The sequence below is a fragment of the Streptomyces diastaticus subsp. diastaticus genome (genome assembly GCF_011170125.1).
GTDB lineage: Bacteria > Actinomycetota > Actinomycetes > Streptomycetales > Streptomycetaceae > Streptomyces > Streptomyces diastaticus.
Map to the genome: position 1 here is coordinate 692,059 of NZ_BLLN01000005.1, position 56,740 is coordinate 748,798.

The following is a 56,740-nucleotide window of genomic DNA, read 5'->3' on the forward strand; positions in this document are numbered from 1 at the left end:
CGAGGAAGACGCCGCCGGGCGAGACGAAGGCGACGAGCATACCGGCGGCGGCGGGACCGGCGAGGGACGTCACGGACTCGGCGACGCGGATGGCGCCGTTGGCGCCCTGCACGTCGCGGGCGAGGCGGGGGACGGTGCTGGCGACACCGGGCTGGAAGACGGCGGCGGCCGCGCCGTTGAGAGCGCCGATGACGCAGAGCTGCCAGAGGACGACGTGGCCGGTGAAGAACATGACGGCGGCCAGCGTCTGGGTGACCAGCCGGACGGCGTCGGCCCCGATCATCAGCAGCCGGGTGCTGACCCGGTCGGCGATCACCCCGCCGAAGATGACCAGCCCCGCGAAGCAGGCGACCGAGGAGGCCATGGCGAGACCCACCGCACCCGCCCCGTGGCCGTGCAGGAGGAGGCCGGTGGCGAGGGCGACGGGGAGCATGGTGTCGCCGAGCTTGGCCACGGCTCGGGCGGTGAAGAAGAGACCGAAGTCCCGGGACCAGAATCCCCGGCGGGGGTCCGGTTCGGTCTCCTTGCGGGTCGCTGCGGCCATGGCCGTCCGTCCTCCTCACGGTGGGCCGGGCCCGGGCGGGCGCCGCCCCGCGGGATCATGCCACGCGCGGGGCAGGACGGCTCGGGAATTTCCGGCCGGTCAGGCGCCGCCGGGGGCGGCCAGCTCCGGGTGCGCCTCCAGGAGGCGTCCGGGGGCGGCCTGCCGCCAGGAGTCGGTGAGGATGTCGCGGAGTTCGGCGAGGTCCTCGACGGCGGCGAGACGGACCCGGACCCACGCCGAGGACGCCTCGTGGTCGGCCACCCAGAACTTGTCCGGTTCGGCGAGGACCAGTTCGCCGCGTTCCTCCTTCGGGCAGCGGACGGCGACGGAGGTCTCGTCCTCGGGCATCGTGACGTACATCTTTCCCGCGACCCGGAAGGTCGGCATGGACCAGGCGATCTTCTCCGTGGTCTCGGGCAGCGAGAGGGCGATGGTGCGGGCGTCCTGGGCTTCGGCCATGGCCGGAGGGTAGGCGACGGCACCGACAAGGCCCGCCGCCCCGGTCACAGGGCGTGCGCGTCGAGCCAGCGGGTGAGGTCCTCGTGGACCTCGTCGCGGTTGGTCTCGTTGAGGATCTCGTGCCGGGCGCCCTGGTACACCTCGCAGGTGAGGTCCTCGACACCCGCGCCGCGCAGATCGGCGAGGAGGGCGTCGACCTGGGCCATCGCCTGGTGGCAGGGGTCGTCGGAGCCGACCGCGACGTGCACGGGCAGGTCGGCGGGCATCCGGGCGAGGCCGGCCGGGTCGTTGACCTTCTGGGAGGCGCGGAGCCAGTCGAGGCTGAAGCCGGCGCTGAAGGGGAAGCCGCACGCCTCGTCGGCGGCGTAGGCGTCGACCTCGGCCTCGTCGCGGGAGAGCCATTCGTAGCCGGTGCGGTGCGGGTAGGGCTCGTTGAAGGCGGCGAAGAGTTCGGGGACGAAGGACGAGACGTACGCGGGGCCGTGGGCCTCGATCTCCTGCTCCAGGCGGGCGGTGTCGCGTTCGGCGTCGGCACCGGGCAGGTCGCGGAAGGTGCCGGAGAGGAGGAGACCGGCGAGGTCGTCCGGGTACTCCTGGACGTAGTCGCGGGCCAGCATGGAGCCCATGCTGTGGCCGAGCAGCAGGACCGGGGCGCCCGGGTACAGGGCCCTGATCTGGTCGCCGACGGCCTTGAGGTCGGCGACGACGGCGCGCCAGCCGTCCTGTCCGGTGACGCCGAAGCCGCCGGTGAGCGGGGCGGTCGCGCCGTGACCGCGGTGGTCGGAGGCGACGACGCCGAAGCCGTGGCCGGTGAGGTGGCGGGCGAACCGGTCGTACCGCTGGGCGTGTTCCGCGGCGCCGTGGGCGATCTGGAGGAAGGCGCGGGGGCGCCCCTCGGGCAGCCAGGTGTAGGTGGCGACGGCGACTCCGTCGTGCGCGCTGAGGACCCCGGGACGGTGAGCGTTGCTGCCGGGTGCGGACGGGCTGGTCATCGTAAGGGCTCCCCTGGGTCGGCGTCGTCGGTGGCGCCCGGCCGGTGCCGGGCGTGCTCTGGCTGCCCCTCCCCGGTGCCGGGCCTCCTCATTCCTCGGCTGCGCCGACGGCCTGACGACCGCGGGGCCGACGGGCGGAGAACGGGTCGGCGCGACCGGGCGCGCGTGTCAGGATCGCCCGATGAGCACTTCACGGACCGAGTTGCTGGCCTGGCAGTCGGAGCTGACCTGGGCGCTGTTCACCCACCACCTGGACCGGCTGGAGCCGGAGGACTTCCTCCGGGAGCCCACCGCCCTCTGCTGGACGGTGCGTCAGGACACGGACGGCCGCTGGTGGCCGGACTGGGCCGAGACCGAGCCGGACCCGGTGCCCGTCCCGACGATCGCCTGGCTGACCTGGCACATCGGCTGGTGGTGGACGACCGCCACCGCCGTCGTACGCGGCGCCCGGCCGCCGGAACGGACGGAGATCGCCTGGCCGGGTGACGGGGCGACGGCCGTCGCCTGGATGCGCCGGCTGCGCGAGGAGTGGGCGGCGGCCCTCGACGGGCTGGACGACGCGGCGCTGGACGCCCCCTCGGCGTATCCCTGGGGCGCGGAGGCCGGTCTGACCGTCGGGCACACGGCGGCCTGGGTCAACGCGGAGCTGATGAAGAACGCCGCCGAGATCGGCCAGCTCCGGCTCCGGTACGCCGTATCCCGGTGACCGTGGTGCTCAGGGGCCTCCCGGGTCGCGGCGCTGGAGCTGTTCGGTCAGCTCGGCCGCCATCGCCTTGATGGTGTCGAGTCCGGCCCGGCCCCAGGGACGGGGCCGGGTGTCGACGACGCAGACGGTGCCGAGCACCAGGCCGGTGCGGTCGATGAGCGGGGCGCCCAGGTAGGAGCGGATGCCGATCTCGTCGACCACCGGGTTCCCGGCGAACCGCGGGAAGTCGCACACGTCCTCCAGCACGAGCGCCTTGCGCCGTGCCACCACGTGCGGGCAGTAGCCGTGGTCGCGGGCCATGTGCCGGAAGGCGCTCGCGGGTGGCGCTCCCCCGGCGAGCGGCCCGGCCGGGGTGTGCAGCCCGGCGAAGAACTGGCCCCCGGTGCCTATGAAGTTGACCATCGCGTACGGGGCGAGGGTGAGGTCGGCGAGCCTGGTGGCGAACGCGTCGAGCCCCGCGTCGGCGTGCCGGCCGAGGCCGAGCACTCCCAGCCGCTCCTCACGGGCCGGGGCCTCGGGGTCGGCGGGGGTCAGCAGCAGGTGGCCGAGCGGGTCGTACGTCACAGCCGTACTCCTCGGCTCTCGGCGGGGTACGCGGCGAGCAGGTGCCGGACGAGGGTGAGCAGGGCCTGCACGGCCGAGCTGGAGATCCGGGCGTCACAGCGGACGACGGGGACGTGCGGGCCGAGGTCGAGCGCCGCGCGTACCTCTTCGGGCCCGTAGCGGTGCGCGCCGTCGAACTCGTTGACGGCGACGACGAAGCTCATGCCGCGCTGCTCGAAGAAGTCGACGGCGGCGAAGCAGTCCTCCAGGCGGCGGGTGTCGGCGAGGACGACGGCGCCCAGCGCGCCTTCGGACAGCTCGTCCCACATGAACCAGAAGCGTTCCTGGCCGGGGGTGCCGAAGAGGTACAGGACGTGCCGGCTGTCGAGGGTGATGCGCCCGAAGTCCATGGCCACGGTGGTGGTGGTCTTGTTCTCCACTCCCTCCAGGCTGTCGGTCTCGGCGCTGATGGTGGTGAGGAGCTCCTCGGTGCTGAGCGGGGCGATCTCGCTGACCGCACCCACGAAGGTGGTCTTCCCGACCCCGAACCCGCCCGCGACCAGGATCTTGAGCGCGGTGGGAAAGGGGTCAGAGCCGTCGTCGTAGTCCATCGAGCACTGCCTCCAGCAGGGACCGGTCGGTGGGGTGGAAGTAGTCGGGGGCCCGCGTGGTCAGGGCGCCGCAGTCGACCAGGTCGGAGAGGAGCACCTTGGTGACGACGGCGGGCAGCCGCAGCTGCCCGGCGACCTCGGCGACGGAGGTCGGCACCTCGCAGAGCCCGAGGACGTCGCTGTGTTCGGGGCCGAGGTGGCCGAGCGGCCGGGTGCCGGTGGACATCACCAGGGACATCAGGTCGAGTGCGGTGGTCGGTCTGGTCCGGCCGCCGCTCACGGTGTACGGACGGACGAGGCGCCCGGCCGCCTCGTCCAGCCAGGGCCCGTCCTGCGGGAGGGCCATGGTCAGTTCCTCATCGCCGTGGGTTCGGGGGCGGGCCGGCGCGGCGGGGTCACCAGATAGGGCCGCACGCTCTTGACCAGCATCGCCATCTCGTAGCCGAGGACGGCGGCGTCCGCCTCCCGGCCGGCCAGCACGGTCAGGCAGGTGCCGGACCCCGCGGTGGAGACGAAGAGCAGGCTGGTGTCGAGTTCGACGACGACCTGCCGTACGTCGCCGCCGCCGCCGAAGCGCGCACCCGCGCTGCGGCCGAGGGAGTAGAGACCCGAGGCGAGGGCGGCGAGGTGGTCGGCGCTGTCCGGGTCGAGGCCGTGCAGGGCCTTGACCAGGCCGTCGGCGGAGAGCAGCACGGCACTGTGGGTGTGCGGGACCCGCTGGACCAGTCCGCTCAACAGCCAGTCGAGGTCGGAGGCATGGCCGGTCGGCGCATCGCTCGCCATGGTGGATCGACTCCTTGCATACATGGGGGAACCTGTGGGGCTACGGGTACGTGGAGACTCTCGGGAACGGGCCCGGGCGCCCGGCCTCACCCGGACCGGTGCGCGGGGCCGGCCTCGGGCGCGGGGCCGGCGGGCCGCTCGTCCTGGGCCTCGGCGAGGCCGATCCCCCGGCGGAAGGCCGCCATCAGCCCGGGATCGTGGCCGACGTGGGGCAGTTCGCCGGTGCGGGCGACAGGGCCGTTCCGCAGTTGCGGGGCGAGGTGTTCCTGGGCGCGGCGGCGGGGCAGGGCGGGCCGCTCGGGCGGCCGGTCCTGGAGGGCGTTGCCGAGGACCAGGGGGGAGGCGGCATTGGCCTCGACGGTGTCGCGGTGCTCCGGCCGGATGCCGGGGCGGGCCTCGGCGGGGGTCGGCCGCTGCTCCCCGGCGTCACGGACCGGCAGCGTACGGGGCCCGGGCACGGCGGGGCGGACCGTCGGGGCGGGTTCCGGCGGCGCGGCGTGCTGCCTCCGGGACACCGTCTGACGGCGGGTGGCGCGGGTCGGGAGGGGCGGCGGGGTGCCCTCGGCGGGGGCGGACGACCGGGCCGGGGCCTCGCCCGGGACGGCCCGCACCGACGGTTCGGGGACGTGGTGCGGCGGGCTCGGCGCGGGCTCCTCGTCGACGGGGAACGGGTCCGCGGCGGGCGGGCCGAGCGGCTGCTGGGCCGCCGACCCGGCCGACGGCGCCTCGGGGCCCTCACCGGTGGGCGCCGGCACGCCGGTGAGGGCCGCCGGAGCGGCGGCGTCGGGGACGGGCTCGGGGGCGGCCGGCGCGTCGGGCACGGTACCGAGCAGGGTGGCGGGCAGGACCAGGACGGCCTGGGTGCCGCCGTAGATGTTGGACTGGAGGCGGACGGCGACGCCGTGGCGGCGTGCGAGGGTGGCGACCACGTACAGGCCGATGCGACCGTCCTGGAGGAGGCTGGCGACGTTGACCTGGTCGGGGTCGGCGAGCAGCTCGTTCATCCGGCGCTGCTCGTCGCCGGGCATGCCGAGCCCGCGGTCCTCGACCTCGACGGCGACCCCGGCGGCGACGCGGCTGGCGCGCAGCAGCACCTGGGTGTGCGGGGCGGAGAACACGGTGGCGTTCTCGACCAGTTCGGCCAGCAGGTGGATGGTGTCGGCGACGGCGTGGCCGCGTACGTCGCCGTCGATCGGAGGTACCAGCTTGACCCGTGAGTACTGCTCGACCTCGGCGATGGCGGAGCGCAGCACCTCGGTCATGGAGACGGGCCTGCTCCACTGGCGGCGGGACATCGCACCGCCGAGGACCGCGAGGTTCTCGGCGTGGCGGCGGATGCGGGTGGAGAGGTGGTCGACGTGGAAGAGGCCCTTGAGCAGATCGGGGTCCTCGACCTGGTTCTCCAGTTCGTCCAGGAGCTGGATCTCGCGGTGGACCAGCGACTGGAGGCGGCGGGCGAGGTTGACGAAGACCTCGACCTTCTGTTCGCTGCCGGCCTGGCTGGAGAGCTGGGCCGCCTGGGACACCGCCTGCACGGCCATCCGGTGGGAGCGGTGGAGTTCTTCGCCGAGCAGGTCGAAGCCGTCCCCGCGCGGTGCGAGGGGACGGGGCTCGGCGGTGGGCCGCTCGCCCCGACGCAGGGCGTCGACGACGTCGCGCAGCTCGGCCTGGTTGCGGACGCTGGTGCGGCGCAACTGCCCGGCCCGGTCCAGGATGTTCCGCGCGGTGCGGTCGGCGGCCACGGCCGCGACGGCGATCCCGGTGAGTGCCACGGCGGCGGCTCCGGCGAGGATCGCCCAGAGCAGGTGGGGGCTTCCGCCGCCGCCGGCCGACCGGAGCGCGTAGAGCACCGCGGCGGCGCCGCTGAGGGATACCGCGACGGCCGGAAGGACCGCGATCCGCAACAGCTGAGGCCGTATGTGCGCCTCGGGGAGCTGCTGGGCGGCTCTGCCGTGCCGGCCGCCGCCCTCACGGCGGTCCGCCCGGGTGGCGGCCGGTGCGCGTAGTTGTGACATCGACGTCCTCGGAAGAAACCCCCCGGTCCGGCGTGGGGCGGGGGTGCGGTAGCGGGGCTCCTGGTGGGGCGCGGCGCCGGGGTGCGCGATGCGTGGCGGGCATGCGGCGCCGGTCCGCGAGGGCAGCGCGGACACCCTGGCGTGGGCTCCGCGCTACCTGACGGACACACACGGTAGTCATCAAAGCATCCCGCGTGGTGGGCGGTTGACCACTTGGACGGACAGCACCCCACTCCCGGACGACAGTTCGCACACCAGCACGAACCCTCGGTGGGGGCAGGCGTTCGAAGGCTCGCGGAGGCCGGCGCGGAGAGGAGCCGGACGACGCGCGGCTGCCCTGGCAGGGCTGTGCTCCGCACACACGTCCGGCGTGGACCACACAGGTGCGGGCGCTGTGCGCGAGCGCGCGAAGCGAAGGCACGGGCGACACCTCCCCGACGCGCCCCGGGAGCCGAAGCGTCAGGGCGACCGCGAGGCGGAGGGACCCGAGGGGGGTGGCCGAGGTCGTGCGGTTCTCTCACCCGCGGGGCCTGACTCGCGGCGTCGTCGCCTGGGCCGACGCACTGCGCACGGCAGGCCACACGGCCCACACGCCCGACCTGTTCGAGGGGGCACCTTCAGCTCGCTGGAAGAGGGCGGCGATCACGCCGGGGGCGTCGGCTCCGGCGAGATCACCGAACGCTGCGCGCGGGCGGCCGGGCACCTGCCCGGGGACGTCCTCCACGCCGGCCCGTGCTGCCCGCCCAGCAGCTCGCCCGGACCCGGCGGGGCACGCTGGGCGCGCCCCCGGTCCGTGCCCGTGTCCCCGTCCCGGAGTTCGGCACCGCCCGGCCACGCGGCGTACCGGTGCAGGTCCACGCGACGGAGGGCGACCCGCTTCTCCCGAGGACATCGAGCCGCCCGCGCACTCGTCGCCGGCCACGCCGGCACGCAGCTGTTCCCGTTCCCCGGGGACCAGCACCTCTTCGCGGACGCTTCGCCGCCTTCCGATCGCGGCGGGCGGGGTGACGACGGTGCCGGACAGCGGCGGCCGCCACGGCCACGGCGGGCGGGCGGCGTGGGCGGTGGGCTTGAGGCCCGGTCGTCGACGACGGCGGAGCGCGCCCGCGCCGAGCGTCTCGGCGCGGGCGGGCGGGGCGGCTCGCTCGGCCGTCCCACCCGGGCGGGGCTCAGCTCTCCGGGGCCGCCAGGTCCAGCGCCACCCGCGGTTCCTCGGCGGGCGGCCAGGTCTCCCAGCCCCCCTGGGGTGCATTCGCGGCCACGGCCCGCCACCAGGGATCGGCGGCGGGGGCGCGGGCCGGGACGACCGGCTCGCCGGGGCGCGGTGTGATGACCTGCTGGCCCGCCCGGCGGGCGGCGGACAGGGTGCGCTCGGCCGGTTCCTCCCAGGGGTGCAGGGCGAGGTTGAAGGTGCCCCAGTGGATCGGCAGCAGCACACCGTGCGGCGAGCCGCCCTGGAGGTCGAGCTGGGCGCGCAAGCCCTCGTCGGGCGTCATGTGGATGTCCGGCCAGGGCCCGGGGTCCCGCGTGGCGCCACCCCGGCTGTACGGCAGGAACTCGCTGTACGCGCCGATCTGGATCATGGTCGCGTCGAACGGGCCGTGCTCGGCGCCGATGTCCCGGAAGCCGGGGAAGTAACCGGTGTCGCCGCTGTGGAAGACCCGGTGGTCGCCGCCGCGCACGGACCAGGAGGCCCAGAGGGTGTGCTGCTGGTTGCGCAGGCCGCGCCCGCAGAAGTGACGGGCCGGGGTGGCGGTCAGGGTGACCCCGGCGACCTGCGTGGCCTCGCGCCAGTCCAGCTCCCGCAGCCGGCCGGCGGGGACGCCCCAGCGCTCCAGGTGCGCGCCGACGCCGAGGGGGACCACGAAGACCGTGCCGGTGCGCAGCAGTGCCCGGATGGTGGGCATGTCGAGATGGTCGTAGTGGTCGTGGGAGATCACCACGGCGTCGACCGCCTCCAGGGCCCGCAGCGGCACCGGCGCCGGGTGCAGGCGGCGCGGCCCGGCGAACCCGAACGGGGAGCAGCGCTCGCCCCAGACGGGGTCGAAGAGCAGCCGCGCGCCGTCGATCTCGACGAGGACACTGGAATGGCCCATCCAGGTGAGCCGCAGCCCCTCGGCGGGCGGCCGGGCCAGGTCCGCGACGGTGGTGGGGTGCAGCGGGACCGGGCCCGCCGGAGCCCGACGCGCGCGGGCCTCCTTGCCCAGGTAGGCACGGACCAGGTCGCGCGGCGTCGCCTCGGACGGGGTCGGCGGCCCCCCGTCCGGGTTGCGGAACGAGCCGTCCGCGAAATTCGGCGAGCTGCGGATACGCCGCAGGCGCTCCCCCGAGGGGTCGCCGCCGAACGAGGCGGGCCGCAGAGCGCGGAGCGCGGGATTCGGGCTACGGAAACCGGACACGGTGCCTCCAGAACTGCGGTCAGATGTTCCATTGTCGACCAGACCACCGCACGGGGCCGGTGCGACGTCCTCCGCTCAGGCCGTCGCACCGGCCCCCCACGACCCGGCCGCGCACCGCCGACCACCGACGCCTTCCACCCTTTCCCCCGCCGAAACGGACCGGCCACGGGCCACGGCGGCGGCCCGGGAGAGCCTCGCCCGAAACCTCCGGACACGTCCACGCGGAGCGGGCGACGCCCGCACCGCCGGCCGCCCGCACCGCAGTCGGAGTCCGGCCCGGGCGGGCCGGACCGCGGCCGCCTCGCGCCTCCGCGCCGACGGCGGATCCCTGTACCGTGAGCCGCGGTCGGCCGCTCTTCGTCGTCCACACACTCGCGACGACCAGCCGTGCCCCCGTCCGTCCGTCTCGACAAGGAGCGTCGCGTGACCGATCGTCCAGACACCCAGGAAGCCCGGACCGACGAGGACGACGTGCGCCTCATCGAGGAGATCTTCGCCGAGCTGGGCTCGGCCTTCGCCGAGCACGACGCGGCGAGGTTCGACGAACGGTTCACCGCGGACATCGTCTTCACCGCGGTGAACGGCGTGCGTTTCTTCGGGTGGGAGGAGATCCACGCGTATCACCGCGAGCGCCTGACGGGACACGCGGAGGGAATCAGCACCTGGTACGAGATCGAGCGCGTCACCTTCCCGGCCCCGGACGTCGCCGTGGTCTTCTTCCGGCAGCCCGTCGTCGTGTCCGGCCATGAGCGCGCCAACGTGGGGACGTGGGTGCTGGTGAAGAGGGAAGGACAGTGGTGGATCTCCGCGGGCCAGAACACCGGTGTCGCCGTGACCGCGTGACCAGGCGCCAGGCGCGCGGGCCCGTCACGCGCTCCCCTCAGGGTCCGCGCGAGGCCGTGCCCTCCGGCAGGGGCCGGCGCGCGGCCTGCGGCACGGCCGCGCGCCCCCGAGCGAAGCGCGCGGCGCCGCCGCCCGGGAAAGCCCGGCCGGCGCCGGGGCCACCGCGTCCCGCGCCGCCGGGTACGCCACACGCCCGGCGCCCGGTCCGGAGCCGCGGGCTCAGAGCGGCAGCAGGTCGGGCCGCTTGGCGGTGACGTGGTCGCCGGAGGAGACCCCGCGCAGCCGCCGGCCGATCCACGGCACCAGGTACTCGCGGGCCCACTGGATGTCGTCGCGGCGCCCGTCGAGCGGAGTGCGCGGCGGCTGGGCGGGCCACTCCTGCTCGGGGTCGGCGGGGACGTCGAGCCCGAGGATCTGGGCGGCGCGCAGCGCCACCCGGGTGTGGCCCTCGGCGGAGAGGTGCAGCCGGTCGGTGTCCCAGGCCCGCCGGTCCTGCACGGAGCGCAGCGACCAGAGGTCGAGGACGGGGCAGCCGTACCGGTCGGCGATGGCCCGGACGTGACCGTTGTACGTGGCGACCTTGCCGCGCAGGTGCTTGAGGACCGGGACCCCGCGGGTGTCGAAGCCGGTGGTCAGCATCACGGTCCCGACGTCCGAGGTGAGGGCGGTGACCGCCTTCTCGAACCGCTCGGCCAGGTCGTCGGGGTCGGTGCCCGGGCGGATCACGTCGTTGCCCCCCGCGCAGAAGGTCACGAGGTCGGGCGAGAGTTCACGGGCCCGCGGCACCTGGTCGGCGACGATCTGGTCGAGCAGCTTCCCGCGCACCGCCAGGTTGGCGTACCGGAAGGCGTGTTCGGGCTGCCGGTCGGCGAGCAGGACGGCCAGGCGGTCCGCCCAGCCCACGAAGGCGCCGTCGGGGCCCGGGTCCCCCACCCCTTCGGTGAAGCTGTCGCCGACTGCCGCGTAGGAGGTGAAATCTGGAGGAAGGGAAGTCGTCTCTGCTGTCACGCCGCACATCATTCACCTCGTGAAGTGAGTTACGCCACCGTAGGAAGGGGTTGACGCGGGTGACAAACACCACCGCGCGAAGTCGCCCCGGAGCGGAATAGATGCACGGGGCACCCAGGCGGCCGGGAGGGCGGTCGCTCGGCCCGGCGTGCGCCCCGCCCGTGCCGCCGCCGCGCCCCCTGTGCCCGGGTCGGGGCGGACCGGGGCACGTCCGCGCCGGCCACGGGTGCGAACACCTGTCGTATCGTCGAGGCGCGCCCGCCCGCACCCGAGCGGCGGCCGACCGGGAGGAGCCCACGTGACGCAGCAGTCCCCGTCGACGAGGTCGGAGTCGATGCCGGAGCCGGAGCTGACCGGGGTGCGGAACTTCCGTGACGTCGGTGGCCTGCCGACGGCCGACGGGCGCCGGGTGCGCGCCGGGCAGCTCTTCCGCAGCGGCCACCTGGCCCACGCGACCGAGGCGGACTCGGGCTTCCTCAGCGGGCTCGGCCTGCACACCGTCTTCGACTTCCGCAACAGCGCGGACCGGGCGCTGGACGGCCTCGACGTCGAGCTGCCCGGGGTACGCAACGTGAACATCCCGCTGAGCGACCCGGCGGACGGCGCGGGCTTCTGGAAGATGGTCCGCGAGGGCGACCTGCCGCAGCTCCGCTCGCTGCTGGGCGACGGCAAGGCCGAGCTGCGGATGACCACCTCGTACCGCGAGATGGTCACCGGGCGCACCGCCGAGCACAGCCGGGTCCTGCGCGCGCTCGCCGAGGAGAGTGTCCCGGCACTGATGCACTGTGCGGCGGGCAAGGACCGCGCGGGGCTCTCCGTCGCGGTCACCCTGCTGGCGCTCGGCGTCGGCCGCGAGGCGATCGAGGCGGACTACCTGGAGTCCAACGCACTGCACCGCCGCTACCGGATACGCCGCGCCTCCGACTCCCCCGACGCGCTGTCGCCGGAGGTGATGGAGCTGCTCAGCCCGCTCTTCGAGGCCCGCACCACCTACCTCGCGGCGGCCTTCGAGACGATCGACGCCACCTGGGGCGGCACCGAGCGGTACCTGACCGAGGGGCTGCGGCTCACTCCCGGACTGCGGGAGCAGCTGCACGGCCGCCTGCTGGAGTGAGCCGGGGGCTCACTGGGCCCTGCTGCCCACCTCGAAGAGCAGGTAGAGGAAGCCGCCCAGGAGGTGGCCGACCACCACGTAGACCAGGAGCCTGATCCACAGGCTCGGCGGCAGGCGCTCCTCCATGTCGCGGCGAGGGCGGGCCCGCTCCCCCTCGGTGGTCACGGCGGTCTCGGGTTCGGGTCGCTCGCTCATGCGGGGCCTTTCGGGTTCGGGTGTCCCGGGCCGAGGCACGGGGCGCCCGGGCTCTGGAGCAGGGTGTGGACGAAGAGGAGTTCGGCGCCGTCGTCGTCGGCGGCGCCGATCCGGTGCGGGGTCAGCGAGTCGAAGTGGGCCCCGTCACCGGGGTGCAGCAGGTGGTCGCTGTCGCCCAGCCGCAGCCGCAGCCGCCCCCGCAGGACGTGCAGCCACTCCTCGCCCGGGTGGACCCGCACCATGTCGCCCTGCGCGCCGTAGGGCACCCGCACCCGCAGCGCCTGCATGGCGCGGCCGGAGCCGCCGGCCGGCCAGTAGGTCCAGCCCCCGGCGGGGGCCGGCTCGGCCTCGGCGCCCCGGATCACGGCGTGCCGGTCGCCCCCCGTCTCGCCGAGCAGTGCGGAGACGGTCGTACCGTAGACACGGGCCAGTGCGAGCAGCATCGGCAGGGAGGGCTGGCGCTGCCCGGTCTCCAGCCGGGAGAGGTGGGCGGCCGAGAGTCCGGCACCGCGGGCCGCCGTCTCCAGGGTGTGGCCGGCGCGGCGCCGCAGCTCACGCAGGTGGGGTGCGACGGCGGGGAGGTCGCCCGGGACGTCCGGACGGTCGCTGCTCATACCGTCATTGAGCCAGATTCATGCCTCCGGGGCAAGTTTCTTACCTGAGAGGCAAACCGCCCGCCGTCATGCGGCGGCCGGGTCGGCGCCCGCAGGTCAGCGGGTCACCGCCTGCCTGACCAGGGTCCGCCCGAACTCCCACAGCAGCCCGCCCTCGTGCGCCTCGTCCATGACCTGGGTGAACGCGTCCACGAAGCGGTCCACGTCCGCCTCGTCCACCACCAGCGGCGGGATCAGCTTGATCACTTCCAGGTGGTCGCCGGAGACCTGGGTGAGGATGCGGTGGCGGTGCAGCAGGGGGGCCACCACCATCTGCGCGAAGAGCCCCTTGCGGGCCGCCTGGAGCATCGCCCACCTGCTGCGCAGCCGCAGTGACCGGGGCCGGCCGAACTCGATGCCGATCATCAGCCCGCGCCCGCGTACCTCGTGCAGCAGTTCGTAGCGCGGGACGAGGGCGGCGAGGCGGGAGCGCAGCCGCTCCCCCACCCGGCGGACGTGCGCCACGGTGTCCTCGCTCTCCATGACGGCGAGGACGGCGAGCCCGGCGGCCATCGCCTGGGCGTTGGCGCCGAAGCTCGCCGAGTGGACGAGGACCCGGTCCATCGAGGAGTACACCTTGGTGAAGACCTCGTCGGTGCCGAGCGTGGCGCCGACCGGGACGTACCCGCCGGAGAGCGCCTTCGCCAGGCAGACCAGGTCGGGTTCCACACCGGCTTCGTGCTGGTGGGCGTGGAAGTCGCCGGTGCGGCCGAGCCCGGTCTGCACCTCGTCGGCGATGAGCAGCGCCTTGTGGCGGTGGAGGAGTTCCTGGGCGGCACGCAGGTAACCGGGCGGGGCGGCGTGCACGCCCTTGCCCTGGATCGGCTCGACGATGAGAGCGGCCACGTCCCCGGCCCGCAGTTCGCGGCGGAGCGCGTCGAGGTCGCCGAGGGGCACGGCCGTGTCGGGGAGCAGCGGCCCGAAGCCGTCGCGGAACGAGCGTTCGCCGTTGACGGAGAGGGATCCGGTGGTCAGGCCGTGGAAGGAGTGGGCGCAGTGCAGGACGCGCGGCCGGCCGGTGGCGCGGCGGGCGAACTTCAGCGCGGTCTCGACGGCCTCGGTGCCGCTGCTGGAGAAGAAGGCGCGGTGCAGGTGCGGGGTGTGGGCGAGGAGCCGCTCGGCGAGCAGGCCCGGCAGTGGCGGGCAGTCGAAGCGGGTGAGGTCGGCGAGGGAGAGGTCGAGGACGTCGTGCAGGGCCTGGCGGATCACCGGGTGATGGCGCCCGAGGCCCATCACGCCGAACCCGGCGAGCATGTCGAGGTGGTCGTTGCCCTCGGCGTCCCAGAAGTGGGCGCCCTCGGCGCGCTCGTAGACCTTGTCGAAGCCCAGGGTGCGCAACATGCGGGGCAGCTGCGGGTTGAGGTGGCGGGCGTGCAGCGCGTACCGCTCACCACCGCGCTCGGTGAGGAGCCGCCGCAGGTCGAAGGCGGGGGCGGGCCCGGCGCCGGTCGCCGGTGTGCCGCCGTCGACGGTGGTCATGGGTGGGTCCCCCTCTCGGTGGCGCGCGCCGGGGCCGGGCGGCGGGTGCCGCACGGCCCCGGCGGGCGTCAGGCGCGGTTGCTGGTGACGGTCTCGCGGGCGGCGCGCAGCGACTCCTTGAGGGAGCCCATGGTCGCGAGGACCGCCGTCGGTTCGTAGCCGCAGTGCGCCATGCAGTTGGCGCAGCGGGGGTCCTTGCCCCGGCCGTACTTGTCCCAGTCGGTCTCCTCGATGAGCTGGCGGTACGTGGGGACGTAGCCGTCGCTCATCAGGTAGCAGGGGCGCTGCCAGCCGAAGAGGGAGTAGTTGGGGATGGCCCAGGCGGTGCAGGCGAAGTCCGCCTTGCCCTCCAGGAAGTCGAGGAAGAGCGGCGAGTGGTTGAGGCGCCAGCGGCGGCGGTTGCCGTCCGCGAAGGTCTTCCGGAACAGCTCGCGGGTCTGCTCGACGCCGAGGAAGTGCTCCTGGTCGGGCGCCTTCTCGTAGGCGTAGGCCGGCGAGATCATCATCTCGTCGACCTTGAGGTCGTCGTTGAGGTAGTTGAGCACCTCGATGATGGTCTGCGGGGTGTCGGTGTTGAAGAAGGTCGAGTTGGTGGTGACGCGGAAACCGCGGCGCTTGGCCTCCTTGATCGCCGCGACGGCCTCGTCGAAGACGCCCTCCTTCGCCACGGACTCGTCGTGCCGCTCCCGCAGCCCGTCGATGTGCACGGCGAACGCGAAGTACGGGGAGGGGGTGAACTTGTCCATCTTCTTACGCATCAGCATGGCGTTGGTGCAGAGGAAGACGTACTTGCGTTTGGCGACGAGCTGGTTCACGATCTCGTCGATCTGCGGGTGCATCAAGGGCTCACCGCCCGCGATGGACACCATCGGCGCGCCCGACTCCAGAACCGCGCCGACGGCCTGGGCCACCGGCATGCGCTGCTTGAGGACTCCGGCGGGGTGCTGGATCTTTCCGCACCCCTCGCAGGCGAGGTTGCAGGCGAACAGGGGCTCCAATTCGACGATCAGCGGGAACTTCTCCCGCCTGCGCAGCTTCTGTTCGGCGAGATACGTCGCCACCTTGATGGTCTGGCGGAGCGGCATGGCCATCTGGCTCACCTCCGGGGGAGCAGCGAGGAACGGTGCCATTCATGGAAAGCGGGGATCACGGCACGAAGTACACGGAAAGCCGATATTCCACCGCGTACCGTTCCGATCCGGACCAGCTCATGCTCTGGAGCGTCCACGACCACCCGGACGGCCGCAACCCGGCGCGGTCCGGTGCGGCGGGCCGTGTACAGCGTCGCGGCCGACTCCATGTCGACGGCGACGGCCCCCTGGGACCGCAGCCGGGCCCGCTCCGGGCCGCGCACCACGTGGTCGCAGCCGGTGAGCGGGCCGGTGTGCACGGTGCGGCCCGGCACCGCGCGGGCCACGGCTGCGGCCAGTACGTCGGCCTCGGCGCAACGGGTGACGCCGCGCGGATCGCGGACCTCGTCGGCGACGACCAGGTCGCCGGGGCGCATGCCGGAGCCGAGGCCCGCGCAGAACCCGGTGGCGACCACCGCGGCCCCGGCCAGCGCCGGGTCGCGCAGCGCCTCGGCGACGGCCCGGTCGGCGGCCTCGGGCCCCATCCCGGTCCGGAGCACCCGGGCCGGCGCGGCCCGGACACGGGTACCGGTGCGCAGGGCCAGCCGCTCGATGGTGAGGGCGCAGGCGATGACCAGGGGCGCCGGGCCGGCCGCCGGATCCGGCAGGGGCCCGGCGGTCGTGGGGCGCGTCATCAGGCGGCCTCGGGTGCTGCTCCGCGGGTGTACCGGCCCAGCGCCGTCAGCGGGAAGACCTGCCGGTACAGGTGGTAGTTGATGGAGAAGTCCCAGGGGAAGCCGGTGCCGGTGTAGTAGGGCTCGTCCCAGCTTCCGTCCTCGTGCTGGGTGTCGGCGAGGAAGGCGACGCCGCGCCGGGCGGCGGCGCTCTCGCGTTCCCCGGCGGCGAGGAGGGCCATCAGGGCCCAGCCGGTCTGGGAGGCGGTGGAGGCGCCGCGGGCCATCCGGCCCTGGTCGCGGTAGGAGCGCAGGTCCTCGCCCCAGCCGCCGTCGTCGTTCTGCACGGACTCCAGCCAGGCCACGGCACGGCGGATCGCCGGGTGGGTGGCGGGCAGCCCGGCGTCGATCAGGGCGGGGACGGCCGAACCGGTGCCGTAGAGGTAGTTGACCCCCCAGCGGCCGAACCAGGCGCCGCTCGGTTCCTGCTCGGCGAGGAGCCAGTCGACGGCGCGGCGGGTCCGGGGGTCGGCGCCGAGCCCTTCGGCGGCGAGCATCTCCACGACGTGCGCGGTGACGTCGGCCGAGGGCGGGTCGACGACCTCGCCGAAGTCGCAGAAGGGCAGCCGGTTGGGCAGCGAGCTGGTGTTGTCGACGTCGAACGCGCCCCAGGCGCCGTTCTTCGACTGCATACCGAGGTTCCAGCGCACCCCCAGCGAGATGGCGCGCTCCAGCCGCGCGGTGTCGGGGTGGCGGACCCGGCGCAGGGCGAGCACCACCTCGGCGGTGTCGTCGATGTCCGGGTAGTTGTCGTTGTGGAACTCGAAGGCCCAGCCACCGGGTGCCAGGTGCGGGCGGCGCACCGACCAGTCGCCGGGCCGCTCGATCTGCTCGTCCAGCATCCAGTCGGCGGCGCGGACGAGCTGCGGGTGGTCGGCGGGGACGCCCGCGTCGGCGAGGGCGATGGTGGCGAGGCAGGTGTCCCAGACGGGTGACTGGCACGCCTCGACCATCCGGGAGCCGTCCTCGCGGGTCAGCGTGAAGCGGTCGAGCGATTCGAGGCCGGCCCGCATCACCGGGTGGCCGAGGTCGTAGCCGAGCAGGTGCAGGGCGATCATCGAGTAGACGGCCGGCGGCTGGATGCCGCCCCAGCAGCCGTCGTTCTCCTGGCGCTCGATGATCCACCGCCCGGCCGCGGCCATGGCGGCCCTGCGCAGGGCGCGGGGGGCGACCTTGCGGTATGTGTGCAGGGCCCGGTCCAGCCGCTGGAAGGCGCCGTTCCAGCTGGCCAGAGGGGCGAGACGGGTGCGGGGCGCCGGGTTCGCCGGGTCGGTGTGCAACTCGTCCAGGGGGAACGGGGCGGGGCGCACCGGGCGCTTGGCGGAGACGACGGTGAGCGGCACGATGGTCTGCCGGGCCCAGCAGCCGAAGTCGTAGATGTTCAGCGGCACCCACGGCGGCAGGAAGATCAGCTCGGGCGGGAGTTCCGGCAGCCGGTCCCAGGGCCACCAGCCGAAGAGGGCGAGCCAGATCCGGGTGAAGACCCGGGCCTCGGCGATACCGCCCCGGGCCCGGACGAAGTGGGCGGCACGGGTCATGTGCGGCGCGTCGGGGCTGTCACCGGCGAGCCGCAGCGCGACGTACGCCTCCACGGTGGTGGAGAGGTCGGGGGGGCCGCCGTGGAAGGTGGCCCAGGTGCCGTCCTCGCGCTGTTCACCGCGGATGAAGAGGGCGGCGGCGCGGGTGGTGGCCTCGTCGCGGATGCCGAGGAACTGGCGGAGCAGCAGGTCCTCGGCGTCCATCGTGACGTTGGTGTCGAGGTCGCCCTTCCACCAGCCCTCGGGGCTCTGGAGGCCGAGCAGGTGGTCGGCGGCCCGGGCCCGGGCCCGTTCCGCGGCGGCCTCGACGGTGGCGCTGTCGGGGGCGGTGGTGGTGTCGGTGGTGGGCCGGGCCGGGGCGGGGCGGGAGGGCGCGGCCCCGGCCGGTCCGTTGGTCGTCGCTGTCATGGCGTCCCCTTGGTGCAGTGGTCGGTCTGCTGTGCTCGGGGGTGTGCCGTCGGTCCGCGTCGTCTCAGGACGCGGACCGCCGACAGCGCGTCATATGTGGCGGAGGGTGCGGGTGCTGCCGGTGACCGGGGACGGAGGGAGCGGGCGCGAGGCCGGGCGGGCGGCGCGCGTCGCGGGTGCGGTGGCGATGGTGATCATCTCTTCCGTACGACGACGAAGTCGGCGAGGGCGGTGAGCTGCTCGCGTACGTGGTCGGGCATGCTGACGCCGGCGAGGGCCTCGATGGCGACGGTGTGCTGGCGGCGGGCCTCCGCCTCGGTCCAGGCGCGGCCGCCGGCCTCCTCGATGAGAGCCGCGCGGGCGGCGAACTCGTCCTCCGAGAAGTTCTCGAAGTCGTTGGCCTTGGCGTCGGCGGCGAGCAGGGAGCCGAGCCGCTCGGCGGCGGGGCCGTCGGCGGCGAGGGCGGCGACGACCGGCAGCGACTTCTTGCGCTGCCTCAGGTCGCTCCAGGTCTGCTTGCCGGTGGCCTCCGGGTCGCCCCAGATGCCGAGGAGGTCGTCGACGGCCTGGAAGGCGAGGCCGAGGTGGTAGCCGTACCGCTCCAGGGCGTCGGCGGTGCGGTCGTCGGCACCGCCGAGAACGGCGCCGATGGAGACGGCGCAGGCGAGCAGGGCGCCGGTCTTGTTGCCCTCCATCTCCAGGCACTCCTCGACGCTGACGCGCTCGCGGTGCTCGTAGGCGATGTCCTGGGCCTGGCCGTCGATGAGGGCGCGGCTGGCGGTGGTCAGGCGGCGGGCGGCGCGCCCGGCCTCCAGGGTGCCGAGCTCCAGCAGGACCTCGTTGGCGAGCGCGAAGAGGGCGTCGCCGACGAGGATGGCCTGGGCGGGGCCGTGCACCTTCCAGACGGTGTCGCGGTGGCGGCGCTGCTCGTCGCCGTCCATGAGGTCGTCGTGGAGGAGCGAGAAGTTGTGGACCAGCTCCACGGCGACCGCGCCGGGGACACCGGCCTCGGGCGCCGCGCCGGCCGCCTCGGCGGAGAGCAGGGCGAGGGCGGGCCGGACGGCCTTGCCGCCGTCGCCCTCGGCGGGGTGGCCCGCGGCGTCGATCCAGCCGAAGTGGTAGGCGGCGACGGTGTCCATGGGCGGGGCGAGACGCTCGATGGCGGCCTTGAGCACGGGCGTGGCGAGGGTACGGCCACGCTCCAGCAGGGCGGCCACGTCCGTGGTGTCACGGTCCGCGTCGGCCGTGGGCACAGTCGGCACAGTTGCTCCTTTGTTTCCGGGACGGAGGGCTGGGGTGTCAGGGGCGCGCCGGGGCGGCCCTGGGCGGGCGGCTCACGCGGCCTCCTCGAAGACGGGGGCGGGCCGGGGCCTGCCGAGCGCGCCGAGGGCGTCCGAGGCCGCGGTCAGTCCGCTGCGCACGGCACCTTCCATCGTGGCGGGCCAGCCGGTGGCCGTCCACGCCCCGGCCAGATGCAGGCCGGGCAGGCGGGTGGCGGGACCGGGGCGCAGGGATCCGACGCCGGGGCTGGGCGCGAAGGTGGCGGTGCGCTCACGGGTGACGAAGAAGTCCTCGACACGGGCGGTGCGGGCGGCGGGCAGCAGCCGCTCCAGCTCCGGCAGGTAGCGGGCGCGCAGGTCGGCGACGGGGGTGTCGATCTCGGCCTGCGCGGTCGACTGGGAGAGCGCGAGGTACTGGCCGCGGCCCAGCCCGGAGGCCTCGGTGCGGTCGAAGACCCACTGCACGGGGCCGTCGAGCGCGGTGAAGAAGGGGCGCCGGACGACCTTGCGGTCGTAGAGGACGTGGATGTTGATGATGGGGGCGGTGCCGATCCGGGTGAGCTTCTCCGGCTCGTCGAGGGCTCCCTCGGGCAGGAGGCCGTGCGTCTCGGCCGGGGGGACGGCGAGGACGACGGTGTCGGCGGTGAGCGTCTCGCCGCCGGTCTCCACGCGCCAGCGGGCGCCCCCGCCGTGGTCCTGGGTGACGCCGCGCACCCGGGCGCGCAGCACGGTGCGTACGCCCGCCTTGTCGAGGGAGGTCAGCGTCCGGGTGTGGTGCAGCTCGCCGAGGGGGACACGGGCCCAGCCGATGTCGGCTGCGCCGGGGGCGGAGAGCAGGCCCGTGCGGAAGACCTTGGCGGCCAGGGCCAGCGAGGCGTCGTCGGCGACGGCGTTGAGCGTGGCGACGCCGACGAGGTCCCAGAGGGCGGCGACGGCGCGGGGGCTCTGCCCGTGGCGCCGCAGCCAGCCGCCGAAGTCCTGCCGGTCGAGGGCGGGGTCGGCCGGGTCCAGGCGGCCGAGGGCGAGCGCGGCGCGGCCGACGGCGGCCTTCTCGGCGAGGCTCAGGTGCGGGTAGCGGGCGAGGCTCGGGCCGAGGTGGAAGGGGACGGGCAGGGCGTTGCGCCGCAGCCGTCCGAGGCGGCCCCGGCCGGCGTCGATGACGGGGACGTCGAGGCGGTCCTGGACAGGGGCGAGGGCGGCGCAGTCGACCCGGTCCAGGAGCCAGCGGTAGGCGGTGCAGCAGCGCAGGTGGACGTGCTGGCCGTTGTCGACGGTGAGGTCGCCGCGCTGGAAGGAGAAGGCCAGGCCGCCGAGGCGGGGGCGGCCTTCGAGGAGGGTGACGCGCAGTCCCGCGTCGGCGAGGGCGAGGGCGGCCGCGGTGCCGGCGAGGCCGCCGCCGACGACGACGGCCTCCCGGGCGGCGGCCCGCTCGTGCTCGGTGTTCATCGGTCCTCCGCTCGGGCGCGGTCCCGGGGTGCGTCCGGTCCGGTGCGGGTGCCGGTCGCCCCGGGCGCGGCCGCGGTGCTGGTGACGGTGGGCGGCATCAGCGTCTCCGCCCTGCCTGACGGCCGATCTGCCGGGCGTCGAAGCCGGAGAGACCGCGCACCGCCACGTACGCCTTCTCGTGGCCGGGGAGCGAGACGCGGCCGCGTAGGACGGCCAGCGGGTCGCGCTCGATGCGGTCGAGCAGGCGGCGGTAGATCCCGGCCATGGCGGCGACACAGGCGCCGCTGCGGCGGTCGAGCATCGGCAGCAGCCGGTACCCCTCGGCGAACAGGGCGCGGGCGCGGCGGACCTCGAAGTGGACCAGTCCGGCGAAGTCCGACCCGGCGGGCGGGTTGGGCCCCTCGAAGCCGTCGGAGCAGCCGAACTTGGCGAGGTCGTCGGCGGGCAGGTAGGTGCGGCCGTTGCCGGCGTCCTCGCGCACGTCGCGGAGGATGTTGGTGAGCTGGAGGGCCAGGCCGAGGGTGTCGGCGTACTCGGGGGCCCGCTCGGCCTGCGGGGCACCGGGGGTGGTGCCGAAGATGCCGAGCGAGAGCCGGCCGATGGCCCCGGCGACGCAGCGGCAGTACAGCTTGAGGTCGTCCCAGCTCTCGTAGGTGACGCCCTTGACGTCCATGAGGACGCCGTCGATCAGCTCGTCCAGGCCGCCGAGCGGGATCGGGAAGCGGCGGGCGGCGTCGGCGAGGGCGACCGCGACCGGGTCGGTGTCGTCCTCGTCGACCTTGCCGTCGCGGATCCGGTCGAGGATGTCGCGGGTGGCGCCGAGCCGGTCGGCCTTCACCCCGGGCGCCAGGGTGCCGTCGCCGATGTCGTCCACCCGCCGCGAGAACGCGTAGAGCGCGGACATCGCGCGGCGCTCGGCGACCGGCAGCAGCCGGATGCCGTAGGCGAAGTTACGGGCCTCGGACCCGGTGACGGTCTCGCAGTAGCTGTACGCGGCGAGGACCGGTGCGGGCAGGGAGATGCTGTCCTCCACGGTCGGGCTCACCTCTCTCCTCGCAGGGCCGCTCCCACCTCGCGCAGGAGCCTGGGCTTGGCCGGCCGCGGCGGGCCGGGCAGAACGTCGTACCCGGCGTCGGTGACGGCGGCCAGCGCGGCCCGGCCGCCGCCGACGAACCCGGCGAGCAGCAGCCGCAGCCGGCCGTGCACGCTCGCGACCAGCGGGCCGCCCTCGGCCAGCAGCTCCCCGGCGCGCGACGCCTCGTAGGCGATCAGGGCGCGGACGGAGGCGGAGGCGGTGGGGGCGGCGAGGTCGGCCTCCTGGACGCGGAAGCGCTTCAGGTCCTCGGCGGGCAGGTAGATCCGGTCGCGGCCGAGGTCCTCGGCGACGTCCTGGAGGTGCTCGACGATCTGCAGGCCGGTGCAGACGGCGTCGGAGTGGCGCAGACGCTCTGGGCTGGTGGTGCCGGTGAGGCCGAGGACGAGGTGGCCGACCGGGTTGGCGGAGAGTTCGCAGTAGGCGGCCAGGTCGTCCCAGGTCTCGTACCGCGTGACCAGCTGGTCCTGGCGGTTGGCCTGGATCAGGGCGTGGAACGGGCCGGGGGTGAGGCCGTGCTCGCGGACCACCGGGCGCAGGGCGGCGACCAGCGGGTGGGCGGGGCCGGGACCGGTGGTGGCGAAGACCCGGGCGAGGTCGGCCTCCAGGGCGTCCAGCAGGGTGAGCCGGTCGTCGGCGGCGCTCCCCTCGACGCCGAGCAGGCGGGCGTCGGCGCCGCCGGGGGCGAGGTCGCCGTCACCGATGTCGTCGACGAGACGGGCGTAGCCGTAGACGGCCATCAGGCCCCGGCGCCAGGCGCGGGGGACGAAGAAGGGGGCCACGGGGAAGTTCTCCGCGGCGGCCTTGTCGAGGGTGGCGCGTGCCGGGGCGCCGTGCCGCGTCCTGTCCAGTGCGGTCATGGCCGGCTGCCCCGTGCCGGAGCGGCACCAGCCTCGCGGAACCGGAGATCACCCGTAGCCATTGCCGTCACATCTCCCGTTCTACACTGCCGACCCAAAACATCCCTTTTCGGACACGCCGCCCGTCATGGCGGTGATCGCCACCTGTTCGACTCGGGACACCTGTGCCATATCGCCGCAACCACCGCGAATCAGCACCGGTACAGCTTACGCGGCACGCGCGCCCGTGGTGCGCCGGGGTGTTCGGCAAGTCACAGCGCGCCCCCCGACCTGGGCAACTCCCGGCCCGCCCGCCGAGTTCCCGCGCGCCGGGGCCCCGGCCCGCCCCGGTGCGGGAGGCGTGGCCGGGGCCCCGGTGGACGCCGTGCGCCGGACGGGCGCGCCGCTACTTGCCGGTGAACTTGTCGTACTCCTTGAGGACGTCCCCCGTCGGGCCGTCCATCCGCAGCTCCCCGTGTTCCAGCCAGATCACCCGGTCGCAGGTGTCCCGGATGGACTTGTTGTTGTGGCTGACCAGGAAGACCGTGCCGGCCTCCTTGCGCAGCTCGCGGATGCGCGCCTCGGAGCGCTTCTGGAACTTCTTGTCGCCGGTGGCCAGCGCCTCGTCGATCATGAGGACGTCGTGGTCCTTGGCGGCGGCGATGGAGAACCGCAGCCGGGCCGCCATGCCCGAGGAGTAGGTGCGCATCGGCAGGGTGATGAAGTCGCCCTTCTCGTTGATCCCGGAGAAGTCGACGATGCCCTGGTAGCGCTCCCTGATCTGCTCACGGGTCATGCCCATGGCAAGGCCGCCGAGCATCACGTTCCGCTCGCCGGTCAGGTCGTTCATCAGCGCCGCGTTGACGCCGAGCAGCGAGGGCTGGCCGTCGGTGTAGACCTTGCCGCTCTCCGCGGGCAGCAGGCCGGCGACCGCCTTGAGCAGGGTCGACTTGCCCGAGCCGTTGGAGCCGATCAGCCCGATCGCCTCGCCCCGGTACGCGGTGAAGCTCACGCCCTTGACGGCGTGCACCTTGCGCACCCCGCGCTCCTCACCGCGCTTCAGGATGCGGCTGAGCGCGGCGGTGGCGCTGCCCTTGCCGCCCTTGGTGCCGTTGACCCGGTAGACGATGTGAAGGTCGTCCGCGATCACCGTGGGGGTGCGGGCACCGCTCCGGGCTCCCTGGTCCACGTCAGCCTCGGCCATAGCGCTCCTCCGACTTCCAGAAGTAGACGAATCCGGCGGCGCCCGCGAGGAGCGCCCAGCCGAGGGCGAGGGCCCACACGTGCGAGGGCAGGTAGCCGGCGGTGTAGTCGTCGATCAGGGCGAACCGGACCAGGTCCATGTAGACGGCGGCCGGGTTCCACTGGAGGACGTCGGCCAGCCAGTGTGGCAGCTGGTCGTTGCGGGCGAGCATCGCCGGGATGGAGAACATGACGCCGGAGGCGTACATCCAGGTGCGCAGGATGAACGGCATGAGCTGGGCGAGGTCCGGGGTCCTGCTGCCGAGCCGGGCGAAGATCAGCGCGAGCCCGGTGTTGAAGACGAACTGGAGCGTCAGCGCCGGGACGATCAGCAGCCACGACCAGGTCGGGTACGAACCGAAGGCCATGACGATCGCGAACAGCACGATCATCGAGAAGAGCAGTTGCTGGAGCTGCTGGAGCGAGAAGGAGATCGGCAGCGAGGCCCGGGGGAAGTGCAGCGCCCGCACCAGACCGAGGTTGCCCGAGATGGAGCGGACGCCGGACATCACCGAGCTCTGGGTGAAGGTGAAGACGAAGACACCGGTGACCAGGAACGGCACGTAGACGTGCTCCGGGATGCCCCGCTTGGCGTTCAGCAGCATGCCGAAGATGAAGAAGTAGACCGCCGCGTTGAGCAGCGGCGTCACCACCTGCCACAGCTGGCCGAGCTTCGCCTGGCTGTACTGGGCGGTGAGCTTGGCCTGCGAGAAGGCCAGGATGAAGTGGCGGCGGCCCCAGAGCTGCTTGACGTAGGTGAGCAGGCCGGGGCGTGCCCCGCTGACCGACAGACCGTACTTCTCCGCGAGCTGGGCCGGGGAGAGCCCGTCGTCGGGGGAGGGCGGAGCAGCACTCACCGCGACACCACCGTCCTGCGTTGTCTCACTCACAAGGGGAAACTTTCGTCTTCGGGATACACCGGCGGACCCCCTGGCAGCACCGGGCGGCACGGGGAGGTCCGCGGTCGGGGACCGGTACGGGCCGAATGCTCTCAGACCCGAGCTTGTCAGATGACGGGAGGTCGGCCCAGCCGGGTGAGCCGCCACACGGTGCGCCACCTCATGGGCCGCCGGGGCCCCGCGGAGGAGGTCCAGCCCTCCTTGAAGCCACCGAACCACGCCTTCAGGGCGGGCCCCGAGGGCCGCCGCAGCAGGGTCAGCAGCAGCCAGCTGCCGAGGTAGACCGGGATGAGCGGCAGAGGCAGGTTGCGGCGGGCCAGCCAGACCCGATTGCGGGCCACCATGCGGTGGTAGACCGCGTGCCGGGAGGGGGCCGTCGTCGGGTGGTACAGCACCATGTCGGAGCGGTAGTCGATCTGCCATCCGGCGTTCAGCGCCCGCCAGGCCAGGTCGGTCTCCTCGTGGGCGTAGAAGAAGTCGGCGGGCAGCAGGCCCGCGTCGGCGAAGACGCGGGTGCGCACCGCGTTGGCGCCGCCGAGGAAGGTCGTCACCCGCGAGGAGCGCATCGGGTCCGAGGCCCGCAGCCTCGGGACGTGCCGCCGCTGGGTCTCCCCCGTGTCGGGGTCGGCGATGCGGAAGGAGACGATGCCCAGCCGGGGGTCGGCCGAGAACGCCTGGCGGCACAGCTCGGCGGTGTCGGTGCGGGCGAGGAGGCCGTCGTCGTCGAGGAAGAGCAGGATGTCGACGTCGCGTCCGGCGGGGCCGAACATCTCGATGCCGACGTTCCGCCCGCCGGGGATGCCGAGGTTCTCGGGCAGCTCGGTGGTGCGCACGCCCTCGGGGACCTCGGGCACCGGGGCGCCGTTGCCGACCACGGCGATCCGGACCGGGTCGCCGTCCTGCTTGACGACCGAGTCGATGAGCGCGCGCAGCTCCTCGGGCCGGTTGCCCATGGTGATGATGACGGCGCCGACCGTCGGGGAGGTGCTGTTCACGCCGGTCACCTCAGCCTGCTCGACACGAGGATGGACACCAGGTGCAGCAGGGTCTGCAACAGGGCGATGCCGGCCAGGACGGCGATGCCCAGGCGGGTGAAGAACAGGTCGCCGCGGATCTGGTCGGCCACCGCCAGCACGATGATCAGCAGCGACGCCTCGATGCCGAGGACCAGGCGGTGGAACTTGAGTGCCGCGGCGGCCTTGCGGGCGAGGGCCACCTTGGCGGAGCGCGGCTCGGCGGCCGCCTCCTTGACCGGCGGCAGCCCGCCCTGGTGCCGGGCGACGCCGACCAGGTCGGTCTCGGCCTTGATCAGGATCGCGCCGAGCGCCGCCAGGGTGCCGAGGAACGCCCAGAGCCAGTCGATCCGCCCGCTCCCCCACAGGTCGGCGCCGCGCAGGCCGAGGCCGACCAGGACCGCGGCGTCGCACAGGTAGGCGCCGACGCGGTCCAGGTAGACACCGCCGAGGGAGAACTGCTTCTTCCAGCGGGCGACCTCGCCGTCCACGCAGTCCAGCAGCAGGTACAGCTGGACCATCAGGGCACCGAGCACGGCGCCCCAGATGCCCGGCACCAGCAGCGCCGGGCAGGCCAGCACGCCGAAGACCGTCATCAGGTAGGTCAGCTGGTTGGGCGTGATGCGGGTGGGCACCACGTACCGGTCGACCCGCAGCGAGATCTCCCGCATGTACAGGCGTCCCGCCCAGTGCTCACCGCTGCGCCGGTCCTTCACCCCGGCGGGGTGCACGACCGGGCGGAGTTCAGCTACCGATGGCCTTGGCATAGTCGGCGTAAGCGTCCTTGATCTGGTCGGTGGAGAGGTTGAGGTGCTCCAGGATCGTGTACCGGCCCGGCCGAGTCTGCGGAGCGAACTCCACGGCCTGGACGAACTCGTCCACGGTGAAACCGATGTCCGCCGGCACCACGGGCAGCCCGTGCCGCCGCAGGACCTCGGCCATCTGCGCCGACTGGGCGGGCGCCCCGCGCAGGTGCATCGCGAACGCCGCCCCCATCCCGCACTGCTCGCCGTGGCTGGCGGCGCGCTTGGGGAAGAGCAGGTCGAAGGCGTGGTTGATCTCGTGGCACGCGCCGGAGGCGGGGCGGCTGTCGCCCGCCACCGACATGGAGATGCCGGTGAGCACCAGTCCCTCGGCCAGGACCTGGAGGAAGGAGTCGTCGCCGACGTCCCCCGGGTGGCGGAGCACCGCCTCGCCGGCCTGGCGGGCCATGGCGGCCGCCAGGCCGTCGATGTCCTCGCCGCGGACCCGGGCCGAGAGCTCCCAGTCCGCGACGGCGGAGATGTTCGACAGGGCGTCCCCGATGCCCGAGCGCACGAACCGCGCCGGGGCCTCGCGGATGATGTCCAGGTCGATGACGACCCCGATGGGGTTGGGCACCCCGTACGACCCGCGGCCCGCGTCGTTGTCCAGGGTGGCGACCGGCGAGCAGAGGCCGTCGTGCGACAGGTTGGTCGCGACGGCGACCAGCGGCAGGCCGATGCGGGCCGCGGCGAACTTGGCGCAGTCGATGATCTTGCCGCCGCCGAGGCCGACGACCGCGTCGTAGCGGCCCGACTTCATGGCGTCGGCCAGCTTGACCGCGTCGTCCAGGGTGCCGCCGCCCACCTCGTACCAGCTCGCCCCGGGCAGCGCCGGGGAGAGCCGCTCGCGCAGGCGGGCGCCCGAGCCTCCGCTGATCGCTATCGCGAGTTTGCCGGAGGAGGAGATCCGCTGGTCGGCGAGGACCGCGGCGAGGTCGTTGAGAGCGCCGCGCCGGATGTCGACGACGAGGGGCGAGGGGATCAGGCGCGTCAGTACCGGCACGCGATCTCCCTGCCCTTGGCGAGGTCGTCGTGGTTGTCGATCTCGACCCAGCTGACCTCACCGATGGGGGCCACGTCGATCTTGAAACCGCGGTTGACGAGCTCCTGGTAGCCGTCCTCGTAGTACAGCTGCGGGTCGCGCTCGAAGGTGGTGCGCAGCGCGTCGGCCAGCTCCTCGGCCGCCTCGCCCTCGATGAGGGTGACACCGATGTACTCGCCGGTGGCCTCGGACGGGTCCATCAGCTTGGTGATGCGCTGGACGCCCTTGTCCGCGTCGACGACGACCTTCATCTCCTCGTCGGCGAGGTTCTTCACCGTGTCGAGGGCGAGGATGATCTTCCGGCCCTCGCCGCGCGCGGCGAGCAGCGTCTTCTCGACGGAGACGGGGTGGACGGTGTCGCCGTTGGCGAGGATCACGCCGCCCTTGAGGGCCTCACGGCCGCACCACAGGGAGTAGGCGTTGTTCCACTCCTCGGCCTTGTCGTTGTCGATCAGCGTGATCTTCAGGCCGTACTTGGCCTCCAGCTCGGCCTGGCGCTCGTAGACGGCCTCCTTGCGGTAGCCGACGATGACGCCGACCTCCTCCAGGCCGATCTCGGCGAAGTTGCCGAGGGTGAGGTCGAGGACGGTCAGGCTCTCCTCGTCACCCTCGGGACCCACCGGCACCAGGGCCTTGGGCAGGGTGTCGGTGTAGGGACGCAGACGCCGTCCGGCGCCGGCCGCCAGCACGAGGCCGATCATGCGGGTTCTCCTTCATCGTGTACGGCGGGTGCTCCTGCGGAGACCCAGAAACGGATGCTCTCGACGAGCACCACGAGGGCCACGACCACGGCGAGGACCGTGAGCGCGACGGTGAAACCTGAGGGGGCCAGCAGCGAGGCGGCCGTCACGAGGAGGACGCGGCCCTCGTGCCCGCCGGTTGCGCGGACCAGCGCCCGGGGCGGCGCGCCGCTGCCGCCGCGGATGCGGTAGACCGTGTCGTAGTGATGGTAGGCGACCGCCGCGACCAGCCCGAAGGCCGCCGGAAGAGCCCCGGAGTCGGCCGTGCGGGACGCGAGCAGCAGGATCACGCCGTACTCGGCGGCCCGGAAGAAGGGCGGCACCAGCCAGTCCAGCGCGCCGGTGAGCGGCCGGGAGACGGCGAGCGCGGAGCACAGGACGTAGCCCACGGCGCCGAGCAGCGGGCCGGCCGAACCGGACGGGGTGAGGGCGGTCACCGCGATGAGGACCGCGCCGCCGAGCGCCGCCACGGCCGGGGCCGGGAACCTGGCGAGGGAGCGCAGGCGCGGGACGAGGGCCTCGGTGAGCGGGCCGCTGTCGGCGAGGTCGGCGAGGGCCCGGGCGGCTCGGTCGGTGCGCCGGGCCTTGCGGGCCAGCGACCGCAGCAGGCGGCCGGCGGTGGTGTAGCAGGCGGCCAGCACGCAGCCGGCCAGCAGGACGACGAAGGTGATCCGGGGCGTGGTGACGGCCGTGAGGACGGCGATCAGCGCCCAGCGCTCGCCGATGGGCAGCACGACCATGCGGCGCAGCCACACCGTCCAGCCGACGCTGTCGAGGCGGCCGGAGAGGGAGGCGGTGGGGCTGGTGTTGGCCTCGGCGTCGTGGTTCGCCTCGTTGAAGGAGAAGTCCACGACGTGGCGGCAGGTCTGGAGGACCATCGCGCCGAGCGCCAGCGCCCACACGTCGTCCCCGCCGCGCGCCGCGCCGAGGGCGAGCCCCGCGTAGTACGCGTACTCCTTGGCCCGGTCGAAGGTGGCGTCGAGCCACGCACCGAGGGTGGAGTACTGGAGCGAGTAGCGGGCGAGCTGGCCGTCGGTGCAGTCCAGCACGAAGGAGAAGAGGAGGAGCAGACCGGCGGCGACGAAGCCGCCCCGGGTGCCGGTGGCCGCGCAGCCCGCCGCGATCAGCGCGGTGAGCAGCGAGGCGGTGGTCACCTGGTTCGGAGTGAGACCGCGCCGGGCGCACCAGCGGGCCAGGTACCGCGAGTACGGGCTGACGCAGTGGGTGGTGAAGAACCCGTCGCGGGACTTCACGGCGGTCCGCAGCCGGATCGCCTCGTCGTCGACGGCGGCGACGGCCTGCCGGGCCTCGCTGCGCTCCTGCGGTGCACGCGGGACGCGGGCGACGAGGTCGCCGAGCTCGGGCCGGTGCACGGCGACCCCCTCCGCCTCCAGGGCGCCGGCCAGGCGGTCGGGCAGGCCGGTGCCGGTGCGCAGTGCGGTGTCGCCGCCTGGAGCGGGCGCCGCGGCCTCGGACTCCAGGGCCCGGACGAGTGCGGCGCGGGAGGGGTCCTGCACGGTGACGGCGCCGGGCACGGCGCCGGCCGGGAAGCGGGGGTCGGTCAGACCCAGGCGCAGAGCGTGCGGGTGGCCGACGAAGCTCGCGTCGACCAGGGCGACGCGGCCGGCGGGCGGCGCGTCACGGAGCAGGGCGACTGCCTCGGCGGCGTCGGAGGCGGTCCGCACGTCGAAGCCCAGCGTCCGCAGTTCGCCCTCGATCGGCGACCCGGGGACCGGCTGACCGGTGACGATGGCGGTCGACAGACGAACTCACTCCTTGGGTGCCGGTGCGGTCCGCGCCGGACAGCTCGGGTGCCGGTGACAACGGCCTGGCGGCACGTCGGCTGAGGCTATCGGACGGTGGGGAGCCCGCGTTCACCGCCCGTTCGGTACCTGTTCGCATCCCGTGCGGGGGCACGCAGGGCGGGCGCGGCCTGGTGCGCGCGGCTTCCCTGGAGGGGGGCGCGGCGCGGGGCCGCCGCCATCATGGTCGATCAACGGCCCGGCCGACAAACCGCGTCCCGCCCTCCGTCGCTGGTCGCGGCGCATGGCCCCGCTTCGGTGGCGTTCGCCCGTTCTCTCCGCACACCGGCCGGAAGGCACGATTCCGCCAGGCGGCGGCAGGGGTGCCACGAACGGGTCGGACGGGCCCTTCGAAGGGCGTCCGGCGCGCTGACCTGCCAGGAGTTTTCGCAGGTCAGGGGGAATGACAACGGTATTCAGCGCCGTGTTGCCGGATACCCCCCACCCGTAGTTCACTGTGGTCGGCCGACGGCATCGCCGTGCAGACCGACGAGGCGGAGGACACCTCCCATGGGGGCTGGGCACGACCACGGGCACACACACGGACCGACCACCGGCACGGCCGCCGCGGCGCACCGGGGGCGGCTGCGGATCGCGCTCGGCATCACGCTCTTCGTGATGGTGGCGGAGATCGCCGGCGGTCTGCTGGCCGACTCGCTGGCGCTGATCGCCGACGCCGCCCACATGGCGACCGACGCCCTGGGGCTCGGCATGGCGCTGCTCGCGATCCACTTCGCGAACCGCCCGGCGAGCGAGAGGCGCACCTTCGGCTTCGCCCGCGCGGAGATACTGGCCGCCCTCGCCAACTGTCTGCTGCTGCTCGGCGTAGGCGGCTACGTGGTCTACGAGGCGGTGGAGCGGTTCTTCTTCGCCCCCGCCGAGACCTCGGGACCGCTGGCACTGGCCTTCGGCGCGGTGGGCCTGCTCGCCAACCTGATCTCGCTCTCCCTGCTGATGCGCGGCCAGCGGGAGAGCCTCAACGTGCGCGGGGCCTTCCTGGAGGTGGCCGCCGACGCGCTGGGCTCGGTGGCCGTCATCCTCTCGGCGCTCGTCATCATGGCCACCGGATGGCACGCGGCCGACCCGATCGCCTCGCTGCTGATCGGCGCCATGATCGTGCCGCGCACCCTGCGGCTGCTGCGGGAGACGCTCGACATCCTGCTGGAGGCCGCGCCCAAGGACGTCGACATGGCGGAGGTGCGGCGGCACATGGAGGAGCTGCCCGGCGTGGTGGGCGTGCACGACCTGCACGCCTGGACGATCACCTCGGGCATGCCGGTCCTCTCCGCGCACGTGGTGGTCGAGGCCGACCACCTGGACGCCGCCGCCCACGAGAAGCTGCTGCACGAACTCCAGGAGTGCCTGGGCGGTCACTTCGACGTGGAGCACTGCACCTTCCAGCTGGAGCCCTCGGGCCACGCGCCGCACGAGGCGGGGCTCTGCCACTGACCCGGTGCGGGCGGCCGGGGATGTCACAGGCTCGTCACAGGCCACCGGGGGGCGGCGGGGCGCCGGCAGCGGCTCCCGGGCGCGCCGGGGGCCGTCCCCGGCCCCGGGCCACCCGCGAGAGCCGGCCCGTCGGGCGGTACGCCCCCGGGCCGGCTCTCTGCGGCCGACCGGCGCCGTCCGCGCCGGTCCGCGGCGGCCCGCGCGCGGTCGCCCCCTCGGCCCCGCGCGGGCCCGAGCGCTCCTGACCGGCGAGTACGGCACCGCCCGCCGCCGCCGGAGAACGGACGGGTAGCGTCCGTTCCGGGCACACCGGGCACGGCAGGTGCCCAGAGCGCCGGATTTGTGCGGCAGACTTGGTCGCTCAGGACCGAAGCGAAGGATGGGTATGCCGATCACACCTGCCACCGCGGTGAGCCGCTCGTCGGACGACTCCCCGGAGGCCGTCATTCTGCTCGAACTGGTCGACGAGGACGGCAACACCATCGGCACGGCGGAGAAGCTCTCCGCCCACCAGGCGCCCGGCCGCCTGCACCGGGCCTTCTCCGTCTTCCTCTTCGACGAGCGCGGCCGCCTGTTGCTCCAGCAGCGCGCACTGGGCAAGTACCACTCCCCCGGCGTCTGGTCCAACACCTGCTGCGGCCACCCCTACCCGGGCGAGGCACCGTTCGCCGCCGCCGCCCGGCGCACCTTCGAGGAGCTGGGGGTCTCCCCCGTGCTGATGGGCGAGGCCGGCACGGTCCGCTACAACCACCCGGACCCCGCCTCGGGGCTGGTGGAGCAGGAGTACAACCACCTCTTCGTCGGGCTGGTCCGCGGGCCGCTGCGCCCCGACCCGGAAGAGGTCGGTGACACCGCCTTCGTCACCCCGGCCGAGTTGGCCGAGCGGCACGAGGCCGGGCCGTTCTCGGCCTGGTTCATGACGGTCCTGGACGCGGCCCGTCCGGCGATCCGCGAGCTGACCGGGGACTCCGCGGGCTGGTGAGGGTCACGGGTGTCCGGGCCTCACGGACACCCCTGGGCCCCGGGGGCCGGGAGCACCGGAGAGCCGCCCGCCCCCGGGGCCAGCGGCAGCGCGGCCCAGATGATCTTCCCGCCGGTGGCGGTGTGCTCGACGTCGCAGACACCGCCCGCCTCGGCGGTGATCTCGCGGACCAGCAGCAGCCCCCGGCCACCGGTCCGCCCGTGGTCGGCGACGAGCGCGGCCGGGCGGTAGGGGTGGCTGTCCTCGACCGCCACCCGTACCCAGGCGGCGCCGACGGCCACCTCGACACCGACGGTGGGCGACAGCAGGGCCGCGTGCCGCACGGCGTTGGTGACCAGCTCGGAGACGATGAGCAGCAGCCCGTGCACCAGATCGGGCGGCGCCGGAACGTTTTGGCGGCGCAGCAGGTCCCGCACGGCGTGCCGGGCGTGCGGGACCGCGGCGTCCTCGGCGGCGGCGGTGAAGCGCCAGACACCCTCGTACGGCGGCGGGGCCGGGGGCGCGGGCGGGGCGAGGGCCTGCGGAGGCGGCCCCGCCGGGCCGCCACGTGCGCCGTCATCCATGTTCCGGTTCCCGTCCTCGGTCTGCCCGGCGTCCTGGGCCTCGGTGGCTTCCACAGTCCGAGTGTTGGGAAGCGCCGGCCCTGAGGCCGGTACCTGACCACAAAAAGCCGCGTATCGAGCGGATGCGACCGCGCCGGGACGGGAAGCGCCCTGATTCGACCGGCACTCCGGGGGGCGGCCCTTGGCAGCCTTCCCTCCGGCCGCGTTCCGCCCCGCTCCGCCGGACCGGGGACCACGCCGCTCCCGCCCGCCCGGTGGAGATGGGCGGCAGGCCGCCGCGGAGCCGGGACAGCGAGGAGAAGCACCGACCACGTCCTGGCTGCCGCCGGGCCGGCCGGCGAGCGCCAGGGCTCCCGGGGCGAGCGCGAAGAGACCCCGGAGCGCCCCGTCGCAGAGTCCGGCCCGGCTACGGGCCGCGTACCCACAGGCCGCCGCCCAGGCGGAAGAGGCCGCCGGTGAGCAAGAGGAGCACGGCGCGCACGGGGAGCGCCTCGCCCACGGCATGGGAGGGGCGCAGGCGACCACGCCGGCCGCGACACTGACGGCGGCGCCCCACGGCGAGCCGGACGCGGTCCGAGCCGCGCGCCCGGACGGCCTCGGACGACCCGGCCACACCGCCGGTCAGCGACGGCCGGCCGAAGAGCGGCACCGAGGTGCGGGCGCGACGCCGACGTGCGCCGGGCCGACGGCTCCGGCGGCCACCAGCACCACACCGCGGAAGGCGGGCGGGCCGAAGTCCCTGCTGAGCCGGCGGCGCTCGCGACCCCGCCCGTCCCGGGGCCGTACTGCGTGGGCCGGGGGACGCGGGTGCCTCCTCGCCTCCGGGCGCCCCCGCCTGTCGAGCGCGGGCCGGAGGCGGGGGTCGCGCCCGGCGCGGATACCATCCGCGCCATGGAGCCGCAGCTGACCCACACCGTCGCCGAGGGCGTCGCCACGGTCGTCATCGACCACCCGGCCAAGCGCAACGCCATGACCGCCGCGATGTGGCGCGCGCTGCCGCCGCTGCTCGCGGAGCTGGCGGCGGACCCCTCGGTGCGGGCCCTGGTGCTGACCGGGGCGGGGGCGACCTTCTGCGCGGGGGCGGACATCTCCTCGCTGGGCGCCTCCGCGGAGGGCGGCGACGCGCCGCAGCGGCTCGCGGTCCTGGCGGAGGAGGCGCTGGCGGCGTTCCCCCGGCCGACGCTGGCGGTGGTACGCGGGTACTGCGTGGGCGGCGGCGCGCAACTGGCGGCCGCCTGCGACCTGCGGTTCGCCGAGGAGGGCAGCCGGTTCGGGGTCACCCCGGCCAAGCTGGGCATCGTCTACCCGGCCTCCTCCACGGCCCGGCTGGCCGCCCTGACCGGGCCCGCGACGGCGAAGTACCTGCTCTTCTCGGGCGAGCTGATCGACGCCGGGCGGGCGCTGCGCTGCGGCCTGGTGGACGAGGTGCTGCCGGCCGGCGAGCTGGAGGCGCGGGTGGCAGGCTTCACCCGGACGCTGGCCTCCCGTTCCCCGCTGACCCAGGCGGCGGCCAAGGAGTTCACGGCGGGCCGTACCGACCGGATCGCCCACTGGGAGGACGAGGCCCGACGCAGCACGGAGGCGGCCGAGGGGGTGGCGGCCTTCCTGGAACGCCGTACGCCCCGCTTCACCTGGGTGCCAGCGGCGCGGGAGTGACCGGGGGCCGGCAGGGGCCGCCGCCCCCTTCCCTCGCAAACCGACCGGTCGGTAACGTCTGGGTCATGAGCACCCTTCCCGCACGCGCCGGACGCCGCTGCCACCACGCCGTCAACCCGTTCCACTCCGCCGTCTACTTCTCCTCCGACCTGCGGGAGGAGCTGGCCGCGATCGGCGTCACCGACGCCGACGCCGCCTACTTCGCCTCCCGGTCGGCCGCGCTGGGCGCCGTCGGCCCCGGCGCGGTGACCGCGACCTTCTACAACTTCCGCCACGACCTGATCGCCCGCCACCTGCCCGCCGTGTGGGAGACGGTCACCCCCGCGCAGGTCCTGGACGCCCGGCTGCGCGCCGCCGACCGCACCCTCAGGCGGCTGCTCGGCGAGGAGGCCCTGGCCGCCCCGGAGATGGCCGAGGCCGCCGAGCTGGCCCTGCGCGCCACCGAGGGGTGCGGCCGCCCCGGCCGCCCGCTCTACGCGGCCCACGCCGACCTGGCGGTCCCCGCCGAGCCGCACCTCGCGTACTGGCACGCCGCGACCCTGCTGCGTGAGCACCGGGGCGACGGACACCTGGCCGCACTGCTGGACGCGGAACTCGACCCGCTGGAGGCCCTGATCAGCCACACCGCGACCGGATTCGGGATGGCGCCCAAGTGGGTGCTGGCGACGCGCGGCTGGACGCAGGAGGAGTGGGACGCGGCGAGCACCCGGCTGGTCGCGCGCGGCGTCCTCGACCAGGAGGGCGCGCTCACCGAGCAGGGTTCCGCGCTGCGGGCCGAACTGGAGGAGCGGACCGACCGGTTGGACGCCGGGCCGTACGAACACCTCGGCGCCGAGGGGACCCTGCGGCTGACCGAGCTGGCCAAGGACCTGCTCGGACGGCTCTTCGCGGCCGGGGCCTTCCCGGAGGGCATGCTCGGACGCGGCTGAGCGCCTCGCGCACCGTGTCACCCCCACGGAACCGGCCGTGGGGGTGACACGGCCGGGTGGACGGGTGTGCGGGACCGGCGGGCGAGGCTGCCACAATTGCGGCGCACCCTCAGTGAGAAGGCGGTACGGAGATCGTGACCACACCCAGCACCGGGTCCATCGAGAGCAGGATCGCCGAGCAGCTCGGCGTGCGGGAACGACAGGTGAGGGCAGCCGTCGAGCTGCTGGACGGCGGCGCCACGGTGCCGTTCATCGCGCGCTACCGCAAGGAAGCGACCGAGATGCTGGACGACGCCCAGCTCCGCACCCTCGAAGAGCGGCTGCGGTACCTGCGGGAACTGGAGGAGCGGCGCGCCGCCGTCCTGGAATCCGTCGCCGAGCAGGGCAAGCTGACCGACGAGCTGCGGGCGGCGATCGAGGCGGCCGGGACGAAGGCACGGCTGGAGGACATCTACCTCCCGTTCAAGCCGAAGCGGCGCACCAAGGCGCAGATCGCCAGGGAGGCGGGGCTGGAACCGCTGGCGGACGCGCTGTTGGGCGACCCCTCGGCGGAGCCCCTGTCTGCGGCGGCCGCGTTCGCCGGCCCGGAGAAGGGCGTGGCCGACGCGCAGGCCGCGCTGGACGGCGCCCGGGCTATCCTCGCCGAGCGGTTCTCCGAGGACGCCGACCTGATCGGCACGCTCCGCGAGCGGATGTGGGGGCGCGGACGGCTGGCGGCCAAGGTCCGGGAGGGCCAGGAGGAGGCGGGGGCGAAGTTCTCCGACTACTTCGACTTCGCCGAGCCGTTCACCGAACTCCCCTCGCACCGCGTGCTGGCGATGCTGCGCGGCGAGAAGGAGGGCGTGCTGGACCTGGCGCTGGAGCCGGAGGAGCCGCAGGCCGACCCGTCGGCGCCGTCCTCGTACGAGGTGGAGGTGGCGTCCCGGTTCGGCATCGCCGACCGGGGGCGTCCCGGCGACAAGTGGCTGCTGGACACGGCCCGCTGGGCCTGGCGGACGCGGATCATGGTGCATCTCGGCATCGACGTGCGCAGCAGGCTGCGGACCGCCGCCGAGGACGAGGCGGTGCGGGTCTTCGCCGCCAACCTGCGGGACCTGCTGCTGGCCGCGCCGGCCGGGACCCGGGCGACGCTGGGGCTCGACCCGGGGTTCCGGACCGGGGTGAAGGTGGCCGTGGTGGACGCCACCGGCAAGGTGGTGGCGACCGACACCGTCTACCCGCACGTGCCGCGCAACCAGTGGGACGGGGCGCTGGAGAAGCTGGCCGCGCTCGCCAAGGCGCACGGCGTCGAACTGGTGGCCATCGGCAACGGCACCGCCTCGCGCGAGACGGACAAGCTGGCCGGCGAGCTGATCGCGGCCCACCCGGAGCTGAAGCTGACCAAGGTGATGGTCTCCGAGGCGGGCGCCTCGGTCTACTCGGCCTCGGAGTTCGCCTCCCAGGAGCTGCCGGAGCTGGACGTGTCGCTGCGCGGCGCCGTCTCGATCGCCCGGCGGCTCCAGGACCCGCTGGCGGAGCTGGTGAAGATCGACCCGAAGTCGATCGGTGTCGGCCAGTACCAGCACGACCTCTCCGAGGTGAAACTCTCCCGGTCGCTGGACGCGGTCGTGGAGGACTGCGTCAACGGCGTCGGCGTGGACGTCAACACGGCCTCCGCGCCGCTGCTGGCCCGCGTCTCGGGCATCGGCTCGGGGCTCGCCGAGAACATCGTGGCGCACCGGGACAGCAACGGCCCGTTCGTCTCCCGCAAGGCGCTCAAGGACGTCTCCCGGCTGGGCCCGAAGGCGTACGAGCAGTGTGCGGGCTTCCTGCGCATCCGGGGCGGGGACGACCCGCTGGACGCCTCGGCGGTGCACCCGGAGGCGTACCCGGTGGTGCGGCGGATGGCGAAGGCGGCGGGCGGTGTCGACGTGCTGATCGGGTCGGCGGCGACGCTGCGCTCGCTGCGCGCCGAGGAGTTCGTCGACGAGAAGTTCGGGCTGCCGACGGTGACGGACATCCTGCGGGAGCTGGAGAAGCCGGGGCGCGACCCACGACCCGCCTTCCGCACGGCCACCTTCCGCGACGGTGTGGAGAAGCTCTCCGACCTGGAGGCGGGCATGGTGCTGGAGGGCGTGGTCACCAACGTGGCCGCGTTCGGTGCCTTCGTGGACGTCGGCGTCCACCAGGACGGCCTGGTGCACGTGTCGGCGATGTCGCGGAACTTCGTGAAGGACCCGCGCGAGGTGGTCAAGCCGGGCGACATCGTGAAGGTCAAGGTCATGGAGGTGGACGCGGCGCGCAAGCGCGTCTCGCTCACCCTGCGGCTGGACGACGAGCCGGGCGCGGCCGGCGGCGGCCGTGAGCGGCGCGGCGGCGGCGAGGGCCGCTCCGGCCCGGGCCGTCCGGCGCAGGGCCAGGGCGGCGGGGGCCGCCAGGGCGAGCGGCGCGGCGGCGCACGCGCCCCGCAGCAGCGGCAGGGGCGGGGCGGCGGCCGGGGCCAGTCGGCTCCGCCGCCGGCCAACGACGCGATGGCCGACGCGCTGCGGCGGGCCGGGCTGGTCGACCCGAAGCGGCGCTGACACCCGCTCCCGCCAGCGCGCCCGTCCCGGTCCCCACGGACCGGGACGGGCGCGCCCGTTCCCGCCCACTTCACCGCGGCCCGCACACGAACGGACGCGAGGACTCTCACAGCATGAACGGGCCGGAGTCGCGGCACCGCACCCTTCGGTCCCGTTATGCCCGGTTTTGCCGGGTGAGGTGCCGTCGGTTGAGCGGCAGTTGAAGCGGAAGCAAATTTTCCGCTTCTGTGGCGGAGCTGATACACAATTCCGGAACGTTTTTCGATGATCCCGGCCGGCGCGACCCGCCCGCCCGGATTCCCCCCACTCGACACGGTCCCCACGAGGGACCCGGGCCTTCCGGAGCCTGTATGACTTTCACGCCCTGGTCGCTGCTGAGCGACGCCGGTCTGCTCGCCGCCCTCCTGGTCACCGGTACCGTGCTGCGGGCCCGTGTCCGGCTGGTGCAGCGCCTGATGCTTCCCGCCAGCGTCATCGCCGGCTTCCTCGGCCTGGCACTCGGTCCCGAGGGGCTCGGGCTGCTGCCCTTCTCCGACCAGCTCGGCACCTACGCGTCGGTACTGATCGTGGTCGTCTTCGCCTGCCTGGCGCTGACCGACGGACTCTCCTTCAAGGGCATGGGCCGCTCCGCCGGCGCCTACGGTTCGTACAGCGTCGCCGCGTACGCCCTCCAGGTCGGTCTCGGCATGATCTTCGCCCTGGTGGTGCTCGGTCTCTTCTGGGACGTGCCGAACGGCTTCGGCACCCTGCTCTTCGCGGGGTGGGCGGGCGGCTTCGGCACCGCCGCGGCCCTCGGTTCCGCCTTCGAGGCCTCGGGCTGGGAGGGCGCCTCCTCGCTCGGCTTCACCGCGGCCACGGCCGGGATGCTGGCGGGCGTCGTCGGCGGGATCGTCCTCAACAACTGGGGTGCCCGCAAAGGCCACACCCGGGGCATGGGCCGCTTCGAGACGCTTCCCGAGGAGCTGCGGACCGGCCTGGTGAGCAGCTCCGACGAGCGGACCGCGACCGGGTTCGCCACCACCTCCCCCTCCTCGGTGGAACCGCTCGGCCTCCAGATCTGCGTGGTCCTGATCATCTCCGCCGTCGCCTACGGCATCTCCGAGTGGTTCACCGGGCTGTTCCCCTCGCTGATGGTGCCGGTCTTCGCCCTCGCCTTCATCGTCGGCCTCGCCCTCCGCGCCGTGCTGGTCCGCACGCCCGCCTGGGGCTATGTGGACGGCGAGTCGCTGAAATCGGTCTCCGGCACCGCCACCGACGTCCTCATCACCTGCGGCATCGCCTCGATCGTGCCGAGCTTCGTCGCCGACTGGTGGCTGCCGCTGCTCGGCATGTTCGCCCTCGGCCTCGCCCTGTGCCTCTTCCTCTTCCTGTGGGTGGCACCGCGGCTCTTCGAGGGCAACTGGTTCGAGAAGGCCGTCGTCACCTGGGGCTGGTCGACCGGCGCCGCCGCCACCGCCATCGCGCTGCTGCGCATGGTGGACCCGAAGCTCAAGAGCGGCACGCTGGAGGAGTTCGGGGTGGCGTACATCCCGGTCGCGCCGGTCGAGACGCTCACCGTCACCTTCGTGCCCGTCCTGGTGACCGCGGGGGCCGTCTGGGTGGTCGGCGGGGTGTGGACGGCCGTCGGACTGCTCGCGCTGCTCCTGCCCTGGCTGCTCGGCTGGGCGCCCGGGCGGCGCGCGGACGCGAAGGCGGCCGCGACGCCACGCGAGAAGGCGGGCGTCTGACCTCGCGGCCTCCCCGGCCGCGGCTCGGCTCAGACCTCGGTGACCCGCCCGTCCGCCACGCGCAGGCGGCGGGTCACCCGCACCGCCTCCAGCATCCGGCGGTCGTGGGTGACCAGCAGCAGCGTGCCGGTGAACGCCTCCAGCGCGGACTCCAGTTGTTCGATGGCGGGCAGGTCGAGGTGGTTGGTGGGCTCGTCCAGGACCAGCAGATTGACGCCCCTGCCCTGGAGCAGGGCGAGCGCCGCCCGGGTCCGCTCCCCCGGCGAGAGGGTCGCCGCCGGGCGCAGCACGTGGTGCGCCTTGAGACCGAACTTGGCCAGCAGGGTCCGCGCCTCGGCCGGGTCCATGTCGCCGGCCGCCGCCCGGAACGCCTCCAGCAGCGGTTCGGGCCCGTCGAAGAGCAGCCGCGCCTGGTCGACCTCGCCGGTCAGCACGCCCGAGCCGAGGGCGGCCGCCCCTTCGTCGACCGGGACGCGGCCCAGCAGGGCGGCGAGCAGGGTCGACTTGCCCGAGCCGTTGGCGCCGGTGATGGCGATCCGGTCGGCCCAGTCGACGCGGAGCGTGACGGGGCCGAGCTGGAATTCGCCCCGGCGCAGCACCGCGTCGCGCAGGGTGGCGACGACCGCGCCCGAGCGCGGCGCGGCGGCGATCTCCATCCGCAGCTCCCACTCCTTGCGCGGCTCCTCGACCTCGTCCAGCCGCTCGATCATGCGCTGCGTCTGACGGGCCTTCGCGGCCTGCTTCTCGCTCGTCTCGCCGCGGAGGTTGCGGCCGAGCTTGTCGTTGTCCCCGGCCTTGCGGCGGGCGTTCCTGGTGCCCTTGTCCATCCAGGCCCGCTGGGTGCGCCCGCGCTCCTCCAGGGCCGCCTTCTTCCCCGCGTACTCCTCGTACTCCTCGCGGGCGTGCCGCCGGGCGGTGGACCGTTCCTCCAGGTACGCCGCGTAGCCGCCGCCGAAGAGGTGGACGCGCTGCTGGGCCAGGTCGAGTTCGAGGATCTTGGTGGTGGTGCGGGTGAGGAACTCCCGGTCGTGGCTGACGACGACGGTGCCGGCGCGCAGCCCGGTGACGAACGCCTCCAGCCGGTCCAGGCCGTCGAGGTCGAGGTCGTTGGTGGGCTCGTCCAGCAGGAAGACGTCGTACCGGGACAGGAGCAGGGAGGCGAGCGAGGCGCGGGCGGCCTGTCCGCCGGAGAGCGCGGTCATGGGGTGGTCGAGGCCGGTGGTGAGGCCGAGCGTGGCGGCCGTCTCCTCGGCGCGCTCGTCCAGGTCGGCGCCGCCCAGCGCGAGCCACCGCTCCAGTCCCGCCGCGTACGCGTCGTCGGCGCCGTCGGCCCCCGCGACCAGCGCCTCGGTGGCGGCGTCCAGCTCCCGCTGGGCCCGCGTCACCCCGGTGCGGCGGGCCAGGAAGTCCCGTACGGACTCGCCCGGGCGCCGGTCCGGTTCCTGCGGCAGGTGGCCGACGGTCGCGGCGGGCGGGGTCCGGCCGACCGTGCCCCGGCCCGGGGCGTCGAGCCCGGCGAGCAGACGCAGCAGGCTGGACTTGCCGGCGCCGTTGGCACCGACCAGCCCGATGACGTCGCCCGGGGCGACGACGAGGTCGAGCCCCTCGAACAGGGTGCGGTCACCGTGCTGGGCGCTGAGGTCCTTGGCGACGAGTGTGGCAGTCACGGTCGGGAGCATAGCCCTGTGAGCAGGGAGGTCCCGCGGCGCGGTGGCGAGCGGGTTCTCCTCCCCGGCGGGTTCTCCCCCGCAGCAGGCACGGTCAGTCCGTCGGGCGGTGCGCCGCCACGAGCAGGGTGCCCGCCGCGCGCGGCCCGTGCGCCGGTGGCCCGCGGGACCTCCGTACCGACGCCGGTGAACCCCGCCTGCGCCAGGGCCCCTGCCAGGCCCCCTCCCTCAGCACCCAGCCGCGCATCGAGACCCACACCGCCCCGGGCGTCCGCGCGAGGATGCCGACGCCCGGGGCCGGGCGGGCGCGCCTCCCGGGTGGTGCGCGAGGGTGGCGGACACCAGCCGCCCACCGGGCCGGGGCGCCGCGCACGCCGCCGGGGGCAGGGTCCGGGGCGCGGTGAAGCCGACGGCGCCGATGACGTTGTACAGCACGTCGTAGCCGCCCGCCCTGCCACGCGGGCGCGGGGCGAGACGGCCGTACAGGTCGCGGGCCGGGGCGTGCCGCGCCGGCGAGGCGTCGACCGCCGCGACCCCGGCGGGCGGTGGTGCGCGACCAGGTGCGCCGCGTGCCGGGCGGCCCCGGCACCGAGTTCTGCGACCACGCCTCCGTCCGGCTCACGAGGCCCTCCGCGCCCGGGCCGCTCTCCTGCCCCCGGTCCCGGCGGAAGTACGCGGGAACGGCCCGGTCGCGGGCGGCGCGGACGCGGCCGTAGTGGTGCCAGGGGTCCGGGGCGACGGTCATGCGCCGCATCCCGCCGGATTCGGCTCGGCGGCGGGCGGGGGTTCAGATGAGCCGGAAGAGATCCGCCGCCGCGCGTACGTCCGTCAGGTCCTCGATCGAGCGGAGGTTGTCGCACAGGGCCTCCAGGACCGAGCCCGGGGCGGTGGCGGGCGGGGCGCCGACGGCCAGGCCGAAGAGGCGGAAGCCGAGGCGGTGTCTGGCCTCACGCCAGTGGCGGGTCCACTCCTCGCTCACCCCGCACTCGTCGTCGGTGATCAGCACGATGTCGCCGCGGCCGCGTGCCGCCGCGTCGAACTCCTCCGCCAGCAGGTCGGTGGCGGCCGACAGGGGAGCCTGGTAACTGGTGCCGCCGCCGAGGAAGGTCTCGGCGAACTCCAGGACCCGCTCGGCCGGGGCGGGCCGGTCCGCGGGGAAGCGGAAGACCCGGAGCTTGTCGGCGGCGGAGAACAGGATGCCGACGAAGTCCCGGCGGGCGTGCCGGGCCTGGTCGAGCAGGGCGAGGGCGCACGCCTTGGACCACGCCTCGCGGGTGATCCCGCCGGGGCCCTCCTCGTACATGGAGTGCGAGGTGTCCACGCAGGCGACCACCGCGCCCCGGCCCGTCGTCTGCTCGCCGCGACTGTCGTAGAGCATCAGCTCCCCGGCCGCGTACCGGGCGGCGAAGACGGCGCGCAGTTCCGGCAGGCCGAGGTGGGCCAGTTCGGAGGGGAGGACGCGGGAGAGGTCGTCGCCGAGGGTCACGCCGATGAGTTCACCGTTGGCGTGCTCGACCTTGCGGGCCCGCTCGCCGTCCGCCATCTGCCGGAAACGGCCGATCAGTTCGGCCCAGCGCGCCAGACGGCTGGTGCGCAGCCGCTCCGCGAGTCCGGCCCGCTGCTCGTACGGCATGCGTTCCAGCTCGCCGTGGCCCACTCCCCAGGCACGCGTCAGCGCCGCCTCCTCGCGGGTGACCCGGGCCGCCTGCGCGGTGGCGGTGCGGGCGGCGGCGCGAATGCCGGGGGCCGCCGCCTCCAGCGCCTGCGCGGCGGCGGCCGCGGCCCGGCGGGCGGCCTCGCCGCCGGCGGGGGCGGAACCTGCCGCGCCGACGGCCGGCGCGCCTCCCGCCGCGCCCGCCGCTTGCGGGGGCCCGGCGGTGGCACCGCCCCGCTGGGCCGTCCCGGCCACCGTCGGCGCCGAGTGGCCGGCGTCCCCGCGGGCCGCCTCCGCCCGCTCGGCCGCCCGCTGGGCCCGGGCGGTCCTCTCCAGCAGCAGCCGCAGGGCGGCGGCCTGGGCCAGTACGGCCAGGGCGGCGGCGTACGGATCGCCGACGGTCTCCCGGCGCAGCGCCGCCGACTCCGGTGACGCGGCCAGCTCCGCGACGACCTGTCGGTTGAGGAGTCGGGAGGGCGCCATCTCGGCCGGCTCGCGCACCCGGGGCGCGGCCAGGTAGGCCGCGAGGAAGGCGTCGGCCAGCAGGTCGGCGGCGTGGGCGTGGCGGGCCCCCAGCTCGGCGTCGAGTTCCCGCAGCGCGGCCGACTGCGCGTACGTGTCCCGCCAGGCCATCCGGTCGTACGGGTGCGCGGCGACGGCGCCGGTGTGTCCGGCGAGGGGGTCCGGGCGGTCGGGGCGGCCCGTGGCCGGGGTCGCCGGCGCGGAGGCGGTGCCCGGCGGGACGGCCCGGTCCGCCCCGCCCGCCGTGTCCGGCGTCCTCGTGGCGTCTGCCATCTCCAGGTCCCCCGGCCTCAGAGCTGTGCCCGCACCGTGCTGGCGTCCACGCCCAAAGCCTCGGTGAGGACGCGGGCCCGAACCGCCTGCTGGCGTCCGGTGACGCGTTCGATGGCGGCGGTGGAGCGGCCGGCGGCCGCGGCCTCCTCGCGCAGTCTCTCCAGCCGCTTTCCGGCCAGGGCCAGCTTCTGGTGGGCGTTCTTGATCACCCACTCGCTGAGTGCCTCGCGGGACTGGCCGGCCATGGAGTCGAGCTGGGTCTCCAGTTCCTCGATGGTGTCGGCCAGGTCGAGTGCCTCCCTGGCGTCGGGGTTGACCAGTTGCAGCACTTCGCGTTCGACCGTCGGGCGCTGCGCGGGCGAGTCCCACAGGACGTGGGTGAGGACGGGGAGGTCGGTCTCGGCCACGGCCGGGCGGCCGTCGAGGTAGGCGGTGGCCTGGAGCAGCCGTACGGACTGCCGCCAGCGACGGTCGGAGGCGATCAGTTCCTTGCGGCGCAGGGCGGCCCGCAGGGTGCAGAGCGCGTCCACCACCGCGTCCGGGACCGGTATCGCCGGCACCTCCTCGGTCACGGCCCGGCGCAGCGCGTCCAGGGTGACGGTGGTGCGCCGCGGCGGGTCGGGCCGGCTGACGGCGGAGCGGATCAGGGACGCGAAGTTGGAGGGGTCGGCGAGGTAGCCGACCTCGATCCGCACCAGCAGCCGGTCGTAGACGGCGGCGCTCTCCTCGCCGGAGGGCAGCTCGTTGCTGGCGGTGATGGCGCCGATGAGCGGGCAGCGGATGGGCTCGCCGCCGTTCTCGGGGTGGTAGATCCGCTCGTTGAGGAAGCCGAGGGTCTCGTTGAGCGCCGCGGTGGAGCACTTGAAGATCTCGTCGATGAAGGCGATGTGCGCGGTCGTGGCCCGGCCCTCGTAGACCTGCCGGTACTCGCCCCGGGCCAGCGCCCCGACGTCGACCGGCCCGAACATCCGGGTCGGCGCGGTGAACTTCGAGAGCAGGATCTCCCAGTACGCGGCGCCCTCCACCCGGCCGGTGACCTCCCGGGCCAGCTCCGACTTGGCGGTACCGGGCGGCCCGAGCAGCAGTGAGTGCTGCCCGGCCAGCAGTGCGGCCCACAGGGTCCGCACCACGTCGGCCCGTTCGTGGAAGCGCTCCGACAACTCGCCGCAGACCGCCCGCAGCCGCTCAGCCGTGCCCGGCTCCTGAAGTTCCGCCATCGCGGCTCCTCCCCCTCTGTCGGCCGCCATGGTCACACAGACGGGGACCGGCCCCGCCTCCCCACGGCGGCGGCCGTTCCGTTACCGTCCGGCCATGGACGGCGAAACGATCGTGGTGGGTGGCGGAGTCATCGGTCTGACCTCGGCGGTGGTGCTCGCGGAAGCGGGCCGCCGGGTGCGGCTGTGGAGTCCGGAGGAACCGCGGGCGACGACCTCGGCCGTGGCGGGCGGCCTGTGGTGGCCGTACCGCATCCAGCCGCAGGAGCGGGTCGGCGCGTGGGCGCTGCGCTCGCTGGAGGTCTACACCGGGCTGCTGGACCGCCCCGAGGAGACCGGCGCGCGGCTGGTGTCCGGGGTGCACGCGGCCACCCGCCTCGACGGACTCGGCACGTGGGCCGCCGAGGTGGACGGGCTGCGGGCGGCTACCGAGGCGGAGTACGCGCCGGGCGACGGCCTGTGGGCCCGGCTGCCGGTGCTCGACATGCCGACGCATCTGGTCTGGCTCAGGCGGCGGCTGGAGGCGGCCGGCGGACGGGTCGAGCGGCGGGCCGCCGCCTCGCTCGCGGAGGCGGCCGCGGAGGCCGGGGTGGTGGTCAACTGCACGGGGCTGGGCGCGGGCCGGCTCGTCCCCGACGCGGGGATGCGGCCGGTGCGCGGCCAGTTGGTGGTGGTGGAGAACCCGGGGGTGGACACCTGGTTCACCCGCACCGACGCGGGCGCCGAGTCGACGTACTTCATCCCGCAGCCGGGCCGCCTGCTGCTGGGCGGGACCGCCGAGGCCGGGGCCGGCTCGCTCGAGCCCGATCCGAGGACCGCGCGGGCCATCGTCGCCCGCTGCGCCGAGCTGCGCCCGGAGATCGCGGGGGCGCGGGTGCTCGGGCACCGCGTGGGGCTGCGCCCGGAGCGGGCCGGCGGGGTCCGGCTGGAGCGGGAGGAGCTGCCCGGCGGCACCGTGCTGGTGCACAACTACGGGCACGGCGGGGCCGGGGTGACCGTGGCCTGGGGGTGCGCCCGGGAGGTGGCGGAACTGCTGGCCGCGTAGACGGGGCGGCCGCGCGTCTCCGGACGCCGGAACGCCGGTGCCCGCCGCGCCGGGGAGGCGCAGCGGGCACCGGCGTCTCGCGACGCGGGGTCAGGACTTGACGTGGATGCGCTCCCCGCCGTCCCCGTCGTCCTCGGGACCGGTGATGCCGATGGGGTCACCGGCGCTCTCGGGCCCCTGACCGGGGCCGATGCGGATCTCGAAGTCGCCGTCGTACTTCTCGTGACCGGCGACGACGGCCATCTCGACCGCCTCGTTGCCCATCACGCCCCGCACGATGAGCGGGTCGCGGCGCAGGTCGCGCATGAGGGCGACGCACATGCCGATCATCACCAGGACGAACGGCGCGGCGACCAGGATGGTGAGGTTCTGCAGTCCGGTCAGAGCGTCGCCCTCACCGTCGCCGATCAGCAGCATGATGGCGGCGACCGCTCCGGTGACGACGCCCCAGAAGATGACGACGAACCGGCCCGGCTCCAGGCGGCCCTTCTGCGAGAGGGTGCCCATCACGATGGAGGCGGCGTCGGCGCCGGAGACGAAGAAGATGCCGACCAGGAGCATCACCAGGACGCTGGTGACGGTGGCGACCGGGTACTCGGCGAGGACGCCGAAGAGCTGGGCCTCCTGGGAGGCGTCGGCGGCGAGCCGGCCCTCCTCCGACAGGCTCATCGCGCTGGTGCCGAAGATCGCGAACCAGATGAGGCTGACGGTGCTCGGCACCAGGATGACGCCGCCGACGAACTGGCGGATGGTGCGGCCCCGGCTGATCCGGGCGATGAACATGCCCACGAACGGCGTCCAGGAGATCCACCAGGCCCAGTAGAAGACCGTCCACGAGCCGAGCCAGTCGCCGACCCCCTCGCCGGCGGCGGCCTCGGTGCGGCCGATGAGCTGCGGAAGGTCCTGGAGGTAGGCGCCGATGGAGGTCGGCAGCATGTCCAGCATGATGACGGTCGGCCCGGCGACGAAGACGAAGAGGGCGAGCAGCAGGGCCAGCACCATGTTGATGTTGGAGAGCCACTGGATGCCGCGTTCGACGCCGGAGACGGCGGAGGCGACGAAGCCCAGGGTCAGCACGGCGATGATGACGACGAGCAGGCCCGTCCCGGCCACCGAGAGCCAGTCCAGCTCCTCGATGCCGCTGCCGATCTGGAGGGCGCCGAGGCCGAGCGAGGCGGCCGAGCCGAAGAGGGTCGCGAAGATGGCGATGATGTCGATGACGCGGCCCCAGACGCCGCGGGCCCGCTTCTCACCGATGAGCGGCTCGAAGACCGCGCTGATGGTCTGGCGACGGCGCCGCCGGAACGTGCTGTAGGCGATGGCGAGGCCGACCACGGCGTAGATCGCCCACGGGTGGAGCGTCCAGTGGAAGAGGGTGGTCGCCATCGCTGTCTGCATGGCCTCGCCGGCGTCGGCCGGGTCGGTGCCGGGCGGCGGATCGGCGAAGTGGGCGAGCGGTTCGCTGACGCCGAAGAACATCAGGCCGATGCCCATGCCGGCGCTGAACATCATGGCGATCCAGGAGACGGTCCGGAACTCCGGCTCCTCCCCCTCGGCGCCCAGGGTGATCTTGCCGTAACGGCTCATCGCCAGCCAGAGGGCGAAGACGACGAAGCCGGTGGCGGCCAGCATGAAGGCCCAGCCGCCGTTGTGGATGAGCCAGTTCAGCATCGTGCTGGAGGCGGACTCCAGCGCGTCGGTGGCCAGCGCGCCCCACAGGACGAAAGCCAGGGTGAGGGCCGCGGTGACACCGAACACGATGCGGTCGGTGGTCGGCCCGCTACGTTCGGCGGGGCCGCCGGGCGGGGTGTCAGGCGCGAGCTTGGGGCCGTCGCCGGCCTCTGGTGTGTGCTTGTCGCGCGTCACAGGCGGCACCTTTCGGGGTGGACGTGGATGGGGGACAAAGGGACATGTACGCGCTGACGCCTACCACAGAGCCGCGCCCGGACGGGTCGGCGACGGCGGGTGTCGAACGGTTCCCGCCGTCAGGCGGTACGTACGGCCTGCCGGCCGGGGGACCTGGGCGGGCGCGGGCCCAGGGGCCGCAGCACTTCGCCCCTGCCCAGACCGGCGCTCCTTGCACCTGTGAAAAGCGGGGATTCTGTGCGGGTGCGGACGCTCCCCTCCGGCCACGCGGCGGCCAAGGCCGGACATGTCCGGCCTTGGCCGCCGCGGTACGCGCCACTCCGCCTCCTCGTGCGCCGTGGCCACTTTCACCACACTGGTGAGACAGCAATACTGTTGCACTCCAGAGGAGGCGCTGACATGACGACGGAGACCGGCGAGCCCACGCTCACGATCGACGAGCTGGCCGCCCGGACGGGCGTCACCGTCCGCACCATCCGCTTCTACTCCACCCGCGGCCTGCTGCCGCCCCCGGTGATCGGCCCTCGCCGGGTGGGCCGCTACGGCCCGGCGCACCTGTCGCGGCTGGCGCTCATCGAGGACCTCCAGCACCAGGGCCTGACCCTGGCCGCGATCGAGCGGTACCTGGAGCGGCTCCCCGCCGACCTGAGCGACCAGGACCTGGCGCTGCACCGGGCGCTGGTCGCCGCCTGGGTGCCGGACAGCGCCGAGGAGGTTTCGCGGGCGGAGCTGGAGCGCCGGGCCGGGCGGCCGCTGTCCGGGCAGGACGTGGCGCGGCTGACCGCGATGGGGTCGCTGGCGGGCACCGGGGCCCCGGAGACCTTCCTGGTCGACCCGGGGATGCTGCGGCTCGGGCTGCAACTGCTGGACGTGCCCATCGCGCACGAGGCGACCCTGGCGGCCCGGGCCATCCTCATGGAGCACGCCCGCTCGGCCGCGGCGGAGCTGTCACGGCTGTTCAAGGACGAGGTGTGGGGGGCGGCCGAGTCCTCCGGCGACCCGGGCGAGGTGGAGCGGATCAAGTCGCTCTCGGCCCACATGCAGCCGCTGGTGGTGCAGGCGCTGGTGACGACTTTCCAGCGCTCCCTCCGCGACGAGCTGCGGAGCTGGCTCCCGGCGGGCCGGGACCGGCAGGTGTAGGGCGGGACCGACGCGAGTGCCCCCGTACGCCGCGGCATGCGTACGGGGGCACCGGTGCGAGGGGAGCGGGTCAGTCGGTGAAACGCTCGCCCTTCTCTGCCTTGGCCACCAGCAGCGCCGGGGGCGCGAACCGCTCGCCGTAGGTGGCGGCCAGCTCCTCGGCGCGGGCCACGAAGCCGGGCAGGCCGCCCTCGTAGCCGTTGATGTACTGGAGGATGCCGCCGGTCCAGGCGGGGAAGCCGATGCCCATGATGGAGCCGATGTTGGCGTCGGCGACCGACGTGAGCACGCCTTCCTCGACGAGGCGGACGGTGTCCAGGGCCTCCGCGAAGAGCATCCGCTCCTGCATGTCCCGGAACGGGATGGTGGTGCCCGGGCGGGTGAAGTGCTCGCGCAGGCCCGGCCAGAGCCCGGCGCGGGAGCCGTCCTCGGCGTAGTCGTAGAATCCGGCGCCGCCGCTGCGGCCGGTGCGGCCGAACTCGTCGACCATCCGGTCCACCACGGCGTCGGCGGGGTGGCCGGGCCAGGTGCCGCCGGCCTCCTCGATCGCCTTCTTCGTCTCGTTGCGGATCTTGCGCGGCAGGGTGAGGGTCAGCTCGTCGACCAGGGAGAGGACCTTGGCCGGGTAGCCGGCCTGGGCGGCGGCCTGCTCCACGGAGACCGGGTCGAGGCCCTCGCCGACCATGGCGACGCCCTCGTTGATGAAGTGGCCGATGACCCGGGAGGTGAAGAAGCCCCGGGAGTCGTTGACCACGATCGGGGTCTTCTTGATCTGCCGGACCAGGTCGAAGGCGCGGGCCAGCGCCACGTCGCCGGTCCGCCCGCCCTTGATGATCTCCACCAGCGGCATCTTGTCGACCGGCGAGAAGAAGTGCAGCCCGATGAAGTCCTCCTGCCGCTTCACGCCCTCGGCGAGGGCGGTGATGGGCAGGGTGGAGGTGTTGGAGCACATAAGTGCGTCGGGGGCGACGACGTCCTGGATCTCCTGGAACACCTTGTGCTTGAGCGAGGTGTCCTCGAAGACGGCCTCGATCACCGCGTCGCACCCGGCGAGGTCGGCGGCCTCGGCGGTCGGCGTGATCCGGGCGAGCACCGCGTCCGCCTTCTCGCGGGTGGTACGGCCCCGCGAGACGGCCTTGTCGCAGAGCTTCTCGGAGTACGCCTTGCCCTTGGCGGCCGCCTGCGGGGTGACGTCCTTGAGGACGACCTCGATGCCGGCGCGGGCACAGGAGTAGGCGATGCCGGCGCCCATCATCCCGGCACCGAGGACGGCGACCTTGCGGACGGTGGAACGCTCCACGCCGGCGGGCCGGTTGGCGCCGGAGTTGACGGCCTGGAGGTCGAAGAAGAACGCCTGGATCATGTTCTTGGCGATCTGCCCGGTGACCAGCTCGGTGAAGTAGCGGGCCTCGATGACCTGGGCCGTCTCGAAGTCGACCTGCGAGCCCTCGACGGCGGCCGCCAGGATGTTGCGCGGGGCCGGGTAGGGGGCGCCGGAGGTCTGCTTCTTGAGGTTGGCGGGGAACGCCGGCAGGTTGGCGGCGAACTTGGGGTGCGCCGGGGTGCCGCCGGGGATGCGGTAGCCCTTGACGTCCCAGGGCTGGGCCGACTCGGGGTTCGCGTCGATGAAGGCGCGGGCGTCCACCAGCATCTGCTCGGGCGTCTCGGCGACCGCGTGCACGAGGCCGTTGTCGAGGGCGCGGCGGGGGCTGTACTGGGTGCCCTTCAGGAGCAGCTTGAGCAGCGCGTCGGTGACGCCGAGCAGCCGCACGGTGCGGGTCACGCCGCCGCCGGCCGGCAGCAGGCCGAGGGTGACCTCGGGCAGGCCGATCTTGGAACCGGGGGCGTCCAGGGCGATGCGGTGGTGGCAGGCGAGGGCGATCTCGTAGCCGCCGCCGAGGGCCGCGCCGTTGATGGCGGCGACGACCGGCTTGCCGAGGGTCTCGATGCGGCGCAGCGCCTTCTTGATGGCGAGGCCGCGCTCGAAGATCTCCTGGGCCTGTTCGGGCGTGGCCCGGATCATGTCCTTGAGGTCGCCGCCGGCGAAGAAGGTCTTCTTCGCGGAGGTGACGATGATCCCGCGGATGGTGTCCTTCTGGGCCTCCGCGCGGTCGGCGATCTCGCCGATCGAGCGGATGAAGGCCGCGTTCATGGTGTTGGCGGACTGGGCCGGGTCGTCGAGGACGAGCGTGACGACGCCGGTGTCGTCCTGCTCCCAGCGGATGGTCGACGCGGTGGTGGACTCACTCATGTGTGGCTGCTCCGTGTGGGCGGGCGGAAGGGCGGGGGCGCGGGCGGTCAGAGGCGTTCGACGATGGTGGCGACGCCCATGCCGCCGCCGACGCAGAGGGTGGCCAGGCCGTACCGCTTGTCCTGCCGCTCCAGTTCGTCGATGAGGGTGCCGAGGATCATCGCGCCGGTGGCGCCGAGGGGGTGCCCGAGCGCGATGGCCCCGCCGTTGACGTTGACCTTGTCCAGGCTCAGCCCCATGTCCTTGACGAAGCGCAGGACCACACCGGCGAACGCCTCGTTGATCTCGACGAGGTCGATGTCGTCGATGGTCAGCCCGGCCTTGGCGAGCGCCTTGCGGGTGGCCGGGGCGGGGCCGGTGAGCATGATGGTGGGCTCCGAGCCGGAGACGGCGGCGGAGACGATCCGGGCGCGCGGCGTCAGGCCGTACCGCTCGCCGGTCTCGCGGTTGCCGACGGCGACCAGGGAGGCGCCGTCCACGATGCCGGAGGAGTTGCCCGCGTGGTGGACGTGGTCGATCTTCTCCACCCAGTGGTACTTCTGGAGCGCCACGGCGTCGAAGCCGCCGAGGTCGCCGATGCCCGCGAAGGACGGCTTGAGGGCGGCGAGGGAGTCGGCGGTGGTGCCGGGCCGCAGGTGCTCGTCGTGGTCGAGGACGGTCAGGCCGTTGCGGTCGCGGACGGGCACGACCGAGCGGGCGAACCGGCCCTCCTTCCAGGCGGTGGCGGCACGCTCCTGGGAGAGAGCGGCGTACTCGTCCACGTCGCGGCGGCTGAAACCCTCGATGGTGGCGATGAGGTCGGCACCGATGCCCTGCGGGGCGAAGCCGGTCTCGAAGCTGGTCATCGGGTCCATCGCCCAGGCGCCGCCGTCGGAGCCCATGGAGACACGGGACATCGACTCGACGCCGCCCGCGAGGACCAGGTCCTCCCAGCCCGAGCGGACCTTGGCGGCGGCGAGGTTGACCGCTTCCAGACCCGAGGCGCAGAAGCGGTTCTCCTGGACGCCCGCGACGGTGTCCGGCAGCCCGGCGGCGATGGCCGCGATCCGGGCGATGTCGGAGCCCTGGTCGCCGATGGGGCTGACCACGCCGAGGACGATGTCGTCGACGGCCGCCGGGTCGAGGTCGGGGAAGCGGGCGCGGATCTCGCGGATGAGGCCCACGACGAGGTCGATCGGCTTGGTGCCGTGCAGGGAGCCGTTGGCCTTGCCGCGACCGCGCGGGGTGCGGATCGCGTCGTAGACGTACGCTTCGGTGGTCAAGACTTGAGCCTTTCGGGGAGTGCGGAGCGGCGGGCCGGTCAGCCCAGCAGGGAACGGCCGATGATCTCCTTCATGATCTCGGTCGTCCCGCCGTAGATGGTCTGGATGCGCCCGTCGGTGAAGGCCTTGGCGACGGGGTACTCGTTCATGTAGCCGTAGCCGCCGTGGAGCTGGAGGCAGCGGTCGGCGGTGCGCTTCTGGAGTTCGGTGGCCCACCATTTGGCCATCGAGGCGTGGACGGCGTCGAGTTTCCCCTCGGCGTGGTCGGCGATGCAGCGGTCGAGGAAGGCCCGGGTCACGGCGCACTCGGTGGCCATCTCGGCGATCTCGAAGCGGATGTGCTGGAGGCGGGAGAGCGGGCGGCCGAAGGCCTCGCGCTCCTTGACGTAGGTGGTGGTGATCTCCACCAGGTGCTCGGCGGCGGCGATGGCGGCGACCGCGATGGCCATCCGCTCCTGCGCCAGGTTGGTCATCAGGTGGATGAAGGCCCCGTCGCGTTCGCCGAGCAGGTTCTCCTTGGGGACGCGTACGTCGTCGAAGAAGAGTTCGGCGGTGTCCTGCGACTTCTGGCCGATCTTGTCGAGGTTGCGCCCGCGCTCGAACCCCTCGGCGCCACGCTCCACCACCAGCAGGGAGAGGCCGTGGGCGCCCCCCTCGGGGGTGGTCCTGGCGGCGACCACGACGAGGTCGGCGAGGATGCCGTTGGAGATGAAGGTCTTGGCGCCGTTGAGCAGGAAGTGGTCGCCCTTGTCCTCGGCGGTGGTGCGGATGGCCTGGAGGTCCGAGCCCGCGCCGGGTTCGGTCATCGCGATGGCGGTGATGGTCTCGCCCGAGCAGAAGCCCGGCAGCCAGCGGCGCTTCTGCTCCTCGGTGGCGAGGCCGGTGAGGTACGGGCCGACGATGTCGTTGTGCAGGCCGACGGCGAGGCCGGGCACGCCGGCACGGGCGAACTCCTCGCCGAGGACCGCGCTGTAGCGGAAGTCGGGGGTGCCCCCGCCGCCGTACTCCTCGTCGACGGCGAGGCCCAGCAGGCCCTGGCGTCCGGCGGCGAGCCAGGCGCCGCGGCTGGTGATGCCGTCCTTCTCCCACTGCTCGTAGTGGGGCAGCACCTCCTTGGCGAGGAAGGTGCGGACGGTGTCGCGGAACGCCTCGTGCTCGGCCGTGTAGATCTGCCGTTCCATGCTCGGTGCCTCCTGGGCGCGGGGTCGCGGGTCGGTTCCCGCCGTGCGGGTCCGCGGGGGTGGGTGTGCTGCGGTGCCGGTACGTCAGCGGGCGCCCAGCCCCCAGTCGCGGGCCACCTCGGCGGTGTCGGCGCCGGGAAGCGCGGGGCCGGTGCGGACGGTGGTCGGGGTGGCGGAGAAGCGCGGGGCCGGGGCGGGCTGCACGCGGCCGTCGTGGGTGGTGAAGGTCTCCCGGGCGGCGAGGTGCGGGTGACCGGCTGCCTCGGCGAGGGAGAGGACGGGGGCGACGCAGGCGTCGGTGCCGGCGAACAGCTCGGTCCACTCCTCTCGGGTCCGGGTGGCGAAGCGGGCGGCGACCGTCTCGCGCAGCTCGTCCCAGCGGGCCAGGTCGCCCTGGCCGGGGGCGTCCTCGGGCAGGCCGAGGACGCGGGCGAACTCGGCGTAGAAACGGGGCTCCAGGGCGCCGACGGCCATGTGGCGGCCGTCGGCGGTGGTGTAGCAGCCGTAGAAGGGGGCGCCGCCGTCCAGGAGGTTGCCGCGGCGGCGGTCCTGCCAGGCTCCCGCCCCGAGCATCGCGTGGATCATCGTGGTGAGGTGGGCCGTGCCGTCCACGATGGCGGCGTCGACCACCTGGCCGGTGCCGTGGGCGCGGGCGTGGTGGAGGGCGGCGAGGACGCCGGTGACGAGGTAGAGGGAGCCGCCCGCGTAGTCGCCGACCAGGTTGGCGGGGACGGCCGGGGGTGCGTCGGGCTCGCCGACCAGGCCGAGGGCACCGGTGACGGCGATGTAGCCGATGTCGTGGCCGGCGCGGTCGGCCAGCGGTCCGTCCTGGCCCCAGCCGGTCATCCGGCCGTAGACGAGACGGGGATTGCGCTCCAGGCACGCGCCGGGGCCGACGCCGAGCCGTTCGGCGACGCCGGGGCGGTACCCCTCCACGAGGATGTCGGCGCGCTCCACCAGTTCCAGGACCCGGGCGGCGCCGTCCTCGGTCTTGAGGTCGACCAGGACGGAGCGCTTGTTGCGGTTGGTGAGGTCCTGCGCCGGGTCGAGGCCGAGGCCGGGGCCGCCGGGGCGGTCCACGCGGACCACGTCGGCGCCGAGGTCGGCGAGGAGCATCGCGGCGAACGGGCCGGGGCCGATGCCCGCCAGTTCCACCACCCGCACGCCGTGCAGGGGGCCCGTCGTGGCCGTGTCCGTCATGTCTTCCCCGCTCCGTCGCGCGCCGACCTTGTGACACAACTGATGTAACAGTGTTGATGTTATGGACAGGGGGCCCGGCCCACAAGCCCCTGGAAAGCACCCTCGGCGCCGTCTCGTGGCCTGGGGCGCGGGGGGGTGGTCCCAGGCGTCGTGGCAAGGCTCCCCCGCCCGGCCGGGGGGAGGCGGCCTCGGACGCCGGCGGAGGTGGGCGCGGTCCGCTGCCGCCGTCCCGGTCGCGGGGGCCCCGGTGCGCCGGCCGGGCTTGGGCCGGTGGGTTCTACGCTGGCCTCATGAGTGACGAGCGTGCCGTTCCGCCGGTTCTGGTCAGTGCCTGCCTGCGGGGTGTGCCCTGTCGGTTCGACGGGCGGGACAAGGCGGCCGGAGGGCTCGACGCGCAGTTGGCGGGGCGGCGGGTGGTGGCGTTCTGCCCGGAGCAGGCGGGTGGGCTGGCGACGCCCCGGGCGGCGGCGGAGCTGGTCGGGGGCGACGGGCACGCGGTGCTGGAGGGGCGGGCCCGGGTCGTGGACGTCACGGGGGCGGATGTCACCGAGGCGTTCGTGGCGGGGGCCCGGCGGGCGCTCGACGCCGCCCGCCGGACGGGGTGCACGGAGGCCGTGCTGATGCCCCGGAGCCCTTCCTGCGGGCGGGGAGAGGTGTACGACGGGGAGTTCCGTGGCGCGCTGGTGCCGGGCGACGGGGTGACGGCGGCGCTGCTGGAGCGGAACGGGATCGCGGTGCGGCGGGCGCCCGGAGTGTGAGGCGGCCGGGCGCTCAGCCCCGCCCCGCTCCCTCGCCGAGGGCCGCCCTCAGCGCGGCACGGCACAGGGCGTCGGCCCGGCGGGTCGTCTCGGGGAGCCGGTAGGCCGGTGCGAGGCGCAGGGTGTGGGCGACGGCCCGGTCCAGGGGGACGCCGTGGCCGGCGGAGACGTAGACGGGTCTGACCCCCGCGCGGGTGCGGAGGGCCCGGCCGACCTCCTCGGCGCCGTCGGTGAGCGGGGTCTGGTCCCCGCGCCGGTCGCCCGGTGCCGGGTGGGTGAAGGTGAACGGGTTCTTGGCGACGCCGATGCTCGGCAGCCCGGTCAGCACTCCCAGGTGGCTGGCGAGCCCGAACCGGCGCGGGTGGGCCACGCCGTAGCCGTCGCAGACGACCAGGCCGGGCGGGGTGGCCAGGGCGGCCAGGGCCGTGAGGACGGCGGGCAGTTCGCGGAAGGCGAGGAGCCCGGGGACGTACGGGAAGGGGACCGGCCCGACGGCGGTGGCCTCCTCGACCGGCTCCAGGGTGGCCGCGTCCAGGACGACGGCGGC

The 56,740-nt window shown here is 74.2% G+C and carries 49 protein-coding genes (2 of these 49 running past the window's edge); 12 read left to right on the forward strand and 37 right to left on the reverse strand.

Annotation, left to right across the window (positions count from 1 at the left end):
- From Sdia_RS20600 to Sdia_RS20610, 3 genes are all read right to left on the reverse strand, one after another.
- Positions 1-544, reverse strand: the 5' portion of a protein-coding gene (locus Sdia_RS20600; RefSeq protein WP_100453706.1) for an MFS transporter. The gene continues 767 nt to the left of window position 1, outside the view; 544 of the gene's 1,311 nt are visible here — the first part of the coding sequence; its start codon is at positions 542-544; the stop codon falls past the left edge of the window.
- Positions 545-643: 99 nt separating this feature from the next.
- Positions 644-1,003 (reverse strand): MmcQ/YjbR family DNA-binding protein, encoded by a 360-nt coding sequence (locus Sdia_RS20605; RefSeq protein WP_100454362.1) that lies wholly within the window; start codon positions 1,001-1,003, stop codon positions 644-646.
- Positions 1,004-1,047: 44 nt separating this feature from the next.
- On the reverse strand, positions 1,048-1,995 hold the full coding sequence (locus Sdia_RS20610; protein WP_189499882.1) for an alpha/beta fold hydrolase: 948 nt from the start codon (positions 1,993-1,995) through the stop codon (positions 1,048-1,050).
- Between the two features lie 181 nt (positions 1,996-2,176).
- On the opposite strand from Sdia_RS20610, the gene Sdia_RS20615 reads away from it, so the two are divergent.
- Positions 2,177-2,701: a DinB family protein gene (locus Sdia_RS20615; RefSeq protein WP_100453704.1), complete on the forward strand. Its 525-nt coding sequence runs from the start codon at positions 2,177-2,179 to the stop codon at positions 2,699-2,701.
- Positions 2,702-2,710: 9 nt separating this feature from the next.
- Here the strand turns inward: Sdia_RS20615 and Sdia_RS20620 are convergent, their stop codons facing one another.
- The 6 genes from Sdia_RS20620 to Sdia_RS20645 form a co-directional block, all read right to left on the reverse strand.
- Positions 2,711-3,265 carry a GAF domain-containing protein gene (locus Sdia_RS20620; protein WP_100453703.1) on the reverse strand — a complete coding sequence of 185 codons (555 nt, stop codon included), beginning with the start codon at positions 3,263-3,265 and terminating at the stop codon, positions 2,711-2,713.
- Entirely contained in the window at positions 3,262-3,855 is a 594-nt protein-coding gene (locus tag Sdia_RS20625; RefSeq protein WP_100453702.1) for a GTP-binding protein, read from the reverse strand. Before Sdia_RS20625 ends, Sdia_RS20620 begins: the two co-directional genes overlap by 4 nt.
- Positions 3,833-4,201, reverse strand: coding sequence for a DUF742 domain-containing protein (locus tag Sdia_RS20630; RefSeq protein WP_100453701.1), 369 nt, complete (start codon positions 4,199-4,201; stop codon positions 3,833-3,835). Before Sdia_RS20630 ends, Sdia_RS20625 begins: the two co-directional genes overlap by 23 nt.
- 2 nt (positions 4,202-4,203) lie before the next feature.
- On the reverse strand, positions 4,204-4,638 hold the full coding sequence (locus tag Sdia_RS20635; protein ID WP_100453700.1) for a roadblock/LC7 domain-containing protein: 435 nt from the start codon (positions 4,636-4,638) through the stop codon (positions 4,204-4,206).
- A gap of 86 nt (positions 4,639-4,724) precedes the next feature.
- A complete protein-coding gene (locus tag Sdia_RS20640; RefSeq protein WP_115069277.1) occupies positions 4,725-6,653 on the reverse strand; it encodes a sensor histidine kinase in 1,929 nt (642 codons plus the stop codon).
- A gap of 1,169 nt (positions 6,654-7,822) precedes the next feature.
- Positions 7,823-9,052 (reverse strand): MBL fold metallo-hydrolase, encoded by a 1,230-nt coding sequence (locus Sdia_RS20645; RefSeq protein ID WP_115069275.1) that lies wholly within the window; start codon positions 9,050-9,052, stop codon positions 7,823-7,825.
- A gap of 423 nt (positions 9,053-9,475) precedes the next feature.
- Between Sdia_RS20645 and Sdia_RS20650 the strand changes: the two genes are divergently transcribed.
- The gene (locus tag Sdia_RS20650; protein ID WP_181844085.1) at positions 9,476-9,895 is read left to right on the forward strand and encodes an SgcJ/EcaC family oxidoreductase; all 420 of its coding nucleotides are present in this window, start codon (positions 9,476-9,478) and stop codon (positions 9,893-9,895) included.
- A 219-nt stretch (positions 9,896-10,114) separates the two neighbouring features.
- Here Sdia_RS20650 and Sdia_RS20655 read toward each other — a convergent pair whose 3' ends face one another.
- Positions 10,115-10,912, reverse strand: coding sequence for an SGNH/GDSL hydrolase family protein (locus Sdia_RS20655; RefSeq protein ID WP_100453697.1), 798 nt, complete (start codon positions 10,910-10,912; stop codon positions 10,115-10,117).
- A 289-nt stretch (positions 10,913-11,201) separates the two neighbouring features.
- Between Sdia_RS20655 and Sdia_RS20660 the strand changes: the two genes are divergently transcribed.
- The gene (locus Sdia_RS20660; protein ID WP_371874283.1) at positions 11,202-12,017 is read left to right on the forward strand and encodes a tyrosine-protein phosphatase; all 816 of its coding nucleotides are present in this window, start codon (positions 11,202-11,204) and stop codon (positions 12,015-12,017) included.
- Between the two features lie 9 nt (positions 12,018-12,026).
- Here Sdia_RS20660 and Sdia_RS30635 read toward each other — a convergent pair whose 3' ends face one another.
- From Sdia_RS30635 to Sdia_RS20745, 17 genes are all read right to left on the reverse strand, one after another.
- The gene (locus tag Sdia_RS30635) at positions 12,027-12,212 is read right to left on the reverse strand and encodes a DUF6126 family protein (RefSeq protein WP_115069273.1); all 186 of its coding nucleotides are present in this window, start codon (positions 12,210-12,212) and stop codon (positions 12,027-12,029) included.
- On the reverse strand, positions 12,209-12,826 hold the full coding sequence (locus tag Sdia_RS20670) for a helix-turn-helix domain-containing protein (protein WP_115069272.1): 618 nt from the start codon (positions 12,824-12,826) through the stop codon (positions 12,209-12,211). Before Sdia_RS20670 ends, Sdia_RS30635 begins: the two co-directional genes overlap by 4 nt.
- Before the next feature lie 96 nt (positions 12,827-12,922).
- Complete coding sequence (locus Sdia_RS20675) at positions 12,923-14,344, reverse strand: aspartate aminotransferase family protein (RefSeq protein ID WP_100453693.1); 1,422 nt, start codon at positions 14,342-14,344, stop codon at positions 12,923-12,925.
- Positions 14,345-14,412: 68 nt separating this feature from the next.
- A complete protein-coding gene (gene hpnH, locus Sdia_RS20680; protein ID WP_087772197.1) occupies positions 14,413-15,435 on the reverse strand; it encodes an adenosyl-hopene transferase HpnH in 1,023 nt (340 codons plus the stop codon).
- 5 nt (positions 15,436-15,440) lie between these two features.
- Positions 15,441-16,109: a phosphorylase family protein gene (locus tag Sdia_RS20685; RefSeq protein WP_185393583.1), complete on the reverse strand. Its 669-nt coding sequence runs from the start codon at positions 16,107-16,109 to the stop codon at positions 15,441-15,443.
- Positions 16,109-18,094 (reverse strand): squalene--hopene cyclase, encoded by a 1,986-nt coding sequence (gene shc / locus Sdia_RS20690; RefSeq protein WP_100453691.1) that lies wholly within the window; start codon positions 18,092-18,094, stop codon positions 16,109-16,111. Before shc ends, Sdia_RS20685 begins: the two co-directional genes overlap by 1 nt.
- 194 nt (positions 18,095-18,288) lie before the next feature.
- Positions 18,289-19,347: a polyprenyl synthetase family protein gene (locus Sdia_RS20695; RefSeq protein WP_100453690.1), complete on the reverse strand. Its 1,059-nt coding sequence runs from the start codon at positions 19,345-19,347 to the stop codon at positions 18,289-18,291.
- 81 nt (positions 19,348-19,428) lie between these two features.
- On the reverse strand, positions 19,429-20,820 hold the full coding sequence (gene hpnE / locus Sdia_RS20700; protein WP_189499881.1) for a hydroxysqualene dehydroxylase HpnE: 1,392 nt from the start codon (positions 20,818-20,820) through the stop codon (positions 19,429-19,431).
- A 97-nt stretch (positions 20,821-20,917) separates the two neighbouring features.
- Positions 20,918-21,865 (reverse strand): presqualene diphosphate synthase HpnD, encoded by a 948-nt coding sequence (gene hpnD / locus Sdia_RS20705; RefSeq protein ID WP_164380349.1) that lies wholly within the window; start codon positions 21,863-21,865, stop codon positions 20,918-20,920.
- Positions 21,862-22,773, reverse strand: coding sequence for a squalene synthase HpnC (hpnC, locus tag Sdia_RS20710; RefSeq protein WP_100453688.1), 912 nt, complete (start codon positions 22,771-22,773; stop codon positions 21,862-21,864). Before hpnC ends, hpnD begins: the two co-directional genes overlap by 4 nt.
- Positions 22,774-23,158: 385 nt before the next feature.
- Positions 23,159-23,956: an ABC transporter ATP-binding protein gene (locus Sdia_RS20715; RefSeq protein WP_100453687.1), complete on the reverse strand. Its 798-nt coding sequence runs from the start codon at positions 23,954-23,956 to the stop codon at positions 23,159-23,161.
- Complete coding sequence (locus tag Sdia_RS20720) at positions 23,943-24,884, reverse strand: ABC transporter permease (RefSeq protein WP_189499880.1); 942 nt, start codon at positions 24,882-24,884, stop codon at positions 23,943-23,945. The genes Sdia_RS20715 and Sdia_RS20720 overlap by 14 nt, the downstream gene beginning before the upstream one ends.
- Before the next feature lie 116 nt (positions 24,885-25,000).
- The gene (locus tag Sdia_RS20725; protein WP_100454356.1) at positions 25,001-25,846 is read right to left on the reverse strand and encodes a glycosyltransferase family 2 protein; all 846 of its coding nucleotides are present in this window, start codon (positions 25,844-25,846) and stop codon (positions 25,001-25,003) included.
- Positions 25,847-25,893: 47 nt separating this feature from the next.
- Positions 25,894-26,673 (reverse strand): CDP-alcohol phosphatidyltransferase family protein, encoded by a 780-nt coding sequence (locus tag Sdia_RS20730; protein ID WP_181844084.1) that lies wholly within the window; start codon positions 26,671-26,673, stop codon positions 25,894-25,896.
- The gene (locus tag Sdia_RS20735; RefSeq protein ID WP_100453684.1) at positions 26,651-27,712 is read right to left on the reverse strand and encodes an iron-containing alcohol dehydrogenase family protein; all 1,062 of its coding nucleotides are present in this window, start codon (positions 27,710-27,712) and stop codon (positions 26,651-26,653) included. Before Sdia_RS20735 ends, Sdia_RS20730 begins: the two co-directional genes overlap by 23 nt.
- Complete coding sequence (locus Sdia_RS20740; RefSeq protein WP_100453683.1) at positions 27,700-28,452, reverse strand: phosphocholine cytidylyltransferase family protein; 753 nt, start codon at positions 28,450-28,452, stop codon at positions 27,700-27,702. The genes Sdia_RS20735 and Sdia_RS20740 overlap by 13 nt, the downstream gene beginning before the upstream one ends.
- Positions 28,449-30,254, reverse strand: coding sequence for a DUF5941 domain-containing protein (locus tag Sdia_RS20745; RefSeq protein ID WP_189499931.1), 1,806 nt, complete (start codon positions 30,252-30,254; stop codon positions 28,449-28,451). Before Sdia_RS20745 ends, Sdia_RS20740 begins: the two co-directional genes overlap by 4 nt.
- A gap of 549 nt (positions 30,255-30,803) precedes the next feature.
- On the opposite strand from Sdia_RS20745, the gene Sdia_RS20750 reads away from it, so the two are divergent.
- Positions 30,804-31,742 (forward strand): cation diffusion facilitator family transporter, encoded by a 939-nt coding sequence (locus Sdia_RS20750; protein WP_100453681.1) that lies wholly within the window; start codon positions 30,804-30,806, stop codon positions 31,740-31,742.
- A 385-nt stretch (positions 31,743-32,127) separates the two neighbouring features.
- The gene (gene idi, locus Sdia_RS20755) at positions 32,128-32,724 is read left to right on the forward strand and encodes an isopentenyl-diphosphate Delta-isomerase (protein ID WP_100453680.1); all 597 of its coding nucleotides are present in this window, start codon (positions 32,128-32,130) and stop codon (positions 32,722-32,724) included.
- Positions 32,725-32,744: 20 nt separating this feature from the next.
- Here idi and Sdia_RS20760 read toward each other — a convergent pair whose 3' ends face one another.
- The gene (locus tag Sdia_RS20760; RefSeq protein ID WP_100454355.1) at positions 32,745-33,287 is read right to left on the reverse strand and encodes an ATP-binding protein; all 543 of its coding nucleotides are present in this window, start codon (positions 33,285-33,287) and stop codon (positions 32,745-32,747) included.
- A gap of 891 nt (positions 33,288-34,178) precedes the next feature.
- Between Sdia_RS20760 and Sdia_RS20765 the strand changes: the two genes are divergently transcribed.
- From Sdia_RS20765 to Sdia_RS20780, 4 genes are all read left to right on the forward strand, one after another.
- Positions 34,179-34,943 (forward strand): enoyl-CoA hydratase/isomerase family protein, encoded by a 765-nt coding sequence (locus tag Sdia_RS20765; protein ID WP_115069271.1) that lies wholly within the window; start codon positions 34,179-34,181, stop codon positions 34,941-34,943.
- Between the two features lie 65 nt (positions 34,944-35,008).
- Positions 35,009-35,872, forward strand: a complete 864-nt coding sequence (locus Sdia_RS20770) for an SCO6745 family protein (protein WP_100453677.1) — start codon at positions 35,009-35,011, stop codon at positions 35,870-35,872.
- Between the two features lie 134 nt (positions 35,873-36,006).
- Positions 36,007-38,433 (forward strand): Tex family protein, encoded by a 2,427-nt coding sequence (locus tag Sdia_RS20775; protein WP_115069270.1) that lies wholly within the window; start codon positions 36,007-36,009, stop codon positions 38,431-38,433.
- A gap of 350 nt (positions 38,434-38,783) precedes the next feature.
- Positions 38,784-40,160 (forward strand): sodium/glutamate symporter, encoded by a 1,377-nt coding sequence (locus Sdia_RS20780; RefSeq protein WP_115069269.1) that lies wholly within the window; start codon positions 38,784-38,786, stop codon positions 40,158-40,160.
- Between the two features lie 29 nt (positions 40,161-40,189).
- Here Sdia_RS20780 and Sdia_RS20785 read toward each other — a convergent pair whose 3' ends face one another.
- The 3 genes from Sdia_RS20785 to Sdia_RS20795 form a co-directional block, all read right to left on the reverse strand.
- Positions 40,190-41,827, reverse strand: a complete 1,638-nt coding sequence (locus Sdia_RS20785; protein ID WP_100454353.1) for an ABC-F family ATP-binding cassette domain-containing protein — start codon at positions 41,825-41,827, stop codon at positions 40,190-40,192.
- 787 nt (positions 41,828-42,614) lie between these two features.
- A complete protein-coding gene (locus Sdia_RS20790) occupies positions 42,615-44,276 on the reverse strand; it encodes a VWA domain-containing protein (protein ID WP_115069268.1) in 1,662 nt (553 codons plus the stop codon).
- A 17-nt stretch (positions 44,277-44,293) separates the two neighbouring features.
- On the reverse strand, positions 44,294-45,493 hold the full coding sequence (locus Sdia_RS20795) for an AAA family ATPase (protein WP_100453673.1): 1,200 nt from the start codon (positions 45,491-45,493) through the stop codon (positions 44,294-44,296).
- Between the two features lie 94 nt (positions 45,494-45,587).
- On the opposite strand from Sdia_RS20795, the gene Sdia_RS20800 reads away from it, so the two are divergent.
- On the forward strand, positions 45,588-46,535 hold the full coding sequence (locus tag Sdia_RS20800) for an FAD-dependent oxidoreductase (RefSeq protein WP_100453672.1): 948 nt from the start codon (positions 45,588-45,590) through the stop codon (positions 46,533-46,535).
- 90 nt (positions 46,536-46,625) lie between these two features.
- Here Sdia_RS20800 and Sdia_RS20805 read toward each other — a convergent pair whose 3' ends face one another.
- Positions 46,626-48,401, reverse strand: a complete 1,776-nt coding sequence (locus Sdia_RS20805) for a BCCT family transporter (RefSeq protein WP_100453671.1) — start codon at positions 48,399-48,401, stop codon at positions 46,626-46,628.
- Positions 48,402-48,800: 399 nt separating this feature from the next.
- Between Sdia_RS20805 and Sdia_RS20810 the strand changes: the two genes are divergently transcribed.
- Positions 48,801-49,541: a MerR family transcriptional regulator gene (locus tag Sdia_RS20810; RefSeq protein WP_100453670.1), complete on the forward strand. Its 741-nt coding sequence runs from the start codon at positions 48,801-48,803 to the stop codon at positions 49,539-49,541.
- Between the two features lie 70 nt (positions 49,542-49,611).
- On the opposite strand, the gene Sdia_RS20815 is transcribed toward Sdia_RS20810, so the two are convergent.
- The 4 genes from Sdia_RS20815 to Sdia_RS20830 all read right to left on the reverse strand — a co-directional run bounded on the left by Sdia_RS20815 (position 49,612) and on the right by Sdia_RS20830 (position 55,435).
- Positions 49,612-51,792 (reverse strand): 3-hydroxyacyl-CoA dehydrogenase NAD-binding domain-containing protein, encoded by a 2,181-nt coding sequence (locus tag Sdia_RS20815; RefSeq protein ID WP_100453669.1) that lies wholly within the window; start codon positions 51,790-51,792, stop codon positions 49,612-49,614.
- 47 nt (positions 51,793-51,839) lie between these two features.
- On the reverse strand, positions 51,840-53,054 hold the full coding sequence (locus Sdia_RS20820; protein WP_100453668.1) for an acetyl-CoA C-acetyltransferase: 1,215 nt from the start codon (positions 53,052-53,054) through the stop codon (positions 51,840-51,842).
- A gap of 38 nt (positions 53,055-53,092) precedes the next feature.
- The gene (locus tag Sdia_RS20825; RefSeq protein WP_100453667.1) at positions 53,093-54,235 is read right to left on the reverse strand and encodes an acyl-CoA dehydrogenase family protein; all 1,143 of its coding nucleotides are present in this window, start codon (positions 54,233-54,235) and stop codon (positions 53,093-53,095) included.
- Positions 54,236-54,319: 84 nt separating this feature from the next.
- Complete coding sequence (locus tag Sdia_RS20830) at positions 54,320-55,435, reverse strand: CaiB/BaiF CoA transferase family protein (protein ID WP_115069266.1); 1,116 nt, start codon at positions 55,433-55,435, stop codon at positions 54,320-54,322.
- 290 nt (positions 55,436-55,725) lie between these two features.
- Between Sdia_RS20830 and Sdia_RS20835 the strand changes: the two genes are divergently transcribed.
- Positions 55,726-56,193, forward strand: coding sequence for a 2-thiouracil desulfurase family protein (locus Sdia_RS20835; RefSeq protein ID WP_100453665.1), 468 nt, complete (start codon positions 55,726-55,728; stop codon positions 56,191-56,193).
- 13 nt (positions 56,194-56,206) lie between these two features.
- Here Sdia_RS20835 and Sdia_RS20840 read toward each other — a convergent pair whose 3' ends face one another.
- Positions 56,207-56,740, reverse strand: the 3' portion of a protein-coding gene (locus tag Sdia_RS20840; RefSeq protein ID WP_100453664.1) for an endonuclease V. 192 nt of this gene lie beyond the right edge of the window; only the last 534 of its 726 coding nucleotides appear in the window; its start codon lies beyond the right edge, outside the window; it ends in the stop codon at positions 56,207-56,209.

Bases quoted from the DNA above. Each gene is read 5' to 3' on its own strand.
- Sdia_RS20770 (WP_100453677.1), top strand. From the start codon at position 35,009: ATGAGCACCCTTCCCGCACGCGCCGGACGCCGCTGCCACCACGCCGTC.
- Sdia_RS20795 (WP_100453673.1), bottom strand. From the start codon at position 45,493: ATGGCGGAACTTCAGGAGCCGGGCACGGCTGAGCGGCTGCGGGCGGTC.
- Sdia_RS20635 (WP_100453700.1), bottom strand. From the start codon at position 4,638: ATGGCGAGCGATGCGCCGACCGGCCATGCCTCCGACCTCGACTGGCTG.
- Sdia_RS20800 (WP_100453672.1), top strand. From the start codon at position 45,588: ATGGACGGCGAAACGATCGTGGTGGGTGGCGGAGTCATCGGTCTGACC.
- Sdia_RS20815 (WP_100453669.1), bottom strand. From the start codon at position 51,792: ATGAGTGAGTCCACCACCGCGTCGACCATCCGCTGGGAGCAGGACGAC.
- Sdia_RS20675 (WP_100453693.1), bottom strand. From the start codon at position 14,344: ATGACCACCGTCGACGGCGGCACACCGGCGACCGGCGCCGGGCCCGCC.
- shc (WP_100453691.1), bottom strand. From the start codon at position 18,094: ATGACAGCGACGACCAACGGACCGGCCGGGGCCGCGCCCTCCCGCCCC.
- Sdia_RS20760 (WP_100454355.1), bottom strand. From the start codon at position 33,287: ATGGATGACGGCGCACGTGGCGGCCCGGCGGGGCCGCCTCCGCAGGCC.
- Sdia_RS20630 (WP_100453701.1), bottom strand. From the start codon at position 4,201: ATGGCCCTCCCGCAGGACGGGCCCTGGCTGGACGAGGCGGCCGGGCGC.
- Sdia_RS20670 (WP_115069272.1), bottom strand. From the start codon at position 12,826: ATGAGCAGCGACCGTCCGGACGTCCCGGGCGACCTCCCCGCCGTCGCA.
- Sdia_RS20725 (WP_100454356.1), bottom strand. From the start codon at position 25,846: ATGGGCAACCGGCCCGAGGAGCTGCGCGCGCTCATCGACTCGGTCGTC.
- Sdia_RS20835 (WP_100453665.1), top strand. From the start codon at position 55,726: ATGAGTGACGAGCGTGCCGTTCCGCCGGTTCTGGTCAGTGCCTGCCTG.
- Sdia_RS20625 (WP_100453702.1), bottom strand. From the start codon at position 3,855: ATGGACTACGACGACGGCTCTGACCCCTTTCCCACCGCGCTCAAGATC.
- Sdia_RS20830 (WP_115069266.1), bottom strand. From the start codon at position 55,435: ATGACGGACACGGCCACGACGGGCCCCCTGCACGGCGTGCGGGTGGTG.
- Sdia_RS30635 (WP_115069273.1), bottom strand. From the start codon at position 12,212: ATGAGCGAGCGACCCGAACCCGAGACCGCCGTGACCACCGAGGGGGAG.
- Sdia_RS20825 (WP_100453667.1), bottom strand. From the start codon at position 54,235: ATGGAACGGCAGATCTACACGGCCGAGCACGAGGCGTTCCGCGACACC.
- Sdia_RS20685 (WP_185393583.1), bottom strand. From the start codon at position 16,109: ATGACGCGCCCCACGACCGCCGGGCCCCTGCCGGATCCGGCGGCCGGC.
- hpnE (WP_189499881.1), bottom strand. From the start codon at position 20,820: ATGAACACCGAGCACGAGCGGGCCGCCGCCCGGGAGGCCGTCGTCGTC.
- Sdia_RS20730 (WP_181844084.1), bottom strand. From the start codon at position 26,673: ATGCCAAGGCCATCGGTAGCTGAACTCCGCCCGGTCGTGCACCCCGCC.
- idi (WP_100453680.1), top strand. From the start codon at position 32,128: ATGCCGATCACACCTGCCACCGCGGTGAGCCGCTCGTCGGACGACTCC.
- Sdia_RS20615 (WP_100453704.1), top strand. From the start codon at position 2,177: ATGAGCACTTCACGGACCGAGTTGCTGGCCTGGCAGTCGGAGCTGACC.
- Sdia_RS20750 (WP_100453681.1), top strand. From the start codon at position 30,804: ATGGGGGCTGGGCACGACCACGGGCACACACACGGACCGACCACCGGC.
- Sdia_RS20610 (WP_189499882.1), bottom strand. From the start codon at position 1,995: ATGACCAGCCCGTCCGCACCCGGCAGCAACGCTCACCGTCCCGGGGTC.
- hpnC (WP_100453688.1), bottom strand. From the start codon at position 22,773: ATGACCGCACTGGACAGGACGCGGCACGGCGCCCCGGCACGCGCCACC.
- hpnH (WP_087772197.1), bottom strand. From the start codon at position 15,435: ATGGCCATGCCGCTCCGCCAGACCATCAAGGTGGCGACGTATCTCGCC.
- Sdia_RS20655 (WP_100453697.1), bottom strand. From the start codon at position 10,912: ATGTGCGGCGTGACAGCAGAGACGACTTCCCTTCCTCCAGATTTCACC.
- Sdia_RS20765 (WP_115069271.1), top strand. From the start codon at position 34,179: ATGGAGCCGCAGCTGACCCACACCGTCGCCGAGGGCGTCGCCACGGTC.
- Sdia_RS20740 (WP_100453683.1), bottom strand. From the start codon at position 28,452: ATGATCGGCCTCGTGCTGGCGGCCGGCGCCGGACGGCGTCTGCGTCCC.
- Sdia_RS20810 (WP_100453670.1), top strand. From the start codon at position 48,801: ATGACGACGGAGACCGGCGAGCCCACGCTCACGATCGACGAGCTGGCC.
- Sdia_RS20790 (WP_115069268.1), bottom strand. From the start codon at position 44,276: ATGGCAGACGCCACGAGGACGCCGGACACGGCGGGCGGGGCGGACCGG.
- Sdia_RS20605 (WP_100454362.1), bottom strand. From the start codon at position 1,003: ATGGCCGAAGCCCAGGACGCCCGCACCATCGCCCTCTCGCTGCCCGAG.
- Sdia_RS20640 (WP_115069277.1), bottom strand. From the start codon at position 6,653: ATGTCACAACTACGCGCACCGGCCGCCACCCGGGCGGACCGCCGTGAG.
- Sdia_RS20780 (WP_115069269.1), top strand. From the start codon at position 38,784: ATGACTTTCACGCCCTGGTCGCTGCTGAGCGACGCCGGTCTGCTCGCC.
- Sdia_RS20715 (WP_100453687.1), bottom strand. From the start codon at position 23,956: ATGGCCGAGGCTGACGTGGACCAGGGAGCCCGGAGCGGTGCCCGCACC.